Genomic DNA, 52,715 nt, shown 5'->3' on the forward strand with positions numbered 1-52,715 from the left:
CGCGCCACCGGGCGCAATATTACAGCCAGTTCTTACGCTTGAAGTACAAATACGGCGCCAGACCCGCGAGGATCATAAAGATAATCGCGCCAGGGTAACCAAAGCTCCACTTCAGCTCCGGCATAAACTCAAAGTTCATCCCATAGCTGGACGCCACCAGCGTCGGCGGCAGGAACACCACAGATACCACCGAGAAGATCTTGATAATGCGGTTCTGCTCGATGTTGATGAAGCCCATCGCCGCCTGCATCAGGAAGTTCACCTTCTGGAACAGGGATTCGTTGTGCGGCAGCAGGGACTCGATATCGCGCAGGATCTCACGCGCCTGCTCCAGTTGCCCCCCCGGAAGACGCGCCTTGCGTACCAGGAAGTTAAGCGCGCGCTGGGTATCCATCAGACATAAGCGAACTTTCCAGCCGATATCTTCCAGCTCTGCCAGCGTGGAGAGCGCTTCGTCATATTCATCGCCCTGATGCCCTTCCATGATCACGCGGCTTAGTTCTTCCAGATCGCTGTAGATGTTTTCAATTTCATCCGCCAGCTGTTCGATTTTTGTTTCAAACAGGTCGAGCAGTAATTCATAGGCATTGCCGTCCACCATCGCCTGGTTACGGGCGCGCATACGGTACAAGCGGAAAGCGGGCAGTTCGCGTTCACGCAGCGTAAACAGGCGGCCATCGCGAATGGTGAATGCCACCGTGGAGTTACCGGCGTGGTCTTCCGCATCTTCGAAAAAGAAAAAGGAGTGGATGTGCAGCCCGTCTTCGTCTTCAAAGAAACGCGCGGATGCTTCGATGTCTTCCAGTTCAGGACGTGTCGCCAGGCTTTGGCCCAGCTCAGATTGTACGCGCAGTCGCTCGTCGTCGTCCGGTTCGACCAAATCGACCCATACGGCATCAATCAGGGTTTGTGACTCTTCGACTTCCAGCCGGGTCAGTCGATTATTTTCCAGTTGAAATGCGCTCAGCATGACCGGGACTCCCAATGCTTAAAAATATCGGACAGTTCGGGTGGGCACACAGAAACAAATTGGGTTTCAGACCATTAAACAGCCTGACTCAGCGCGACGGGAAAAAGAGAAGGTCGCTGACAACCGCTAAGGCTATCAGCAAAAAGGGATAGCCTTAGGAGTTGATCCTGAATGACAGGATAATGAGCCAGCATCTACTGGGTGTGTCCAAGGCGAATGTCCTCTTAGCGTAATCGTGCGCGCATGTTACGCCAGCAAAAATTTGACGTCAACACGCAACGAAACGCTGAAGAACAATTATTGCCCTTCAGCGTATAAGGCTAGCAGATTATTACAAAATAATGATATTTTTCTGAAAGTTACGCATTTTCGAATTGAACATAAGAAGCAACAAACCATTTAATGCCCTGCCCCTGAAACGCGATTTGCAACCGGGTATGTTCACCGCTGCCTTCCAGATTGACGATCGTGCCCTCACCGAATTTCGGGTGACGCACGCGCTGTCCCAGCTTGTACCCGGTGTCGTTTTCCGCCATCGGGGTTCCCATCCGCTGGTGACTCACCGGACGGCTGACCGTGGCACGCAGCCGCACTTCTTCCACACAGTCTTCCGGCAATTCGCCGATAAAGCGCGACGGGCGGTGGTAGACCTCTTTGCCATACAGACGGCGAGTTTCCGCATAGGTCAACGTCAGCTTCTGCATCGCGCGGGTTACGCCGACGTAGGCCAGGCGACGCTCTTCTTCAAGGCGCCCGCCTTCATCCAGCGACATCTGGCTGGGGAACATCCCCTCTTCCATGCCGACGATGAACACCTGCGGAAACTCCAGCCCTTTCGCCGAGTGCAAGGTCATCAGTTGAACCGCATCCTGCCACGTATCCGCCTGCCCTTCTCCCGCTTCCAGCGCGGCGTGAGAGAGAAACGCCTGCAACGGCATCAGGTCTTCATCTTCTTCGTTGTAGCTGAACTGGCGCGTCGCCGTCACCAGTTCTTCTAAGTTCTCAATACGCGTCTGGCCTTTCTCGCCTTTTTCCTGCTCGTACATCATGCGCAGACCCGAGTCTTTAATCACCCGATCGGTCTGAACATGCAGCGGCATATCTGCCGTCTCCTGCGCCAGCGCGTCAATTAGCTCGATAAAGCGTTGCAGGGCGCTTGCGGCGCGGCCAGCCAGCGCTTTCTCCTGCAACAGCTCGCGGCACGCCTGCCACAAGGTTAACTGACGGTCGCGCGAGGTCTGGCGCACAACGTCCAGCGTGCGATCGCCAATACCGCGCGTCGGGGTATTCACCACGCGCTCAAACGCCGCATCATCATTACGATTGGCGATCAGGCGCAGATAGGAGAGCGCATCTTTAATTTCCTGACGTTCGAAGAAGCGCATACCGCCATAAATACGGTACGGCATACTGGCCTGCAACAGCGCCTCTTCCAGCACGCGCGACTGGGCGTTGCTGCGATAGAGAATGGCGCACTGTTCCAGCGCCCCGCCGTTGTCCTGCCAGGTTTTGATGCGGTTAACAACAAAACGCGCCTCATCCAGCTCATTAAACGCGCAATACAGTGAAATCGGCTCGCCATCAATGCCATCGGTCCACAGCTTTTTCCCCAGACGGCCATTGTTGTTTTCAATCAGGGTGTTCGCCGCGCTGAGGATGTTGCTGGTCGAGCGGTAATTCTGCTCCAGACGAATGGTTTCCGCGCCCGGGAAATCCTTGAGGAAACGCTGGATGTTCTCTACCTGCGCTCCACGCCAGCCGTAAATAGACTGGTCATCATCGCCGACGATCATCACTTTGCCGGTATCGCCTGCCAGCAGACGGATCCACGCGTACTGGATGTTGTTGGTATCCTGGAATTCGTCCACCAGGATATTGGTAAAACGTTCGCGGTAGTGCTGAAGGATATGCGGCTTGTTGAGCCACAGTTCATGCGCGCGCAGTAGCAGTTCGGCAAAGTCCACCAGCCCTGCGCGATCGCACGCTTCCTGATAGGCCTGGTAAACCTTCTGCCAGGTCTGCTCCACCGGGTTGCCGTAGCTCTGAATATGGTGCGGACGCAGCCCTTCGTCTTTCTGGCTGTTGATGTACCACATTGCCTGACGCGGCGGCCACTGCTTCTCGTCAAGGTTCATCGCTTTAATAAGGCGCTTGAGCAGGCGCAGCTGATCTTCGCTGTCGAGGATCTGGAAATCCTGCGGCAGGTTGGCGTCCATATGGTGCGCGCGCAGCAGACGGTGCGCCAGACCGTGGAAGGTGCCGACCCACATCCCGCCCTGCGTGGTTCCCATTAACTGACCGATACGGTGGCGCATTTCCGCCGCCGCCTTATTGGTGAAGGTAACGGCCATAATGGAATAGGGTGAATTATTCTCTACGCTCAGCAGCCAGGCGATACGGTGCACCAGCACGCGGGTTTTGCCGCTCCCCGCTCCCGCCAGCACCAGCATGTTGCTACGTGGCGCAGCCACCGCTTCGCGCTGTTTATCATTAAGGCTTTCGAGCAGGTAAGAAACGTCCATTGGCACCGCCGCGTAAAAGTGTGTTGGGCGGATAAGCGCAGCGCCATCCGCCAAAAAGCTGGGTATATATACAATACTGCTGGTGATTATATCAGCGAGGTCAAAGATGCCAACCGTGAAATTTCGATATGCGGCAGTAAACGACTGTCAGTGGTCTGCATCAGGTCGGCATTTTCCGGTTTGATCCAGCAGGCCTGCATTCCACAGCGGATCGCCCCGGCGACATCGGTCGTCAGATCGTCGCCGACGTGGAGGATCTCGCCGATCGGCATGTTGAGCTTCTCCGCCGCCAGAGAGTACATGTCGCTGAACGGTTTAGAACGCCCGTCCGGGCCTGCGCGCAGCACAAATTCGAAGTAATCGCCCAGCCCAAACAGTTCCGGCTGCGCATTGCCGTTAGTAATGGCCACCAGCGGCCATTTTTTTGCAAGCCGCTTCAGCGTGTCATGCGTCACTTGCGGAACATCGATACGGCTGCGCCACTTTGCGAAATTGATCATCGCGGCGTTCGCCCCCGCCATTGCCTCTTCCGCTGACAGGCCCGCTTCCAGCATGGCGCGCTCCACGGCGCGATGACGCCATCGCGTCACATCATGATAAATTTCCGGCTCTGCTTCGCGTACCGCCTGACGCAGGCGATACAGGTCGGCATTCTGCAATGTACGCAGCGCAGGATGGTAGTTTTGCACAAAGGTGAGCGCTTCCTGCTCGGTGCGCAGGATAACCGGACGGTTATCATAAAGGGTGTCATCCAGATCGAACGTGAGTGCTGAGATGTGTCCCAAAGGCCGGTAAAAACGCATTATTTCCCCCGTTTGGCGCGTGGATGCGCCGCATCGTACACCGAGGCCAGGTGTTGAAAATCAAGATGAGTATAGATTTGCGTGGTGGACAGATTGGCATGGCCTAACAGCTCCTGCACGCCGCGCAGGTCGCCGCTCGACTCCAGCATATGGGTCGCGAACGAGTGACGCAGTTTATGCGGATGGACATGGCTATTCAGCCCTTGCTTAATGCCCCACTCCGCAAACCGTTTTTGTACATTGCGCGCGGAGATCCGTTTCCCGAGCTTTGAGAGAAACAGCGCATCGTCATCGCTGCCGAACAGGCCGCGCAGATCCAGCCAATGCTCAATCCACGCCACCGCATTGCGGCCAATGGGCAGACGCCGTTCTTTGCTGCCCTTCCCCATCACCCACACTTCGCCCGTATCGAGATCGAGGTGTTTGATGTCTAACCCCACCAGTTCAGACAAACGCAACCCCGCGCCATACATCACCTCCAGCATCGCCCGATCGCGCACGGCAAGCGGATCGTTGAGGTCGATATCCAGCAGGCGGTTGATATCATCCACGTCGATATTTTTCGGCAGGTGACGAGGCGCTTTCGGCGCGGAGACGCCTTTCGCCGAATTAGCGTTGAGTTCACCCTGGCTCACCAGCCAGTCAAAGAAACTGCGTAAAGCAGAGAGGCGCAACGCCAGGCTGGCGGGCCCTAACCCTTTACGGCGGCTGCGTACCGCGAAAGCGCGCACCATCGCAGCGTCACATTGTTGCCAGCTTTGCAGACCGGTTTCTCCGGCTAAAGCGATAATGGCATCAAGCTGACGCTGATAGTTCAGTAGCGTGATGGGGCTAAGTTGCCGTTCTACGCCCAGGTAACGCAAGAAGCGCGCAACGTCCTGAGAAAGCGATAATTCGGTCATACACGTTCAATCCAGCGCTCCAGCAGTTCCGGCAACATCAAGGCGATTTCTTGCAGTAACTGTGTCCCCTGCCCCTGCTGGTAATGATGCACATCGCGGCTACTGAAGAGTATGACCCCCAGATCGCCATCGCGCCCCAGCATCGACATCGCCACCGAGCCAATCGCTTTGGCTTCAGGCAGCACCACCAGCAGTTCCGGGCCATTCAATGGGCCAAGATAGTGTTGCGCCTGCCCCAGACGCTGGATACGCAGCGGTTCAAAGGCCTGACGGCTTAACGCCAGATAGGTATGATTCGACGGCGCGCCGAGTCGCCAGCGATCGGGAAACAGCCGGATGGTCGCGCCCGCCAGCCCCAGCTCCCGCGCCCAGCGATGAAAACGCATCAGCATTTCATCCAGGCTACTGGCGGAAACCAGCCGTCCCTGCAAATGCAGCAGACGGTAGAACAGGCTTTCGTTGGCATTCGCCTGTTCCATTAGCAGCGTCATGTTCTCTTCAAGAACATGGATATGATTCCGGGCGCGAGCCATGTGCCACTCAACAAGCGACACCGTACCCCGCACGGGATGCGGAACGCGCATCGCCTCAACGGCGCGCGCATTACGGATAAAAAACTCAGGGTTACGCAGTAGATAATCGACGACCGCCCGGTCGTCCAGTTCCATCTGTGTTTCCTGTAGTTCTTCCCCTGGTTGCTTCATAGATGAATAAATCCGTCGTAGACATGTGCCGCCGGGCCAGTCATATACAACGGATGACCCGGGCCTTTCCAGGCGATATCAAGGCGACCGCCAGGTAATTCCACGCGTACTTCTTCTGCCAGCAAACCCTGCTGAATACCCACCGCAACGGCGGCGCATGCGCCGCTGCCGCAGGCCTGAGTTTCTCCTGCCCCACGTTCATAAACGCGTAATCGGATATGCTCGCGCTTCACAACCTGCATAAACCCAATATTCGCTCGTTCTGGAAAACGTTCATGGCTTTCCAGAATCGGTCCCAGCGTTTCGACTGCCGCCGTGTCGATATTATCGACCTGAATCACGCAGTGCGGGTTCCCCATTGAAACCACGCCGCACAATATTGTCTGCTCGGCCGCTCGCATAATATAGGTCTTTTCCGCTTTGTTGGCGCGAAAAGGAACCTGCGCGGGTTCAAAGTTTGGCTCACCCATGTTCACCCGCACCAGTTCATCATCAGTGACGCTCAGCACCATCCGGCCATTGGCCGTGCTGACGCGGATATCGCGCTTATTGGTCAGCCCTTTCAGACGCACAAACCGCGCAAAGCAGCGGGCGCCGTTACCGCACTGCGACACTTCGCTGCCATCGGCGTTGAAGATGCGGTAATGAAAATCCAGTTCAGGATCGTAAGGAGGCTCGACAACCAGAAGCTGGTCGAACCCCACGCCCAGATGCCTGTCTGACAGGCGGCGGATCAACTCCGGCGAGAAAAAGACATTCTGCGTTACCGCGTCGACGACCATAAAATCGTTGCCAAGGCCATGCATTTTAGAGAATTGCATCATTCACTCCATTTACGCGGGGACAGAAACGTACCGTCAATAGTTCACCTGAGAAGGGCCGTCTCCCGTAGCGCGATCGTTTTGATCGGGCGTCGTCGATTGGATTTGCGAATCAACCTCATGCGTCGGCGGCGGCGCGTTTTTGTCAGCAGGTGGAAAATAGAGCGGGCCTTTCAGACCGCAGCCGGTCAGGCTGAACAGAGTGAGAAGTACAGCGAGTGCCTGAAACACATTTTTCATTATGGATTGCCTGTAAGTTCATGCTTTCTGTTTTCTATCATCGCAGGAGAAGACGTAAAAGCAAGAGTTGGCTGAAAACTGCATCATGAATTCTTCCAGGTTATACTGCCGCCATCACGTAAAAAACGGGAAACAACAATGAACGACAGTGAATTTCATCGCCTCGCAGACACCCTGTGGATGACCATTGAAGAACGTCTGGACGACTGGGACGGCGACAGCGATATCGACTGCGAAATCAACGGCGGCGTGCTAACCATTACCTTTGAGAACGGCAGCAAAATCATCATCAACCGTCAGGAGCCGCTGCACCAGGTATGGCTGGCGACCAAACAGGGCGGCTACCATTTTGACCTGAAAGGCGACGAATGGATTTGCGATCGCAGCGGCGAAACCTTCTGGGATCTGCTGGAGCAGGCCGCGACACAACAGGCTGGAGAAGCGGTGAGCTTCCGCTAAGTTTTATTGCCGGATGGCGCTGCGCTTATCCGGCCTACGTATCTCGCGTCATTTGTAACACCGCCATCCGGCATCATGATGTTCACGAGAAATACTGCTGTAACAGCGGCGCGTCGTTGTCCTGGTTTGCCGGTGGCACGGCGCTGATGGGCTGGGTACGGAACGGAATGACCTGCTCGCGACCGTCGGTATTCACAATCTGGTAGAACTGCGGCAGGTTGAAGTTGATGAAGCTGGAGCCGTAGGTGAAGCGATCGTGCGACGACGAATAGAAGCGGCTCACGTCGCGTACCAGCTCTTCTTTGCTGCCTTCGCAGTGGTGATACACTTCCGCCCGGTTACTCTCGTCCAGAATATAAATATTAAAGCCTTTCTCATCGCCGGTTTCTTCAAAGAAGAACTGGATGATCCCTTCGCTGGCGAACCCATCCACCACCGACGGTAATTTCACATGGTTGGTCTCAACCTGAACGGAAAGTCCGTGAAGTTTGTTGTGCGAAATCGCGCCGTAAAACTCAATGGCGTTTTCCAGTTTCTGCACCGAAACATTCAGGCGCTCGAAGAACAGCCCCCAGGTTTGGCCCGAAACGCGCAGCGCTTTAAAACGTCCGGTTTCCTGGCGGGTGCTGGAGAGACGCAGTTCAATGCACTCGGAGACCAGTTGCTGTACGCGGGTGCGGATCAAGCCGCGCAGATGCTGGCTATAGCAGAACACTTCCACGCTGTCCGGCGGCGCGGCATCCTGGTGCATTTTGCCGAGAATCGTTTTCAGCGCTTCAATCATCGCCTGTTCGCCGTTGAAGTGCAGGGTACGCACTTCGTTCCACGAGTTGCGATACAACAGGTCGACACTGCCGACCAGGCAGTTTTGCTCTTCGCCAAAGCTGAAGACATCCAGCTTACGGAAATCAAAATGCACCACCTGATTGCGGAACGCCGCCGTCGGGTCATATTCAAGGTTAACGATGATCGCCAGATGGCGAATTTCACACGGACTGTAGAGCGCTTTCGGCGTTGGCGCAGGCAAACGCAGCGGGAAATGGTGCGACACATCGGCCACCATCTCCTGCAACTTAGGCAGGTCCACAATGCCGTTGCCCTTAATAAACAGGTGGGTACGCGACGTCAGCAAACCGTTAAACCAGGCCCACGCCACCAGTTTGTTCAGATAGCGGTTATATTCCAGCGGCTGATGGCTGATGATCGAATCCATGTTCGGCGCACGGTTGTAGAGATACCAGCCAGAACGGTTGGCCCGGCCCGGCGGCACATGGATAAAGGTCAGGTTCGGTTCGGAGAGATCCGGTGAAATCTGCGGGTTCACCAGCGTCACTTTGCCCGGCAGGGCTTCAAATGCGGCATACAGTTTACGCGTCAGCACGCCAATATCCTGCGGGCTGGCGCTAACGCTGAGATTGTTACGGCGGGCAAAACGGATCAGATTACGATAGCTCTGCATCATGGCGTCGAGCAGTTCGTTATGCGCTTCGCGTACCTGATCGATCTTCCAGTTCGCCCGGTTGTCGAGCATTGTCAGACGGGCGTCGTCCCATCCCCACTCGTTCACTAACTGACTTAACACTTCACGACGCCAGCCAACGCAGGCGCGTTCGCGGCTCAGTTTCTCACACACTTTTAAGTAGAAACATCGACGGACTAAATCAAGACGCGTCGGATCTTCGATAGCCGTAAGGTATTCGGTCACGCGTTCCAGCATCATGCAATACGGGTCGAGACCAAACGAAACGATCTCGCCGTCATGCAGGCGCTGTTTAATGTCTTTCGCCAACAGGCGCGGATTGGGATATTCCCAGGAGTAGGCTTCCAGCAGCAGTGTTTTCAGCACCGCTTTGTACGGGGAATCGATACTCTTGTACAACTGCCAGAGGCTGGCGCCAAAGTACTCTTCGGCGGAAAGCGAGCTTAATCCGCCCAGGTCCAGCCATTCGTTTGGCGTGAGGACACCCTGCGCGTAGAGCGTCATGACGTAGTCGTCGTAATGCTCTTCTTCGTCGCACGGCACCATATTCCACAGAATACGCTTACCGGCCAGACGCACAGCGGTGCGATAAAATTCGTCGAGCAGCAGGATGTGCTGCGTCGAGCCGCAGTCTTCACCCCCCAGACTGCCGCTTTCATTATGGCGGAAACGGTTTTCGTCGATCAGGAAGAAGCTGACTTCCACGCCCAGCGAAGCGGCCCAGCTTTCCAGCAGGCTGCATTTACGTTGCAGCAACTGGCGCTCTTCGCTATCAAGCCAGGACTGGTGGCAGACCCAGATATCCAGGTCAGAAGAACAGCTTTGCCCTACTGAAGATGTACTGCCCATCGAGTATACGCCGGTGATCGGCAGCTCGCCTTTCGGTGGGTCCTGCGGGGACATACCCCGGTACAGTTCAAGTTCATTCAGGTAGTGGCGTTGGGTTTCATCAGGCGTGTAAAAGCATATGCCCTTGGGAACGTTACCGTCGAGGTAACCCGGCATCAGCGGATTATGGTAGTGCAATAATGTCGGCAGCAGACTGTATACCTGCTGGAAGGCAGGGCCCATGGCAGCAAGCGCGCGATCCACACGCAATTGATTGATGGCATCCAGTCTCTGTTTCAAAGTCTCAATATAGAGGTACAAGACGTATCGCCTGATGTTGCTACCCGTCATGCGTCTGATTGCCATCGCGAGTGCGGACAACCAAACCATTCGGGATAAACCGTATGTCAAAAATAACCGTTACCTTTTTCATCCTTCTCCCCATTAAGGGGTAAAGACGAAAAAATGGTCTAAAACGTGATCAATTTAACACCTTGCTCATTGACCGTAAAGAAAGATGCACTACATACAAGTGTAGCACCGTTAGCTACGTGTAAATTCCTTAATACGGTCAGGCGGTTTCTCGTCATTATTCACTGCCAGTCGCGACGCCGCGCCTGATCCTCGTACTCACCTTTGACCGTAACACTGACATCCCACTTGTAAGGATGTTAGGATGGTCCACGGACGATAATGACGGTAACAAGCATGTTAGACAATGTTTTAAGAATTGCCACACGCCAAAGCCCCCTTGCGCTCTGGCAGGCACATTATGTCAAAGACGCGTTGATAGCACAGCATCCGGGACTGGTCGTGGAACTGGTGCCAATGGTAACGCGCGGCGACGTGATTCTGGACACCCCTCTGGCAAAAGTGGGCGGTAAGGGCTTGTTTGTAAAAGAGCTGGAAGTCGCGCTGCTGGAAAAGCGCGCCGATATCGCCGTGCATTCGATGAAAGATGTGCCGGTAGAATTCCCGCAAGGGCTTGGCCTGGTCACGATTTGCGAACGCGAAGATCCACGCGATGCTTTCGTCTCGAACCAATACAACAATCTGGATGAACTGCCCGCAGGCAGCATCGTCGGCACATCAAGTTTGCGTCGCCAGTGCCAGTTGGCCGAGCGTCGCCCGGATCTCATCATCCGCTCGCTGCGCGGCAACGTCGGCACACGCCTGAGCAAGCTCGATAACGGCGATTATGACGCAATTATCCTGGCGGTTGCCGGGTTAAAACGGTTAGGTCTGACGTCGCGTATTCGCACCGCGCTGCCTCCCGAAATCTCTCTCCCTGCCGTAGGGCAAGGCGCAGTGGGCATTGAATGCCGACTGGATGACGCACGTACTCAGGCGCTGTTAGCGCCGCTGAATCATGAAGAAACCGCGCTACGTGTAAAAGCCGAACGCGCCATGAACACCCGCCTGGAAGGGGGCTGTCAGGTGCCAATTGGCAGCTATGCTGAAATCATTGATGGTGAAGTCTGGCTGCGTGCGCTGGTTGGCGCGCCTGATGGTTCGCTGATGATTCGTGGAGAACGTCGCGGATTGCCGCAGGACGCCGCGCAAATGGGTATTTCCCTGGCGGAAGAACTGTTGGAAAACGGCGCACGCGCGATTCTGACCGAGGTTTATAACGGAGAAGCGCCCGCATGAGTATTCTGGTCACCCGCCCGTCTCCCTCCGGGGAAGAGTTAGTGAGCCGTCTGCGCACACTGGGGCAGGTGGCCTGGAGTTTTCCGCTTATTGAGTTTACGCCGGGCCGGGAACTGGCAACGCTTGCCGATCGCCTGGCGGCGCTCACGGACAACGATCTGGTGTTCGCCCTCTCGCAACACGCCGTCGCCTTTGCCCACGCCCAACTGCAACAGCAGGGGCTGGACTGGCCTGTGCAGCCACGCTACTTCGCCATCGGGCGCACAACGGCGCTGGCGTTGCATACCGTTAGCGGATGCGATATTCGCTATCCTCTGGATCGGGAAATCAGCGAAGTCTTGCTACAATTACCTGAATTACAAAATATTGCGGGAAAACGAGCGCTTATTTTACGGGGCAACGGCGGGCGTGAACTGTTAGGCAAAACCCTCACAGAACGCGGCGCTGAAGTCACCTTTTGTGAATGTTATCAACGCAGTGCAAAACATTACGATGGCGCGGAAGAGGCGATGCGCTGGCACTCTCGCGGCGTGACGACGATTGTTGTCACCAGCGGCGAAATGCTGCAACAGCTCTGGTCGCTGATCCCGCAGTGGTATCGTGAGCACTGGTTACTACGCTGTCGGCTGCTGGTCGTCAGTGAGCGTCTGGCGCACCTCGCCCGGGAACTGGGCTGGCAAGATATTAAGGTCGCTGATAACGCCGACAACGATGCGCTACTGCGCGCATTACAATAACTCTCATAATGGGATGCCATAATGACGGAACAAGAAAAATCCTCCGCCGTGGTTGAAGAGACCAGGGAGGCCGTGGAAACCACGCCGCAGCCAGTCAATGCAGAAAAGAAGAGTAAGAACGGTGCCGCGCTGGTATTGAGTGCGGTGGCAATCGCCATTGCCCTGGCCGCGGGCGTTGGTCTGTATGGCTGGGGAAAGCAGCAGGCCGTTAAACAAACGGCCACCAGCGATGCGCTGGTTAACCAACTTACGGCGCTGCAAAAAGCCCAGGAAAGCCAAAAAGCGGAGCTGGAAGGCATTATCAAACAGCAGGCGACGCAACTGGATGATGCAAATCGCCAACAGGCCGCGCTGGCGAAACAGCTGGATGAAGTGCAACAGAAAGTCGCGACGATCTCCGGCAGCGACGCCAAAACCTGGCTGCTGGCGCAATCTGATTTTCTGGTCAAACTCGCCGGACGTAAATTGTGGAGCGATCAGGATGTCACCACCGCTGCGGCGCTGCTCAAAAGCGCGGATGCCAGCCTGGCGGACATGAACGACCCCAGTCTGATCGCCGCGCGCCGCGCCATTACCGATGATATTGCCAGCCTGTCGGCGGTGGCGCAGGTGGACTACGACGGCATTATCCTCAAAGTAAACCAGCTCTCTAACCAGATTGATAACCTGCGTCTGGCCGATAACGACACCGACGATTCGCCAATGGACTCCGACAGCAGCGAGCTGTCCAGCTCGATCAGCGAATGGCGCGTTAATCTGCAAAAAAGCTGGCAGAACTTTATGGACAGCTTTATTACTATTCGCCGTCGTGATGACACCGCCGTCCCGCTGCTGGCGCCAAACCAGGACGTTTACTTACGTGAAAACATCCGCTCCCGCCTGTTAGTGGCGGCGCAAGCCGTGCCGCGTCATCAGGAAGAGACTTACCGTCAGGCGCTGGATAATGTCTCCACCTGGGTACGCGCGTACTACGACACCGACGACGCAACGACCAAAGCGTTCCTTGATGACGTGGATAAACTGAGTCAACAGAGCATCACGATGGACGTGCCGGAGACGTTACAGAGCCAGCCGATTCTTGAGAAACTGATGCAGACTCGCGTGCGTAACCTGCTGGCGCAGCCGGCGGCGGCCACGACCGAAGCGGCTCAAGCCCCTGCTCCGCAGGCAGAAGCACCGGCAGCCGCGCCGCAAGGAGAATAATGATGCTGAAAGTATTATTGCTCTTTGTGTTGTTGATCGCCGGTATCGTCATAGGCCCAATGATCGCCGGTCATCAGGGCTATGTTCTGATCCAGACCGATAATTACAACATTGAGACCAGCGTAACGGGGCTGGTGATCATCCTGATCGTTATGATGGTCATTCTGTTCGCCATTGAGTGGCTGCTGCGACGCGTTTTCCGCACCGGCGCGCACACTCGCGGCTGGTTTGTCGGGCGTAAACGCCGCCGCGCACGTAAGCAGACTGAACAGGCGCTGCTTAAGCTGGCGGAAGGCGATTACCAGCAGGTTGAGAAGCTGATGGCGAAGAATGCCGATCACGCTGAACAGCCGGTGGTGAACTATCTGCTGGCCGCCGAAGCCGCGCAGCAGCGTGGTGACGAAGCGCGCGCTAATCAGCATCTGGAACGTGCCGCTGAACTGGCGGGCAATGACACGATTCCGGTGGAGATCGCCCGCGTACGTCTGCAACTGGCGCGCAACGAGAATCATGCGGCGCGTCACGGCGTGGATAAACTGCTGGAAGTTACCCCGCGTCATCCAGAAGTGCTGCGCCTGGCGGAACAGGCTTACATCCGCACCGGAGCATGGAGTTCGCTGCTGGACATCATCCCGTCAATGGCGAAGGCCAACGTCGGTGATGAAGAACATCGCGCCATGCTGGAACAGCAGGCCTGGATTGGGCTGATGGATCAGGCGCGAGCCGATCAGGGCAGCGAAGGATTACGCGAATGGTGGAAGAACCAGAGCCGTAAAACTCGCCACCAGGTTCCACTGCAAGTGGCAATGGCAGAGCATCTGATTGAATGCGACGATCACGATATGGCGCAGCAGATCATCATCGACGGCCTGAAGCGCCAGTATGACGACCGCCTGGTTCTGCCGATCCCGCGCCTGAAAACCAACAACCCGGAGCAGCTGGAAAAAGTGCTGCGCCAGCAGATTAAAACCGTTGGCGATCGCCCGCTACTGTGGAGCACGCTGGGTCAGTCATTGATGAAGCATGGCGAATGGCAGGAGGCTACGTTCGCTTTCCGCGCCGCGCTCAAGCAACGCCCTGACGCCTACGACTACGCCTGGCTCGCCGATGCGCTGGACCGGTTGCATCAGCCGGAAGAAGCGGCCACCATGCGCCGCGACGGTCTTATGCTGACCTTGCAGAACAATCCTCCGCAGTAATTCCCATTGCCCGGTGACGCTACGCTTACCGGGCCTGCCAGGTCACCGTAGGCCGGATAAAGCGAAGCCGCCATCCGGCAGTTCTCTTCCGCTTCCCCATAAAAAAACGCCTGCTCAAATGAGCAGGCGTCAAAACAGGTCTGTATGACAACATAAATGGGTGCTTCACTCAACGTTATGTCCATGGTGTTTGATGAGGCGTAAGCGACATCTGTCTGTGGACGATAAGCACCGTAAACGGCTCTGCATCATTCCTGAGTTTATGAGGCACTAAGGCGAACATAAGAGATGGAATGAGCATCTACAGGGATATTATTGCACATTGCATGCCAGGATTGCACCGCCAAAAATAAGGATTCAGACTTTTTAACGTATCAGGCCATTCGCGGCTCTGCGGCGGTTTCTGCCAGCCTTCTTCGCCATAAAAATCCCCTCTTTGTCTCTGAACGGAGACAAATAACACGCAATACCGATAATTATTGATAAATCATGGCATTAGACGTCACCAGATAGCGACAACAGAAGCCTGGAATGTCTCAACATTGCGACAGTAATACAGGGGATCGGGAAAGAAGAGGAAGAAGAGGTGAAAACAAAAAACCCCGCCGAAGCGGGGTTCAAAATTGGTCGGCGAGAGAGGATTCGAACCTCCGACCCACTGGTCCCAAACCAGTTGCGCTACCAAGCTGCGCTACTCGCCGATGTACTGCTTTTTTTGAATTTTTAGTTCAACTCTTTAAGTCGTGGTGCGAGGGGGGGGACTTGAACCCCCACGTCCGTAAGGACACTAACACCTGAAGCTAGCGCGTCTACCAATTCCGCCACCTTCGCATTTCACAACTTTTAATAATGGGGTGGCTAATGGGATTCGAACCCACGACAACTGGAATCACAATCCAGGGCTCTACCAACTGAGCTATAGCCACCACTGAAATCTTTTACGCGGTATTAAAACCACCGCAGCTCCAGCACCGGGTAAATGGTGCGCCCGACAGGATTCGAACCTGAGACCTCTGCCTCCGGAGGGCAGCGCTCTATCCAGCTGAGCTACGGGCGCTTAGCGCCGTTGCGGGGGTGGATAATACGGACTTCCCACCCCTCTGTCTAGTGCCTTTTTAAATAAAATGCGCGTTTGGTTACGCTTTGCGCGTTTTGCTGCTTATTCCCCCACCTTGTGGGCAGTTCCGGCGCGATTCAGGCCGAAAACCTTGTAGACGAGCGTGACGGCAAGCAGGAAGATGATGCCGACAAACAGCGACATACGGGTATCTTCATTCAAGTACATGCCAATTAAAACGCAAACCAGGAACGCCATCGTCAGATAATTCGCCCACGGGAACATAATAGAACGGAAAGGATGGCTGATCATCGCGTCTTTATGAGCACGACGGAAACGCAACTGGCTAATCAGGATCACGAACCACGGCACCATACCCGGCAATACGCTGGCGCTGTAGACATACACAAACACCCGCTGCGGGTTCGGAATAATGTAGTTCAGGCATGAACCAATCAGCAGAATCGCGATCGACAGCGCCACCCCGGCGACCGGTACACCATGACGGGAGACTTTCGCCATCGCCGCCGGAAGCTGGCGGTTTTTTGCCAGGGCATACAGCATACGTCCACAGCTATACATGCCGCTGTTACAGCCGGAAAGCGCGGCGGTCAGCACCACGAAGTTAATAATGCCCGCCGCAGCGGTAATCCCGATTTTGGCAAAAGTGAGTACAAACGGACTACCGTTACTGCCGATTTCGTTCCACGGGAAGATCGTCACGATAACGAAAATCGCCCCTACATAGAAAATCAGGATACGCCACAGTACCTTGCCTACCGCGCTGCGCAGCGTAACCTGCGGATTCTTCGCTTCACCCGCGGTAATGCCGATCAGCTCCACGCCCTGATAGGAGGCGACCACAATACACAACGCCGTCAGGAACCCTTTCCAGCCACCGGCAAAGAAGCCGCCGTGTTCCGTCAGGTTGCCAAAACCGATCGCCTGGCCGCCATTGCCAAAGCCAAAGAAAATCACCCCCAGTCCGACCACAATCATCACAATGATGGTGGTGACTTTGATCATCGCAAACCAGAACTCGATTTCGCCATACAGACGGACGGCGGCCAGATTAGCCAGCGCCACCAGCCCAACGGCGATCAGGGCGGGTATCCATTGCGCCATGTCCGGGAACCAGAACTGCACGTATACCCCGATAGCGGTTATTTCCGATATCCCCACCGCCATCCACATAAACCAGTATGACCACGCGGTGAGATAGCCAAAGAAGGGGCTCATGTAACGGTGCGCATAAACGGCGAATGAGCCAGTAACCGGCTCCAGGAACAGCATTTCGCCCATTGAGCGCATGATGAAAAAGACGAACAGCCCGGCAACGATATACGCCAGCAGCACGGAGGGCCCCGCCCATTTCAGCGTACTGGCGGCGCCCATAAACAACCCAACGCCAATCGTGCCCCCAAGGGCGATCAATTCGATATGACGAGCTTCCAGCCCACGCTGTAGCTCCGGTTTTTTCTCTGCCATAAATCCTCTTGTCGTGTTTGCACTCGTTCCGGCGTTGTTGCCGGTTATTGTTATGGGTACATCAAGCGATGCGAATGGTTTCTTAAATTTGGCAAAATGGCAAATGAAGCATTAAAAAAATGCATGTTTTGTGTAAAAAAGGAACAAAAATGTGGGAGGCGGGCAACGCATTAAGCAGAATGCGCTGCCCGTAAGAAAAGCAGCGTTCAGAGATTGCCGGTGTAATGCCAGCGGAGATAGCGCAACAGACGCAGCTGGCGGGTGATACGGCTCGGCTGAGACAGCAGGCGATACAGCCACTCCAGCCCCAGCGTCTGCCACATTTTGGGCGCGCGTTTCACATGACCGGTAAAGACATCGTAGGTGCCGCCCACCCCCATATATAAGGCCTGAGGATGAATCACCCGACAGTCGCGCATCAGGATTTCTTGTTTCGGCGATCCCATCGCCACGGTCACAATCTTCGCCCCGCTGGCATGGATGCGCTCAAACAGCGCCTGGCGCTGCTCAGGTTTAAAATAACCGTCCTGGCTACCGACAATATTGACGTTCCACTGCGCACGCAGTTTTGCTTCCGTCTGCGCCAGCACCTCCGGCTTACCGCCGACCAGAAAAACAGGCGTCCCTTCTTTACCGGCGCGCGCCATCAGTTCTTCCCAGAGATCGGCCCCGGCCACCCGTGAAACCTGCGCCTGGGGGAATTTCTTACGCACTGAGCGCACGACGCTAATGCCATCCGCATATTTAAACTCGGCGGCATCAATCAACGCCCTGACTTCCGGGTCATCTTCTGCGGTCAGCATTTTCTCAGCATTGATCGCCACCAGCGTACCCTGCTTCATTTGCCCATCGGCAAACAGGTAATTCAGCGCATGTTGCATATCGCGCCAGCCAATCAGCTGCAATCCACGAAGTGAATAGAGCGGCGCTGTCGTGTTATCCGTCATTATTATCCTTCAACCTGAGTCTGCGGCTGCGGTTTCGCCCGTTGATGGACCAACCCGGCACAATCGAAAAGCCAGAACAAGAGTTTTGCCACCAGCAGGCAGGCACCAAAAATCACGAGGAAAAAGACCACTCGCGAGACAAAAGAATCCAGCCCTTCTCGCGCCAGAACAATCATATTGAAGATGGCGCCAAAGCAGAAACTGTGCAAAATCGCCGCCTTATAGCGATTCGTCTCGCGGTTGCCAAGCTCATACAGCCAGTCAAACCATTTAATAATCAGCCCAACCGCGACCGCCCCCAGAGGGATAAACAGCGCGCCGCCCATCACCACCAGCGAACCAATCAGCGTGGGGGAAATGGCGAGGCCAGAGTGGTTGTTCAGCACTTCCCAGGTAAAGTAGTTGGCTGAATTCAGCACAATGCCCGGACGCCCAGGCCACAGCCACGAAGGAATAAAGACATAAAAATCACGGACGATCGGCGCCAGTCCCTGGAAATCGATGTTGTCGTAGTTTTGCAACAGCAGCGCCAGGTTCTCCCACGGCGAGAAGGTATCGCGGGTCAGATACAGGAAAGTGTAAAACGCCTCATCGCCGCTCACGTTCAGCCCATAGCGCTTCAGCGCCAGCCAGAACATCCCGACAATTCCCAGCACCCCCGCCGCCACCAGCATCCACAGCGAGATCCAGCCACGAATAATGCCGATAAACAGGAAGATGGCAAACGCGATAATGATGTTAGCGCGCGTGCCGCCAACAATCATGTAGGTCAGCAGGCCAAACGCAACGGTACTCACCAGGAAAAACAGCCACGCTTTACTGTCCTGGCGCAGGAAGTAGATCACCAGCATCGCCGGAATAAAGAAGTAGAAGAAGCGTTTCAATGCCACGCCGGAGACTTCGCTGGAGAAGATCTGGCTGTAAGAGTGCAGCCGGAACAGCAGGAACCCATTGTGCATAAAGAAGATGCCAACGCTCACCAATGCAATCCCCATCAGCATGACCCAGGTAAGGTGAGTCTCCACCCGGTTCATGGTAAATAGCGGCTTGCGCGGCACATCCGTCACGCGTTTACGTAAGCGGGTTTTATAGGTCACGTAATAAACGGCATAAAAACACGCGGCGGACAATAACGCCTGCAACAGGATTTCCGGCGGCGCCACGCCGACGTCAAAGCGGAACACCAGCACGCTGGTCAACGGGAAGCCGAAGAAAAAGGTCAGCAAAAACAGCAATGAAAAGAATACGTTGAAGTTAAAGCGCACGCGGCGAAACTCAAACCAGGTCAACGTGGCGATAAACAGCGTAGAGAGCAGCCAGACGACCAGTAACCCGCTAAATTGCATCAGGCTCATGCGGCTTCTCCTGCGGCAATGCGTAACGCGTTATGCCACGCTTCAAGGTAATTTGGGCTAAAGAAGGTGATCCCGCTTTTATCCGCGGACGCCAGCTGCCGCTGCGCCTCACGAACCACGCCTTCATTAAGCGCGTCCGTCGTGAACAACACGGGCAGATGCTGTTCCGCCATATCCTGCCAGAACGGGTTCTCACGGTTAAGCACGCACGGGACACCCGCCTGGATAAGCAGGCACAACGTGCCGATTCCCTGCTGACGGGCAAAGATGAAATACCCGAGGTCGCACTGGCGAAGCAGCGCCAGGTAGGCATCGAATTCCAGTTTTTCGCTGAGGATGTGCAAATTTTCCGCACTGAACAGCGCCAGTCCCGCCTGACGGACTTCATCAATGTACGCATCGTTATTGGCCGGATAGCCCATCGGCACAATCACATTTACCGTGTCGCCGAACTGCTGATACACCGCGCGTAACGCCGCAATATGTTCGTTACTGCGATCGCCGGAGTTACCCACCAGAACCGTCATTTTCTCTTCACGCGGACGATCGTTTGCCATGTTATTAAGCGAAGAGTCCATTCGCGTCGGGAAATAGAGCAGTTCACCACGCACGCGCGGGTGCTGACGGGCGAAATAGCTCAAATCGCCACGAGTAGCGAACACACAGCCCACTCGATTTTGCGCCATGCGGCGAACGGGGTAAAACAGACGGAATTTCAGCCCACGGGAAACTTCATACAGATCCGCACCCCAGATGTGCCAGTAAAACTGCTCAGGTTTGATTCCGCCACTTAGCAGCGCCAGCCACAGGCTGGTATTGAACTGACCGTGGAAGAAGAAACGTTGCTGGCGATTGGCTTTCGCTTTGGCGATGACCGCCTCAGCCAGCGTTTTTTTCCCGGCGTAGAAACTCAGCGACAGAGCCGGGCAGCTTTCCCTGAGCCCCGCATCCTGACCTGCAACCATAAACACGCGCGCATGCTCGCTTGTCGCGGCCAGCGCATCATTGAAAAACCGCAGCACGGTTTGATTATGGTGAGGGATATCCGATCCCAGTACGTGAATCAGTACAGTCATGCCCGCCTACGCCAGAGTAAAAACACGCCACAACAGAGAGAGAAATAGACCACATAGGTGGCCATATACGCCTGTGCCGCCCCCAGCGCGCCATGCGCGGGGATCAGCCAGTGAGCGAATGCCATCAACAAAATGAACTGGCTAATCTCAGCCAGAATATAAAACCGCAGCGACGCTTTTGCGATCACCAGATAGCCAAAAACGTACGCGCCCACTTTCAGCACATCGCCCACCAGTTGCCAGGCGAACAGATCGCGCATGGCGGTGAATTTGGCGGAAAAGAGCAGCCAGATGGCGAAATCACGCAGCAGCCAGACCGTAAAACTCGCCGCCGCCACCGCAGGCAGAACAAATTTCAGCGATTTCACCACTTCGCGCGTAATCGCCTGCTTTTCGGTCAGACGCGACAGCGTTGGCAATAAGTACACGCTAAACGAGGCGGTAATAAATTGTAGATAGGCATCGGAAATACTGCTTACGCCCTGCCAGATACCAACATCATCCCAGCTGTAATGCGCCGCCAGCAGGTTTCGCATCATCACATAAGCCACCGGTAGCGTGACGGACGTAATCAGCGCCATCAGCGTAAATTTGCTGAGCTGTCCGGCAAGCCCTTTATCCCACGACGGTTTCAGGTAGCTAAGCGGGATCGCGCCGCGTTTAACCAGCATAATCGCCGCCGGGATCACCACCAGCGCAGGCACCAGCGCCAGACCCAGCAGCGCACCTTCATAGCCGCCCAGACGGTAGCAGCCATAGTAGGCAACAACTCCCACCAGGCTCCCCACAATCAGCGACAGCGCATTCCCGGCAGCGTCACGAAACCCTTTCATCAGCGCCAGCAGCAGGTTCGCCCAGGCGATCCCCATCTGCACCAGCGCCACTAAACGCACCAGCCCCTGGTAGTGGCTGTGCCCAAACAGCCCCTGGCTAATGGGGGCCGCCGCCAGCACGAAGACCAGCGCCAGTAGCGTGGAGAACCCCATCACCATTGCGGATGAAGTGCCCACCACGTTACGCAACCGGGCAGGGTTATCATGATGCTGAGCGACATACTTCGTCACCCCGTTAAATATCCCGGCCCCGGCCAGCACGCCGAGCACGGTCACCATCTGGCGGAAGTTACCCGCCTGGCCGACGCCCGCAGGGCCAAACGACACCGCCAGCAGTTTTACGACCAGTAAGCCTGCGCCAATTTTCACCAGCGTACTGGCGGCCGTCCACAGGGACGCTTTCGCAAGCGACATATCAGGAGAAATAGTTCAGCAAGGTCGAAATCACCGTTCGCTGATTAACGGGAGACAGATTATAAAACAGCGGCAAGCGCAGCAGGCGCTCGCTCTCTTTGGTGGTGTACCGATCTTCGCCACGGAACTCGCCAAACTTGTCGCCTGCCGGACAATCATGTAGCGGGATGTAATGGAACACCGCCATGATTTCCGCTTCTTTCAGGAAGTTGATCAGCGTGCTGCGATCGGTAATATCCCGCAGTTTGATATAAAACATATGCGCGTTGTGCCTACAGTCGTCCGGGATAGAGGGCAGGTCAATACGTCCCGCGCGCGCCAGCGGCGCCAGTGCGTCATAGTAGGTCTGCCACAGCGCCAGACGCTGTTGATTGATGCGATCGGCCGCTTCCAGCTGCGCCCACAGATACGCCGCCTGGAGATCGGACATCAGATAGCTGGAGCCGATATCCCGCCAGGTGTATTTATCCACCTGTCCCCGGAAGAACTGGCTGCGATTGGTGCCTTTTTCACGGATGATTTCCGCCCGTTCAATCAGGGAACGGTCGTTAATCAGCGTCGCGCCGCCTTCACCACCTGCCGTGTAGTTTTTGGTTTCGTGAAAACTGAAGCAACCGATATGACCAATCGTCCCCAGCGCACGGCCTTTCCAGGTCGACATCACGCCCTGCGCGGCATCTTCCACCACAAACAGATTATGACGCTTCGCAATCGCCATAATGGTGTCCATTTCGCAAGCGACGCCCGCGTAATGCACCGGAACAATGACGCGCGTCTTGTCGGTAATCGCCGCTTCAATCAGCGTTTCATCAATGTTCATGGTATCCGGGCGGATATCGACGAAAATGATTTTCGCCCCGCGCAGCACAAAGGCGTTGGCGGTAGAAACGAAGGTGTAGCTTGGCATAATGACTTCATCGCCCGGCTGGATGTCCAGCAGCAATGCCGCCATTTCAAGTGACGCCGTACAGGATGGCGTCAGCAACACTTTAGCGCTGCCAAAACGTTGCTCCAGCCACTGCTGGCAACGGCGCGTAAAGCCGCCATCTCCGCAAAGTTTGCCGCTTCCCAGCGCTGACTGCATGTAATCGAGTTCGGTTCCCACCACCGGCGGCGCGTTAAATGGAATCATTTTGTCACCTGTATAACCAGTACACGGTGCTTTCTACGTTGCCACCGCTCTGTATATAACGTTTAAGCGCGGCGGTGTTGCCCATCTGGGTCGCCACCCGCAATGTTGTCTTTCCGCGAGACTGCGCCCACGCGAGCGCCGCCTGCATTAATTCTGCCCCTGCGCCACGCCCGGCCAGCAGGCCGATGCGCGCATCGGTGTCGTTCAGTTCGCGCAGCGAGACAAACCCGCGAATATCGTTATTCGCCGCCCGGATAACCAGACACTGGTGATCGAAGGTGCCGTGCACGGCATTTTCAATCCACTGAGCATAAAAACGGGCGCCGGCGTCCGGCGCATACCACGGTGCGCGGAAACGGCTTTGCGCAAACGCAGCGGACGCCTGTTGACGTAACGCGGGAATATCGGCAATTTGTGCAATTTCCACGCCAGAAATACGTTCAACGCCAGCGACCGGCAGGCTGAAGTCGACTTCGCCTTCTACCAGCGAAAACCCCAACTGTTGCAGCGCATCTAATTCATCCGTACGCGCAGCAGAAATTTTCGCCTGCACGCGCGACCAGGGTTGCAATGCCTCTGGCGTTAACACCGGCGCGGCAGCGTTCACGCGAACAATGGCGCTATTGACGCCAAAGAACGTACTTTCCCACGTTAATGGTTCAATACTGGCGCGGACGGGCACGGAGTAGCTCCAGTAAATATTGGCCATAGCCGGTTTTCGCTAAAGAACTGGCGGCGCGTTTTACGCCCTCGTCATCCAGCCAGCCGTTGCGCCAGGCGATCTCTTCCAGACAGGCAATTTTGAAGCCCTGGCGTTTTTCAACCGTCTGCACAAACGTGCTCGCTTCAATCAGGCTGTCATGGGTGCCGGTATCCAGCCACGCAAAGCCACGACCGAGCAACTCAACCGTCAGCTTGCCGTCATTAAGGTACATCTGATTAATGGACGTAATCTCCAGCTCACCGCGCTCGGAAGGCTTCACGCGCTTCGCGTACTCTACTACCTTGCTGTCGTAAAAATAGAGACCGGTCACCGCCCAGTTTGATTTCGGCTGTTTCGGCTTCTCTTCCAGCGAGACCGCGCGAAAATTGTCGTCGAACTCCACGACGCCAAAACGTTCCGGGTCCATAACCTGATAACCAAAAACGGTCGCCCCTTCGGTTCGCGACGCCACATGACGCAACTTCGGGCTGAACCCCTGACCGAAGAAGATATTGTCGCCCAGTACAAGACAGGACGGCTCGCCGTTAAGGAATGTTTCACCAATGATAAAGGCCTGCGCCAGCCCATCCGGGCTGGGTTGTTCGGCATACTGCAACTCAATGCCAAACTCCGAACCATCGCCCAGCAGACGCTGAAAATAGTGCTTATCTTCCGGTGTAGTGATAATCAGGATTTCCCGGATACCCGCCAGCATCAGTACCGACAGCGGATAGTAGATCATCGGCTTGTCATAAATCGGCAGAAGCTGCTTCGACACACCGCGCGTAATCGGATGCAGGCGGGTGCCAGAGCCGCCCGCCAGAATGATACCTTTCATGCGTTCCTCCTCCGGGTTTAGCCCTTCAGACCTAAACGTTCACCCTGATAGCTGCCATCCTGCACGGGCTTCCACCAGGCCTCATTCGCCAGATACCACTGCACGGTTTTCCGCATTCCGCTTTCAAAGGTTTCCTGCGGCGTCCAGCCGAGTTCACGCGCAATTTTCGCTGCGTCGATGGCATAGCGTAAATCATGGCCTGGACGGTCATCCACAAAAGCGATCAGGGAGCGATAATGCGCCACGCCCTGCGGTTTTTGTGGCGCAAGCTCTTCCAGCAGATCGCAAATCGTTTCCACAACCTCCAGATTCTTGCGCTCATTATGGCCGCCAATGTTATATGTCTCTCCCACTTCGCCCGCCGTCAGCACGCGATACAGCGCCCTGGCGTGATCTTCAACGTACAGCCAGTCGCGGATCTGTTGTCCATTGCCATACACCGGCAGCGGTTTACCCGCCAGCGCGTTCAGGATCATCAATGGGATCAGCTTTTCCGGGAAGTGGTAAGGGCCGTAATTATTGGAACAGTTAGTGACCAGCGTCGGCAAACCATAGGTGCGCAACCATGCGCGCACCAGGTGATCGCTGCTGGCTTTCGAGGCGGAATAAGGACTGCTCGGCGCATACGGCGTGGTCTCAGTAAAGAAATCATCCGTGGAATGCAGATCGCCATACACCTCGTCAGTGGAGATATGGTGGAAACGAAACGCCGATTTTTTCTCATCATTGAGCGTCGCCCAGTAAGTCCGGGCCGCTTCCAGCAGCGTGTAGGTTCCCACGATATTGGTTTCAATAAACGCAGCCGGGCCGTCGATAGACCGGTCAACATGGCTTTCCGCCGCCAGATGCATCACGTAATCCGGCTGGTACTGCTGAAAAACGCGATCCAGCGATGCCCGATCGCAGATATCCACTCTCTCAAAGGCAAAGCGCTCATGCTGTGCAACTGGCGCCAGCGACATCAGGTTTCCGGCGTAGGTGAGCTTATCCACCACCACTACGGCGTCGGGGGTTTCATCAATGATGTGGCGCACAACGGCAGAGCCGATAAATCCCGCGCCGCCAGTGACCAGAATCCGTTTCATCAGCGCCAGACTCCTTTCGTATCCACAATGTAGCGTTGCCGCACGGCGTCGCCGTTAATCGCTTTAAACGGATGATGGTCAACCAGCATGACCAGCACATCCGCTTCCGCCAGCGCATTTTCCAGCGTGGCTAACGTGCAGCGACCTTCCAGTTTTTTCGGCAACTGATGAATATTAGGCTCTACCACCAGCGTTTCACCGGCATGCCATTGCGCAATCTCCTGCGCAATGCCCATCGCCGGGCTTTCACGCAGATCGTCAATATTCGGTTTAAACGCCAGACCAAAGCAGGCGATTTTGATGTCGCTGGCGCGCTTATTCGTTGCCGTCAGGCAATCCGCCACTGCGGCTTTCACCTGCGCCACCACCCAGTGTGGTTTACCGTCGTTCACTTCACGCGCGGTACGGATCAGCCGTGCCTGCTGCGGGTTTTGCGCCACAATAAACCACGGATCGACGGCGATGCAGTGGCCGCCCACGCCCGGCCCAGGCTGGAGAATATTCACGCGCGGATGACGATTCGCCAGACGAATCAGTTCCCAGACGTTAATCCCCTGATCGGCGCAAATCAGCGACAGCTCGTTCGCAAAGGCGATATTGACGTCACGGAAGCTGTTTTCCGTGAGCTTACACATTTCGGCGGTGCGGGAATTAGTCACCACACACTCGCCTTCAAGGAAAATCTTGTACAACTCGCTGGCACGCGCGGAGCATACCGGCGTCATGCCGCCAATCACGCGGTCATTTTTGATGAGCTCCACCATAACCTGACCCGGCAATACGCGCTCCGGGCAGTAGGCAATGTTCACATCAGCCTGTTCCCCCGCCTGCTGCGGGAAAGTCAGATCCGGGCGCATTTCCGCCAGCCATGCGGCCATTTGTTCTGTCGCGCCCACCGGCGAGGTGGATTCGAGGATGACCAGCGCGCCTTTTTTCAGTACGGGAGCAATAGATTTCGCGGCCGCTTCGACATAAACCATATCGGGGTCGTGATCGCCCTTGAACGGCGTCGGCACGGCGATCAAGTACGCGTCGGCTGCTACCGGCGTTGTCGTTGCCCGGAGGAATCCGCCTTCAACCGCAGTTTTCACGACGCTATCCAGATCCGGCTCAACAATATGGATGGCTCCACGGTTGATGGTGTCCACCGCCTGCTGATTGATATCCACGCCAATAACGTGCTTTTGGCGAGAAGCAAAGGCCGCAGCCGTCGGCAACCCGATGTATCCCAGCCCAATAACAGAAATGGTCGTAAAACTCATAGCGATACCCGATTATTTTTTAACGCGTGTAAAATGCGGCCGCACGCCTGTCCGTCGCCATAAGGATTATGGGCGCGGCTCATGGTTTGATATTCATTTTCGTCGTGCAGCAAACGTGTGACTTCTTCCACAATACGGTGTGAATCGGTTCCCACCAGACGCACCGTGCCAGCGGTAACGGCTTCTGGCCGTTCCGTCATTTCGCGCATAACCAACACCGGTTTGCCTAATGACGGCGCCTCTTCCTGAATCCCGCCGGAGTCGGTAAGGATCAGCCAGGCGTGGTTCATCAGCCAGACAAACGGCAGGTAATCCTGCGGCTCAATCAGTATCACATTTTCAACATGACCCAGGATGCGGTTAACCGGTTCACTGACGTTGGGATTCAGGTGAACCGGATACACAATTTGTACATCCTGATTGGTAGCGGCTATCTCCGCCAGCGCATGACAGATTTGCTCAAACCCCCGGCCAAAGCTCTCACGGCGATGTCCGGTCACCAGGATCATTTTTTTATCGTCACACAGGAAAGGATACCGCTTTGCCAGTTCGGCGCGTAGCGTATCGCTGGCCAGTACGCGATCGCGCACCCAGATCAGCGCATCAATCACGGTATTGCCGGTGACAAAGATGTGGTTATCAGGGATCTGTTCCCGCAGTAAATTCTGCCGTGAATTTTCCGTCGGCGCAAAATGGTACATCGCCAGGCGACCGGTCAAGGTGCGGTTTGCCTCTTCAGGCCAGGGGGAGTAGAGATCGCCGGTTCGCAGCCCGGCCTCTACATGACCGACAGGAATACGCTGGTAGAAAGCCGCCAGACTGGTGGCGAGAGTGGTTGTCGTATCGCCATGCACCAATACGACATCAGGTTTAAAATCGGCAAGAATCGGTTTTAATCCTTCCAGGATTCGACAGGTAATCTCTGTCAGCCCCTGACCCGGCTGCATAATATTGAGATCGTAGTCAGGCACAATAGAAAAGAGATTCAAAACCTGATCGAGCATCTCCCGATGCTGCGCAGTAACGCAGACTTTTGCCTCAAAATGAGGGTCCTTTGCCAGCGCATGAACCAGAGGCGCCATCTTGATGGCCTCCGGTCGCGTGCCAAATACAGTCAGTACTTTCACATCGATTCTCTTCGAATAGGCAGTGAGGGCCTAACCCCTCACTGCTGAGATGTTGCTAAATCGCGCGACGGCGGGTTAATGCGACGCCAGCCCCGATCAGCGCCCCAACAATGCCCCACATAACCATCAGGAAAGCACGGCGCGGGCTATCGCGTTTTACCGGTTCTTCCGGCGTGCGCAAATAACGATAGGTCTGGAAACGTGGGTCCAGCGTCGGCCCCACGTTCAGCGTGTTCAACATGGCCCGGTTTTGATCATAGTCCAGATCGAATGCCGGACCGACAGCCTGAAGGTTTTCAAGACGCGCTTGTAGCATAGGGCGGCCAAGCAAAAACAGCTCAGAGTCGGGTAATTCATCGGCAGGAACATCGGTCGCCGTACGAGAAATATTATGCTGCTCGGCAATTTTGAGCGCCTGTTCAATGCTATGAACACGACGAGAGAAAATGCTTTTCGCCACCTCTTCCTGGCGTTTAACCTGCGCTTTCATCTGGATAGTCCGCGCGGCCCATGCGCCTTTTAACTCATCATTCAGATGGCTCGCCGCACGCTGGCTGGCAAACGCCACATACTGGCGAAGCAGGTTGTTGGCATCGGGCGCCGTTTCCGCAATCAGCTTCACGCTATCATTGGTGTTGCGAGTGAAATCGCCTGGCGTGAACTGAATGTTATTGATCATTTCATCCAGCATCGCGGCATCGGCTTTGCTGTTGCCGACCATGCGCTGCTTGTAATAATCGGTCTGTAGCCAGAAATCGCGACGCGTATCCCAGGACGCCAGTTGCATGACGAACTCTTTATACGCTTCATCCATTACCGAAGGCTGATCGGCCGGCGCGAGGCTGGCTTTGATATCAAGGTTGCGCAAAAACTGCTGTTGGGAGTAATAGCCGCCCAGCATATTGACGGTGGGGCGGTCGGAAATCGCCGTTGCGCTCCACTCCTGACGGGCAAAAAACGTATACGCTAACGCAATCAGCGCAAAAGCCAGCCCTGTTCCCACAATCCATAGCTTCCCAGCCCACAAGGTACGAAACAACCCACGAATATCCAGTTCATTTTCAGCGCTCACGGCGTGTGCCCCCGGTAATGGTTGTGTCATCGCATCCTCAATTTACTTGGTTATCGTTGGATTGTTATCACGGTTTCTGCGTAGTCTGCGCTTCACGCGCTTAATAAATCGCGCCACCTTCCAGGCACGCTTAATGCAGTAACCGTAAAGGAAGAATGCTAGCAAAAAGAGCACCAACATGACCCATTCTGGAACAAAATGGGAATATTCTGCGGCAACGCCAATGGAAGCCAGAATCGCAGCGGCGAGCGTAATGAGAACAAATGCCTGTCGGGAAGTAAACCCTGCACGCATGATCAAATGATGAATATGCTGGCGATCGGGAGAAAAGGGGCTCATGCCCTTACGCAGGCGACGATACATAATCGCCACCATGTCCATTAATGGAATCGCAATAATCCACAGCGCAGTAACCGGGCTGATAGGATGCGTTTTACCCTGCGTGGTTTCCAGCAGGATCCAGATAACCGTGAAGCCAATCAGCGTACTGCCCGCATCGCCCATAAAGACTTTATAACGACGCCCCAGAACACCAAGGTTTAACATGATATAGGGCAGAATCGCGGCGATCATGGCGAAACACCATACCGCCAGACTCGTCTGCCCATCAAACCACAGAATCAGCCCCATTGCGGCAAATGAGACGCTGGACAGCCCGCCAAGTAAGCCATCAATACCATCAACCATATTGAAAGCATTGATCGCCGCCCAGACGGCAAAGAGCGTGAGGAAATAGCCAAAGGGGCCGAGCACCAATTCCCAGGGACCGAAAATATACCCCAGGCTACTGAGATGGAGTTTCCCTATCACCATCATGACAACAGCAATAGCGGCCTGTACCACAGCGCGAATTTTCACGCTAATGTCAAAACGATCATCCAATGCGCCGACCAAAACCAGCACACCAGCAGAAAAAAGGTATAACGATGCGTGCGGAATATAGTAATCCGAGAGAGCAAACATAAAGCTGATTCCTGCGAACACAGAAATCCCGCCAACCAAAGGAACCACCCCCTGGTGCCGTTTACGAAAATTGGGTTTATCCACTAAACCTATCTTGATGGCTACTTTTCGCGCAAGAAAAATAAAAATGGTTGTGAATAAAAAAATACTGATTAGCTCAGATAAAGCAGCGAGTAAATTCACAGTGTATGTGCTCTCAGCATATATCATTTCCTTAAAGTATAATGCGTTACGTCTGTCTCTAGAAGAGAGCATTCAGAACATTACACTTTCGACCACTCGTAGTTTATACAGCCCACAGCAATTCCACATAATGAATGTGATGATGACTTGTTTATTTGACTAACAGATCAGATAAATCGCAAAAGAAAAACGCCACGTAAAAACGTGGCGTTTTCGGTATCAGCCGGACTTACGAACGCTTCATCATGTCGAAGAAGTCGTCGTTGGTCTTGGTCATTGCCAGCTTGTTAATGAGGAATTCCATCGCGTCGATTTCACCCATCGGATGGATGATTTTGCGCAGGATCCACATTTTCTGTAGCTCTTCCTGAGTGGTGAGCAGCTCTTCTTTACGCGTACCGGAACGGTTGTAGTCGATAGCCGGGAAGACGCGTTTTTCAGCGATCTTACGGGAGAGGTGCAGCTCCATGTTACCGGTGCCTTTAAACTCTTCGTAGATCACTTCATCCATCTTAGAACCGGTGTCGATCAGCGCCGTTGCGATGATGGTCAGGCTGCCGCCCTCTTCCACGTTACGCGCCGCGCCGAAGAAACGCTTCGGACGGTGCAGGGCGTTGGCGTCCACACCACCGGTCAGGACTTTACCGGAAGCCGGAACCACGGTGTTGTAGGCGCGAGCCAGACGAGTGATGGAGTCGAGCAGAATGATGACGTCTTTTTTGTGTTCAACCAGACGCTTCGCCTTCTCGATTACCATTTCAGCAACCTGAACGTGACGGGATGCCGGTTCGTCGAAGGTGGAAGCAACCACTTCACCTTTTACCAGACGCTGCATTTCGGTCACTTCTTCTGGACGTTCGTCGATCAGCAGCACCATCAGTACGCAGTCAGGATGGTTGTAAGCAATGCTCTGCGCGATGTTCTGCAACAGCATAGTTTTACCCGCTTTCGGCGGTGCGACGATCAGACCACGCTGACCACGGCCAATCGGGGAAGCCAGATCCAGTACGCGAGCCGTTAAATCTTCAGTAGAACCGTTACCACGTTCCATACGCAGACGTGAGTTCGCGTGCAGCGGCGTTAAGTTCTCAAAGAGGATTTTATTACGAGCGTTTTCAGGTTTGTCGTAGTTAACTTCGTTAACTTTCAACAGCGCAAAGTAACGTTCGCCTTCTTTTGGCGGGCGAATCTTACCAGAAATGGTGTCACCAGTGCGGAGGTTGAAACGGCGGATTTGGCTGGGAGAAACGTAGATGTCATCAGGACCGGCGAGGTAGGAGCTGTCTGCAGAGCGGAGGAAACCAAATCCATCCTGCAATATCTCCAGCACACCGTCACCAAAGATATCTTCGCCACTCTTTGCGTGCTGCTTCAGGATGGCAAAAATAATGTCCTGCTTGCGCATACGAGCCAGGTTTTCCAGCCCCATATTTTCGCCGAGAGTGATCAGCTCAGAAACCGGCGTATTCTTTAATTCGGTAAGATTCATAATGGTGTGAGTTCTTAAACTTGGGGTAAATCTCGAACTTAATGTTGTGAATGGTATGGCAGGATCATCCATGCCTGTTTACGGCCACCAACTCATGTCTGTTCGCTGTCTGGTCACAGGAAAGTACACAGAACTGAAACGACAAGACGGATTGAGTGACAAGCCAGGAATCTGTTCACTTCTCGCGCGAGAAAAAACGGGAAGCGTTGGAAAAAACAAGACTCAAACTTAATAAGGTATGTTTAATACGAAGTCAACACTAAGTTAGCACGACTCAAGCCGGGCGTCCAGTCATCCGAATAATTTAGGATGCTGGTCACCCGAACATGAAACTTCCGTCTTACGCCAGGTTGGCGTCGAGGAACTCTTTCAGCTGACCTTTGGACAGTGCGCCCACTTTGGTTGCTGCGACTTCACCGTTTTTGAACAACAGCAGGGTCGGGATGCCACGGATACCATACTTCGGCGCAGTGCCTGGGTTTTGGTCGATGTTAAGTTTAGCAACCGTCAATTTGCCCTGATATTCGTCAGCGATTTCATCCAGAATCGGGGCGATCATTTTGCACGGTCCGCACCACTCTGCCCAGAAATCAACGAGGATAGCCCCGTCCGCTTTGAGTACATCCGTGTCAAAACTGTCGTCAGTCAGGTGAATAATTTTATCGCTCATAATAACTCCACAGGAATAAGCCTGGTGTGTTGGTTTCGCCTTCATCAACGACGTGTTGATGTCGCATTAACCAACTAAAGGTTGACTTTATTTCACCGGATACGCTTTCGTAAAGCAATAGTAAGCTGATATTCTACCACACTATGAGCAAAACACATTTAACAGAACAGAAGTTTTCCGACTTCGCCCTGCACCCAAAGGTGATAGAAGCCCTTGAAAATAAAGGGTTTCATAATTGTACGCCCATTCAGGCATTGGCCCTCCCGCTAACGCTGGCGGGTCGTGATGTCGCAGGGCAGGCGCAAACCGGAACCGGAAAAACGATGGCGTTCCTGACGTCTTCGTTTCATTATCTTCTCTCTCATCCCGCGATTGACGATCGCAAGGTGAACCAGCCACGCGCCTTAATTATGGCGCCGACGCGTGAGTTGGCCGTGCAGATCCACGCCGATGCGGAACCGCTGGCGCAGACCACCGGCCTGAAATTAGGCCTGGCCTACGGCGGTGACGGCTACGACAAACAGCTGAAAGTGCTGGAAAGCGGCGTCGATATTCTGATCGGCACCACGGGTCGTCTGATCGACTACGCGAAACAAAACCACATTAACCTCGGCGCCATTCAGGTCGTCGTATTGGATGAAGCCGATCGCATGTACGATCTGGGCTTTATTAAAGACATCCGCTGGCTGTTCCGCCGCATGCCGCCGGCCAATCAGCGTCTGAACATGCTGTTCTCCGCAACCCTCTCTTACCGTGTTCGCGAACTGGCGTTCGAGCAGATGAACAACGCCGAATATGTTGAAGTGGAACCGGAACAAAAGACAGGCCACCGTATTAAAGAAGAGCTCTTCTACCCTTCTAACGAAGAGAAGATGCGTTTGCTGCAAACGCTGATCGAAGAAGAGTGGCCGGATCGCGCCATTGTTTTCGCCAATACCAAGCACCGTTGCGAAGACATCTGGGGGCATCTGGCAGCTGACGGTCATCGTGTCGGCCTGTTGACCGGCGACGTCGCGCAGAAAAAACGTCTGCGTATTCTCGACGAGTTTACCCGTGGCGATCTCGATATCCTCGTCGCAACCGACGTTGCCGCGCGCGGTCTGCACATTCCGGCCGTAACGCACGTCTTTAACTATGACCTGCCGGATGATTGCGAAGACTACGTTCACCGTATCGGACGTACGGGGCGCGCAGGAGCGAGCGGTCACTCTATCAGCCTGGCCTGTGAAGAGTACGCGCTGAACCTGCCCGCTATTGAGGCTTATATTGGTCACTCTATCCCGGTCAGCAAATATAACCCGGAAGCGCTGATGACCAATTTGCCGAAGCCGTTGCGCCTGACGCGCTCGCGCCCAGGCAATGGACCGCGTCGCACCGGCGCGCCGCGTAATCGTCGTCGTTCAGGTTAACGTAATATATGCTCACTTCCACTTCGCTGTATGCCGCAATTGATCTCGGTTCCAATAGTTTTCATATGCTGGTTGTACGCGAGGTGGCTGGAAGCATCCAGACGCTCACGCGAATTAAGCGCAAGGTGCGTCTGGCTGCGGGCCTGAACAGTGATAATTCGCTTTCCGCTGAAGCAATGGAGCGCGGCTGGCAATGTCTGCGCCTTTTCGCTGAACGCCTACAGGATATTCCTCAACCGCAAATCTGCGTCGTCGCCACGGCAACGCTGCGTCTCGCCGTCAATGCGGGCGAGTTTATCGCCAAAGCGCAGGAGATCCTCGGTTGCCCTGTCCAGGTCATTAGCGGCGAAGAAGAAGCGCGGCTGATTTATCAGGGTGTTGCCCATACCACCGGCGGCGCCGATCAGCGTTTGGTGGTCGATATTGGCGGCGCCAGCACCGAACTGGTCACCGGAACCGGCGCACAAACCACCTCTCTGTTTAGCCTGTCAATGGGCTGCGTCACCTGGCTTGAACGCTACTTTACCGATCGCAATCTGGCGCAAGAAAACTTCGATGAGGCGGAAAAAGCCGCGCGTGAAGTGCTGCGTCCGGTCGCCGATGAGCTACGCAAGCATGGCTGGAAAGTCTGCGTAGGCGCGTCTGGCACCGTCCAGGCGTTGCAGGAAATCATGATGGCGCAGGGCATGGATGAGCGCATCACATTGGCGAAACTTCAACAGCTGAAGCAACGCGCAATTCATTGCGGCCGTCTGGAAGAGCTGGAAATTGAAGGGTTAACGCTGGAACGCGCGCTGGTATTCCCCAGCGGTCTGGCCATTCTGATCGCGATTTTCACCGAACTGGACATCCAGTGTATGACGCTTGCAGGCGGAGCGCTGCGCGAAGGGTTGGTGTATGGCATGCTGCATCTGGCGGTGGATCAGGATATTCGCAGCCGCACGCTGCGTAACATTCAGCGTCGATTTATGGTCGATACCGAACAGGCGCATCGCGTAGCGGATCTGGCGGTAAACTTTCTCGATCAGGTGGAAGATAAGTGGCATCTTGAGCCGATCAGTCGTGAACTCCTGACCAGTGCCTGTCAGCTGCATGAAATCGGCCTGAGCGTTGATTTTAAACAGGCGCCGCAGCACGCGGCTTATCTGGTGCGTAATCTGGATTTACCGGGATTCACCCCCGCGCAAAAGAAGCTGTTAGCCACCCTGTTGTTAAATCAGACCAACCCGATCGACCTTTCTTCCCTCCACCAGCAGAATGCGGTGCCACCGCGCGTCGCTGAACATCTTTGTCGCCTGTTGCGTCTGGCGATCATTTTTGCCAGCCGTCGCCGTGACGATCTGGTGCCACAGATTACGTTGCAGGCGCAGGATGAGAATCTGACGTTAACCTTGCCGCAAGGGTGGCTGGAGCATCACCCGCTGGGTAAAGAGTTGATCGATCAGGAAAGCCAGTGGCAAAGCTATGTCCACTGGCCTTTGGACGTTCATTAGATGCTGGCTGCCGGATGGCGCTTACGCTTATCCGGCCTGGAAAATACCTACTTCGCTTTTGCTTTCGCCATCATGGCGCGGATATTGGCTATGCTGGCCTGCCCTTTCTGCATCCGCTCCTCGGCCGTTACCACTTTACGCTCCTGCTCCCAGATAAGATCGTCCTGCGGCAGTTCCAGCAAAAAGCGGCTTGGTTCCGGGCGCACCAGTTCGCCGTACTGACGACGCTCTTTGCACAGCGTGAAGATCAGCTCTTTCTGCGCGCGGGTGATCCCCACATAGGCCAGACGGCGCTCCTCATCGATATTGTCTTCGTCAATGCTGCTCTGGTGCGGCAGGAATCCTTCTTCCATCCCCACCATAAACACGTACGGGAACTCCAGCCCTTTCGAGGCATGCAGCGTCATGAGCTGTACCTGATCCAACTCTTCTTCACTTTCGCCACGCTCCATCATGTCGCGCAGCGTAAAGCGCGTCACCACCTGGGTGAGCGTCATGGGTTCGTCAAGTTCGTTACCTTCAAGCATTTCGGTCATCCAGCTAAACAGCTGGTTGACGTTCTTCATGCGCATTTCCGCCGCTTTTGGGCTCGGCGAGGTCTCATACAACCAGGATTCGTAATCAATACCGTGGATGAGATCGCGCACGGCGGCAATCGGCTCACGCTCCGCCAGACGCTGAATTTCCCCCAGCCAATGGGTGAAGCGGGTCAGTGAATCATAGCCGCGCCCGGTCAGCGTCTGGTTCAGCCCCACATCAAAACTGGCGGTAAACAGACTCTTGTTGCGCGTCATCGCCCATTCGCCCAGCTTTTGCAGCGTAGCCGGGCCGATTTCTCGTTTTGGCGTATTCACAATCCGCAGGAAAGCGCTGTCATCATCCGGGTTGGTCAGTACGCGCAGATAGGCCAGCAGGTCTTTAATCTCCGGGCGGGAGAAGAACGACGTGCCGCCAGAAATTTTGTAGGGAATACGGTTCTGCATAAGGAATTTTTCAAACACCCGCGACTGGTGGTTCCCGCGATACAGAATGGCGTAATCCTTGTATTCAGTCTTATTCACAAAGTGATGAGCAATCAGCTCGCCGGTGACGCGTTCGGCCTCGTGCTCTTCATTGTTCGCGCTCAGCACCTTGAGTTCCGCGCCATAGCCCAGTTCAGAAAAGAGGCGTTTTTCAAAGACGTGAGGGTTATTGGCAATCAGGATATTCGCCGCTTTCAGAATGCGCCCGGAGGAACGATAGTTCTGCTCCAGCTTGATCACCTGTAGCGCCGGGAAATCCTTACTCAACAACACCAGGTTTTGCGGACGCGCGCCGCGCCAGGAGTAGATCGACTGGTCATCATCACCCACCACCGTAAAGCGCGCGCGGCTTCCCACCAGCAGTTTCACCAGTTCATACTGACTGGTGTTGGTATCCTGGTATTCATCCACCAGCAGATAGCGAATCCTGTTCTGCCAGCGCTCGCGCACCTCTTCATTACGCTGTAGCAGCAGCGTCGGCAATAGAATCAGGTCGTCAAAATCGAGCACATTGCAGGCCTTCAGATGCGCATCGTACAGACCATAACAGTGAGCGAAGATGCGGTCGCGCTCCCCTTTTGCGCTTGCCGCCGCCTGAGCGGGCGTCATCAGATCGTTTTTCCAGTTAGAGATCGTCGAGATCAGCTGTTGCAAGATAACTTTGTCATCTTCAATCAGACCGTCAGTCAGCTCTTTCAGCAATGCGACCTGATCGGTATCGTCAAACAGCGAAAAGTTCGATTTCATCCCCAACGCCGCATATTCACGTTTGATGATATCCAGCCCCAGCGTATGGAAAGTGGAGATCATCAGCCCGCGCGCCTCTTTACGCCCCAGCGTTTGCCCGACACGCTCTTTCATTTCACGTGCCGCTTTATTGGTAAAGGTCACTGCCGCAATATGGCGCGCCTGATAGCCGCAACCACGAATCAGATGGGCGATTTTATTGGTAATAACGCGAGTCTTACCAGAACCCGCGCCCGCCAGCACCAGGCAGGGACCGGTGACGAATTCGACAGCGTGTTGTTGGCCGGGGTTTAAACGCATGGGAATATTGCTCAATCTTCGAACGGGGGAAGGATTGTAGCAGAAAGCAGGGCCGAGGGAGTAACAGGCTGCCCTTTCAGACAGCCTGGAAAGCGTTAATCAGGAGGTGCTGGCGGCAAGCGGCGCATAGCCGTTGCGTTTTGCGCTCAGGACCCAGCTGTACGATCCCATAATCGCAATCGCCGTTAGCAGGACATACTCCAGCGACATCGCATAGACGCCCTGTACCGCGTAAATCACCACGCTAATGACGTCAATAAGCACCCACAGCAGCCAGTTTTCCACATATTTGCGAGTCATCAGCACCATCGCCGCAATTGACAGCACCAGCATGGTGGAATCCCAGAACGGGAACGCGTCCGGCTGTAGCTCTGGCATCGCCACCTGAACCCCTACCGTTTGCAGCATCCCGAGCATAATATGGGTCAGCATGGCGAACACCGGGTCGATAAACCGCGTCATCAGCAGGATGGCGACAATACACACACCGCTCAGCACCAGCGTTTGCTGGCGGGAGAGCCAGCGCACCTTCAGCGCCGCCTCTTGCGCCTCATTCTGACGGCTCCACGCATACCAGCCATAGATATTGGCGGCAAAGAAGAACACCTGAAGCAGCAGGCTGGCATATAGCTGAATCTGGAAAAAGATCGCGGCAAACAGGGTGACGTTAATCAGACCAAACAGGTAATTGATGATTTTTTCCCGGCTGGCGCACCAGATGCACAATAAACCAAAGACCGTGCCGATAGCCTCAATCCACGACAGCGCATACCCGCCTTCGCCGAGAGGAATGTTGACCATCACGTTATTAATACTGAAAAAGTCCATCATTGCTCTCCTTGCTGGCTATCGAAATAAATGGCCTGTAGCGCCAGGGAAATCTGACGTTCTTCACCCCGCAGGCACAGCGTTTCCTGTTGAACATAATCATTAATACTGCTGTCCAGACAGCCGTTGTGGGCAACGACCACGTTCAGCAACGACGCCGTACGCAGCCCACGTAGTGCGCCGACCACCATCAGCGCCGCCGTTTCCATATCCGCCCCGAGAATACCGCGCGCTGACCATTCCGCATCCAGTTCAGCTTCACGATCGGTATAAAAGCTGTCGTGGCTGCGCACCAGTCCGCAAATCGCAGAAATGTTCATCTGCTTCGCCTGCTGGATCAACGTGGCGATAAGCTGCGGGTCTGCGCAGGCCGGATAGCAGGCTGGCGCGTAGGTTTTGCTGGTGCCGTCATCGGCGACCGCACCGTTGGCGATAATCAGATCGCCCAGCGCCAGCGTATCCTGCAATGCCCCACAGCTACCGATGCGAATCAGCGTGTCTACACCAATCTGCCGTAACTCTTCAATGGCAATGGCCGTTGATGGCCCGCCGATTCCCGTCGACAGCACCAGAATCTCAATCCCTTTATATGTGCCGCGCGCCGCCCGAAATTCCCGGTTTTGCCCCAGTATCTCAGGGTTATCAAGAAAGTGGGCGATCCTGTCCACCCGCTCGGGATCGCCGGGCAATAGCGCATACCGCGCACCGGTCATGCTATTGCTTAATCGAATATGGGGTTGCATCTTCTGTCTCCTTACTGTGCTGAGGGACTCAGATCTCCGCCTCCTGTTTCAGTTTTTCAGGGGCTAATAAGACGATCCGCTCACCGTCGGTATCAATAATTTTCAGCAATTTCAGATCGTGCAAAATACGGTTGATACTGCGCGTCGTCGCCGCAAATTCCTGACTGAGATTTTGTTTATCCAGCAAAATCGTGGTCGATTCATCATGTTGATATCGCTGCCATAATGCCTGGCAAACCCGTTGATACAGCGAGTACAAATTGTCGCTGCTGGCCTTTTTCGACAACTGATAATATTGCTGGCTGAAAAAGCGCAGCATCCGCTGGTTAAAATGGTTATCCAGCGCCAGCCAGCGATGAAAATCCGCCTGCGGCAGGCTTAACAACTGAACGCTGCCAACCGCCATCACCGAACAGATGTAATGCCGCGACTCAAAAATCTCCAGCTCGCCCAGCATGTCGCCTTTGCGGTAATGTGCCTGCCGATAACGGCGCCCGTCTTCAGCTTCGTAAAAGACATCCACCTCACCGGAAACAATCAGCGAGAATTGCCGACAAATGTCGCCCTGACGGCAAATCAGCGCTCCGCGAGGTATTTCCTCAACGCGCCAGCGCTGCATGATGTCCAGCGGGCAATATTTGAGCAGCTCATACAGCTGCGGATCGCGTACGATTTGGGTTAGCCCTGTCAGCCAGTCGCCTGAAAATTCTGCGTTTTTCATTGAGCTCATGTTATCTCTCTCCTGAGATGGAAAGACAGGACGGCTGTCCTGTTGCAGAGGGAATATGTCTGATAAAAGTGTCGTTCATCTCCCGGTTCATTAAACCCGGCGGGACATCTGTCCTGCGATGGCGAAGAGTATATGTCCGACGCCCTAAGGAATGATAAAGTGGCGGGCAACCTTTGAGACATGAGAGCGAAATAATGGCGAAAACCGCAGCAGCACTGCATATCCTGGTAAAAGAAGAGAAGCTGGCGCTGGATCTTCTGGAACAAATCAAGAATGGCGCCGACTTCGGCAAACTGGCGAAAAAGCACTCTATCTGCCCGTCAGGCAAAAGAGGCGGTGACTTAGGTGAGTTTCGTCAGGGCCAGATGGTTCCGGCGTTCGACAAAGTGGTCTTCTCCTGCCCGGTGCTGGAGCCAACCGGCCCACTGCACACCCAGTTCGGATACCACATCATTAAGGTGCTGTATCGCAACTAATAAAAAGCCCGGAGGTTCATACTCCGGGCTTTTTTGCCTGATGGCGCTTCACTTATCCGGCCTACGAAATAGTGGCTTTTTGTAGGTCGGGTAAGCGCTAGCGCCACCCGACAACCTGTTTAACCAGCTACCGCAATGCGTTTCATATCAGTCATATAGCCACGCAGCTTCTGGCCCACTTTCTCAATAGCGTGGCCACGAATCGCTTCGTTCACATCACGCAGCTGTGCGTTGTCAACCGCGCCTTCAGCAATCGCTTTACCCAGATCGCCCGGTTGAATTTCAGTCATGAACGCTTTCAGCAACGGTACACAAGCGTAAGAGAACAGGTAGTTGCCGTACTCGGCGGTGTCAGAGATAACCACGTTCATTTCATACAGACGCTTACGGGCGATAGTGTTGGCGATCAGCGGCAGTTCGTGCAGTGACTCATAGTACGCAGACTCTTCGATGATGCCGGAATCCACCATGGTTTCGAATGCCAGCTCAACGCCCGCTTTCACCATCGCGATCATCAGTACGCCTTTATCGAAGTACTCCTGCTCACCGATTTTACCTTCATACTGCGGCGCGGTTTCGAATGCGGTTTTACCGGTCTCTTCACGCCAGGTCAGCAGTTTCTTATCGTCGTTCGCCCAGTCCGCCATCATGCCGGAGGAGAATTCACCGGAAATAATGTCGTCCATGTGTTTCTGGAACAGCGGCGCCATGATGGTTTTCAGCTGTTCAGACAGCGCATAAGCACGCAGTTTTGCCGGATTGGACAGACGATCCATCATCAGCGTAATGCCGCCCTGCTTCAGCGCTTCGGTGATAGTTTCCCAGCCGTACTGAATCAGTTTTTCCGCATATGCCGGATCGGTACCTTCTTCCACCAGCTTATCGAAGCACAGCAGAGAACCCGCTTGCAGCATACCGCACAGGATGGTCTGCTCGCCCATCAGGTCAGATTTCACTTCCGCCACGAAGGAGGACTCCAGCACGCCCGCACGATGACCGCCAGTTGCCGCCGCCCATGCTTTGGCAATCGCCATCCCTTCGCCTTTCGGATCGTTTTCCGGGTGAACGGCGATCAGCGTCGGTACACCGAAACCACGTTTGTACTCTTCACGGACTTCAGTACCCGGGCACTTCGGCGCCACCATCACCACGGTGATATCTTTGCGGATCTGCTCGCCCACTTCCACGATGTTGAAACCGTGGGAGTAACCCAGCGCCGCGCCGTCTTTCATCAGCGGCTGTACGGAACGCACCACGTCGGAGTGCTGTTTGTCCGGCGTCAGGTTAACCACCAGATCGGCCTGCGGGATCAGCTCTTCGTAAGTCCCCACTTTGAAGCCGTTTTCGGTCGCTTTACGCCAGGAAGCACGTTTCTCGGCAATCGCCTCTTTACGCAGGGCGTAGGCGATATCCAGACCGGAGTCACGCATGTTCAGGCCCTGGTTCAGCCCCTGAGCGCCACAGCCGACGATGACCACTTTTTTACCCTGAAGGTAGCTCGCGCCATCGGCAAATTCATCGCGGCCCATAAAGCGACATTTACCCAGTTGCGCCAACTGCTGGCGCAGATTCAGTGTATTAAAGTAGTTAGCCATATCTGTAACTCCGTGATGTTGTGTCGTGCTTATTGTTCGGTTCGCTTGCCGTGTCTGTGCAAGAGAGAATGAACTCACTATATGACAGGAAATTTATTGCGGAAATTGATATATTCACAACATCACATTGCAATTTCTGCAACGTAGACATCGGGAGTAACGCCAGTGGATTTACGCGATCTGAAAACCTTCCTGCATCTGGCGGAAAGTCGCCATTTTGGCCGCAGCGCGCGGGCAATGCACGTTAGCCCTTCCACGCTCTCCCGGCAGATTCAACGCCTCGAAGAGGATCTCGGTCAGCCGCTGTTCATTCGCGATAACCGTACCGTTACGCTCACCGAAGCGGGAGAAGAGCTGCGAACGTTCGCCCAGCAAACGCTGTTGCAGTATCAGCAGTTACGCCACACCATCGACCAACAAGGCCCGTCGCTGTCGGGCGAGCTGCATATCTTCTGCTCGGTCACTGCCGCTTATAGCCATCTGCCGCCCATTCTTGACCGTTTCCGGGCGGAGCATCCCTCTGTGGAAATCAAACTCACCACCGGCGATGCCGCCGATGCGATGGAAAAAGTGGTGACGGGCGAGGCGGATCTGGCGATTGCTGGTAAACCGGAAACCCTGCCCGGCGCGGTCGCGTTTTCAATGCTGGAGAATCTGGCGGTGGTGCTGATAGCTCCCGCATTGCCTTGCCCGGTGCGAAATCAGGTCTCAGTGGATAAACCCGACTGGTCAACGGTGCCGTTTATCATGGCCGATCAAGGCCCGGTGCGTCGCCGTATTGAGCTGTGGTTCCGCCGTCAGAAAATCAGCAATCCGTCGATATACGCGACGGTCGGTGGACATGAAGCGATGGTGTCAATGGTCGCGCTCGGCTGCGGCGTGGCGCTGCTGCCGGAAGTGGTATTGGAAAATAGCCCTGAACCCGTGCGTAACCGCGTGATGATCCTGGAGCGTAGCGACGAGAAAACGCCGTTTGAACTGGGCGTTTGCGCACAAAAAAAGCGGCTGCATGAGCCGCTTATTGATGCGTTCTGGAATTTACTGCCTGGCCACTAATGCCGGATGGCGGCGCAAGCGCCTTATCCGGCCTACGGCTCAAAAGAACGTAGACCTGATAAGCGCAGCGCCATCAGGCATTTTCCCGAACACCCTAACCCGCCAGGAAAAAGCGGAACGCCGGGTTGTGGGTTTCGTCATGACACTCATAGCCCAGCTCGTTCAGCCGGGTTTCGAAATCAGGCTCGTTTTCGCCCAGTTCGAACGCCGCCAGCACACGACCATAGTCGGTGCCGTGGCTGCGATAGTGGAACAGCGAAATATTCCAGTGCGTTCCCAGCGTGTGCAGAAACTTCAGCAGCGCGCCGGGCGACTCTGGAAATTCGAAACTGTACAGACGTTCCTGCAACGGTTTCGATGGGCGTCCGCCAACCATATAGCGCACATGCAGTTTCGCCATTTCATCGTCGGAGAGATCCACCACGCTGTAGCCGCCTTCATGCAGCAGCGCGAGGATCTCTTTGCGCTCTTCCAGTCCACGGCTCAGACGAACGCCGACAAAAATGCAGGCATCTTGAGCGTCGGCAAAACGGTAGTTAAATTCAGTAACGGAACGACCGCCCAGCAGCTGACAAAACTTCAGGAAGCTGCCTTTCTCTTCCGGGATAGTCACCGCCAGCAGCGCTTCGCGCTGTTCACCCAGCTCGCAGCGTTCAGACACATAGCGCAGACCATGAAAGTTCACATTCGCGCCAGAAAGCACATGCGCCAGGCGTTCGCCGCGAATATTGTGTTGGGCGATGTATTTTTTCATCCCCGCCAGCGCCAGCGCACCGGAAGGTTCCGCCACCGCACGCACATCCTCGAACAGATCTTTCATCGCTGCGCAAATCGCATCGCTGTCGACGGTGATAATGTCGTCGAGATATTCCTGGCACAGACGGAAGGTTTCATCGCCGATACGTTTAACCGCCACGCCTTCGGCAAACAGTCCCACACGCGGGAGATCCACCGGATGACCGGCATCCAGCGCCGCTTTCAGGCAGGCCGAATCTTCCGCTTCAACGGCGATCACTTTGATTTGCGGCATCAGCTGTTTGATGAGCACCGCTACGCCTGCCGCCAGTCCACCGCCGCCAACCGGCACGAATACGCGGTCGAGATGCGCATCCTGCTGGAGCAGTTCCAGCGCCAGCGTGCCCTGCCCGGCAATCACCATCGGGTGATCGAACGGCGGCACCCAGGTGAAGCCCTGCTGTTGCGCCAGCTCGATAGCTTTTGCTTTCGCTTCATCAAAGTTCGCGCCGTGCAGCAGCACTTCCCCGCCAAACCCGCGCACCGCGTCCACTTTGATATCGGCGGTCGCCAGCGGCATCACAATCAATGCTTTCACACCCAAACGCGCGGAGGAGAACGCCACGCCCTGAGCATGGTTACCCGCCGATGCGGTGATAACGCCGTGGGCTTTTTGTTCTTCGGTGAGCCCCGCCATCATCGCGTAGGCTCCGCGCAGCTTGAAGCTGTGTACAGGCTGCCTGTCTTCACGCTTCACGAGAATAACGTTGTCGAGGCGCGAAGAGAGTTTTTCCATTTTTTGCAGCGGCGTCACCTGCGCTGCTTCATATACCGGCGCGCGGAGTACCGCACGCAGATACTCCGCCCCTTCCGGGGCGGCTGACAGGGGTTGCGACTCGGCCATCATCAACCTCCCAGTTTCGATTTATCGCGTACCGCGCCTTTATCGGCGCTGGTCGCCAGGCTGGCATAAGCACGCAGCGCAAAGGAGACCGGGCGCTGACGATCTTTCGGCGTCCAGGCTTTATCACCACGGGCTTCCTGCGCTTCGCGGCGCGCGGCGATTTCCGCATCGCTCAGTTGCAGTTGAATACCACGGTTTGGAATATCAATAGCAATCATGTCGCCATCTTCGATGATGGCAATATTACCGCCGCTGGCCGCTTCCGGTGAGACGTGACCGATAGAGAGGCCAGACGTGCCGCCGGAGAAACGGCCATCGGTGATCAGCGCACAGGCTTTACCCAGCCCCATCGATTTCAGGAAGGTGGTCGGATAGAGCATTTCCTGCATACCAGGACCCCCCTTCGGCCCTTCGTAGCGAATAACCACCACATCACCGGCAACCACCTTACCGCCGAGGATCGCCTCAACCGCATCGTCCTGGCTTTCATAGACTTTCGCCGGGCCGGTAAATTTCAGGATGCTGTCATCCACGCCTGCGGTTTTTACGATACAGCCGTTTTCAGCAAAGTTACCGTAGAGCACAGCCAGACCGCCATCTTTGCTGTAGGCATGTTCCAGCGAGCGAATGCAGCCTTCGACGCGGTCGGTATCCAGCGAATCCCAGCGGCAATCCTGCGAGAACGCCTGCGTCGTGCGGATACCCGCCGGGCCTGCACGGAACATCTGTTTTACCGCTTCATTCTGGCTGACCATAACGTCGTACTGCTCCAGCGTTTGCGGCAGCGTCAGACCCAGCACGTTTTTTACATCGCGATTCATCAACCCGGCGCGATCCAGCTCGCCCAGAATACCCAGTACGCCGCCTGCGCGGTGGACGTCTTCCATGTGGTATTTCTGCGTACTTGGCGCGACTTTACACAACTGTGGAACCTTGCGGGAAAGCTTGTCGATATCGCTCATGGTGAAGTCGATTTCCGCTTCCTGTGCCGCCGCCAGCAGGTGTAAAACGGTGTTGGTCGAACCGCCCATGGCGATATCCAGCGTCATGGCGTTTTCAAACGCCGCTTTACTGGCGATATTACGCGGCAGTGCGGAAGCGTCATCCTGCTCGTAGTAACGTTTAGTCAGCTCAACAATGCGCTTACCGGCATTGAGGAAAAGCTGCTTGCGATCGGCGTGGGTTGCCAGCAACGAGCCGTTGCCCGGCTGCGACAGGCCCAACGCTTCCGTCAGGCAGTTCATTGAGTTAGCGGTGAACATCCCGGAACACGACCCACAGGTCGGGCAAGCGGAGCGTTCGACCTGATTGCTCTGATCGTCAGAAACTTTCGGGTCCGCGCCCTGAATCATCGCATCAACCAGATCGAGCTTGATGATCTGATCGGAAAGTTTGGTTTTCCCGGCTTCCATCGGGCCGCCGGAGACAAAAATTACCGGAATGTTCAGGCGCAGCGAGGCCATCAGCATCCCTGGGGTGATTTTGTCGCAGTTGGAGATACAGACCATCGCATCCGCACAGTGGGCGTTCACCATGTACTCCACCGAGTCGGCGATCAGTTCGCGAGACGGCAGTGAATACAGCATGCCCCCGTGACCCATAGCGATGCCATCATCCACGGCAATGGTGTTGAACTCTTTGGCGACGCCGCCAGCGGCTTCAATCTGTTCGGCGACCAGCTTACCGAGATCGCGCAGGTGAACGTGACCCGGCACAAACTGGGTGAATGAGTTCACGACGGCGATGATCGGTTTGCCAAAATCGGCATCGGTCATCCCGGTGGCGCGCCACAGCGCGCGGGCACCCGCCATATTGCGACCATGTGTGGTTGTGGCGGAACGATACTTAGGCATGCGTAATTTACTCCCAGTGTCTGTCTGTTAAATGGGACGGTGCGTGCCGTCCCATTTATTTTTAATTTATGGATTTACCTGATCCAACCAGCCCCATTTATCTTCGGTTTCACCGGTGAAGAGGCCAAAGAATGCTTGCTGAATACGTTTGGTGACCGGACCGCAGCGGCCCTCGCCTACCTGGATACCGTCCACGCTGCGAACCGGTGTGATCTCTGCCGCAGTGCCGGACATAAACACTTCGTCCGCCAGATACAGAGATTCGCGAGACAGCACCTGCTCACGCACTTCGATATCCAGTTCTTTCGCCAGCTTGATGATCGCATCACGGGTAATACCTGGCAGCGCGGAGGAGGTAAACGGCGGGGTAAACAACACGCCATCTTTCACTTCAAACAGGTTTTCGCCTGCGCCTTCGGAAATATAACCATTCACATCCAACGCGATACCTTCCTGGTAGCCATGACGACGCGCTTCACTCCCTACCAGCAGTGAAGAAAGGTAGTTACCGCCCGCTTTTGCCGCTGTCGGAATGGTATTTGGCGCTGCGCGGTTCCAGGAAGAAACCATCGCATCGATCCCCTGATCCAGCGCTTCTGCGCCCAGGTATGCGCCCCACGGGAACGCCGCGATGATGACGTCAGTGCTGTACCCCGGAGGCGGGTTAACGCCCATCCCCACATCGCCCACAAACACCAGCGGACGAATATATGCGCTGGTCAGGTTGTTTTTACGGATAACGTCGCGGCAGGCTTCCATCAGCTCATCAACGCTCTGGGAGACGGGAAAACGATAGATTTTGGCTGAATCATGCAAACGCTGCATGTGTTCACGATGGCGGAACACCACTGGACCTTTGTGAGAGTCGTAGCAACGGATCCCTTCAAACACGGAAGTACCGTAGTGCAGTGCGTGGGACATCACATGAACCTTCGCATCTTCCCAACGAATCATCTCACCATTGAACCAGATGTAATCAGCTTTTTTCGTCGTCATTTTTCTTCCTTTTGCGCTCAGGCGCGGATTTGTTGTGATGTGGTTGTGCTCTGGCAGATAGCAACATGTGCAACATCTACCAGTTTACTTAACTGACTAAACAGTAAGTCGACCGACCGGGGGCTGGCAACGGTCAATTCGATATTTATATTTTGCGCATCGGTGGCGGCTTCCATATTCATGGAGCACACCTGAAAACCACGGTGGCGAACCACGCGTAAAACACGTTCTAACGTTTCCGGGTTGAAGCGAGCTGCCACATTGACCTGATGTTGCATCATGATAATTTCTCCAGCATTTCTGAGTTACTGGCGCCAGGCGGCACCAGGGGCCAGACATTCTCAAGTTCGTCGATTGAGACATGAAGCAGGTATGGCCCATCACTGTTCAGCATGGTGTCGAGCGCCGCTTCAACCTGGTCTTTACGGGTGATGTGTTGGCCAGGAATGCCGAAGGCGCTGGCTAACATGAGGAAATCGGGGTTATCGGTAAGGGTGGTTTCGCTATATCGTTCCTGGAAAAACAGTTGTTGCCATTGTCGAACCATGCCTAACCGCTGGTTATCGAGTAAGACAATCTTCAACGGCAACTGCTTGCGTTTTACGGTGCCCAACTCTTGTACATTCATCATGAAAGAGCCATCACCGGAGATACAGATAACGGTATCATTCGGCCTTGCAACCTGCGCGCCAACCGCCGCAGGCAGGCCAAAACCCATCGTACCTAAGCCGCTGGAGGTGATGAAATTCTCCGGGCGCGAGTACGTCATATGCTGCGCAGACCACATCTGATGCTGGCCCACATCCGTTGTCACCACGCTGTCTGCGGGTTTACGTTCCGACAACTGTTTTAACAGCAGCGGCGCATAGATGGCTTCACCGGGATGATCGTAACGCCAGGCGTGCTCAGTACGCAGTTCAGCATTGTGCTGACGCCAGGCGTCAATATTTAACGGTTGCTGTAACGCGGGCAATAATGCGTTCAGATCGCCCTGCAACGCGACATGCGCCTGACGCAGTTTGTTCATTTCCGCCGGATCGATATCCATGTGGATCACGCTGGCGTTCGGCGCAAAGGTATTCAGCTTGCCCGTCACCCGGTCATCAAAACGTGCCCCTACGGCAATCAGCAGATCGCACTCCTGAACAGCGAAGTTTGCCGCTTTAGTGCCATGCATCCCCAACATACCGAGATAATACGGATAGTCGGCATCCACCGCGCCCAGGCCTTTTAACGTGCAGGTCACCGGCATTTGCGTCGCAGCGATAAATTCACGCAGCGCGGGTACGGCCTGCGCCATGCCTACGCCGCCGCCCACGTACAGCATCGGTTTTTGCGCCTGCGCCATCATCCGACGCGCCTGTTCAACGTCCGCGTGCGGGAAAGCCGTTTCGTTTTCAACGGTGGTGAAATACGGCTCCAGTGAACCATTGGCTAACTGGATATCTTTGGGGATATCAACCAGAACAGGGCCAGGACGACCCGAGTTCGCAACCCGGAAAGCCTCAGCTATGATGCGCGGCAGCTCTTCCAGAGACTGCACAAGGAAGCTGTGCTTCGTACATGCCAACGACAGCCCCAGCACATCAACCTCCTGAAAAGCGTCCGTTCCGATGAACGGAGCGGAAACCTGACCCGTGATGGCCACAACCGGCACGGAATCTAACAGTGCGTCAGCCAGACCGGTGATCAAATTGGTAGCGCCAGGGCCGGACGTGGCGATACAGACGCCCGTTTTGCCCGTTGAACGCGCATAGCCGATTGCCGCCATCGCCGCACCCTGCTCGTGACGACACAACAGATGTTCCACGCCGCCGTCATACAACGCATCGTAAACCGGCATAATTGCGCCACCGGGATAACCAAAAACGGTTTCAACGCCCTGTGCTCGCAAAGCATGTACCACCCACTGTGCCCCATTCATAGCTACATCCCCGCCGTAAATCTGGAGAAACAGAATTTTATGCTATTAGTCATTGTCTGCTCCTCGTTTATGTTTTTAAGGTCAAAAAAAACCCCCGGACCTTTCGGTGCGGGGGTCTTAGTTCGTTAAGGCTTGATTTCTAAGCCTTTCCTCGTCCAAGTGCAGCCCCGCACGGTGGGATAATAATCACCACCACGCTAATCACGACCAGGCTAATCACTCGTAGAAGGGCTGTCATTTTTGTCTATTCTTGCATCTTGTTCGAAGGAATGCCTAAAGAGTTACCATAGCTTTCGCCAATAGCACAAGATATTTTTATTTTCATTTTTCTGACGCAGCTAACGGTTTAGCAAAAAATCATTGTTTTTTATACAAAAAACAGGAAATGAAAAATTTTCACTTTTTGCCTCATAAACAACAGCAACCCCCATCTTTTTTTCGCATCTGTTATTTTTTGCGAGCACACTTCCGAACAGCAAAGCATATTTTGAAAACGCGATAAAATTACCTGAATATGCGCCAAAAATTAACAATCGTGCAGGATATTTCTGGTTTTTAATGCAGCATAATTCTCTCAACGGGAGGAGTTATGTCACTGTCGATTGTTCACACACGCGCCGCACTTGGCGTTAATGCGCCGCCAATAACCATCGAGGTGCATATCAGTAATGGCCTGCCGGGTTTAACAATGGTTGGGCTACCTGAAACGACGGTAAAGGAGGCCCGGGATCGGGTTCGCAGCGCAATCATCAATAGCGGGTATGAATTTCCGGCGAAGAAAATCACCATTAATCTGGCCCCGGCAGATTTACCCAAAGAGGGCGGAAGATATGATTTACCTATCGCAATTGCGCTTCTGGCGGCGTCAGAGCAACTTACAACAAATAAGCTTAATGAATATGAACTGGTGGGCGAACTGGCCCTTACAGGTGCGTTACGTGGCGTTCCAGGCGCGATATCCAGTGCAACCGAGGCGATTCGGGCAGGCAGACATATCATTGTTGCAAAAGAGAATACGGCGGAAGTTGGGCTAATCAGCGGGGAGGGATGCCTGATTGCAGATCATCTGCAAACGGTATGCGCATTTCTGGAAGGGAAACGGGATCTTGAGAAACCAGTGTCTATCGATTCTGACGCCTGTTTACTGCATGACGATCTCAGTGATGTTATCGGTCAGGAACAGGGGAAACGAGGCCTGGAAATCACGGCCGCAGGAGGGCACAACCTGCTGCTGATAGGCCCGCCAGGTACGGGAAAAACCATGCTGGCCAGCCGCATTAATGGGCTACTGCCATCATTAAGCGACAAAGAAGCACTGGAAAGTGCGGCGATTCTCAGTCTGGTGAACGCCGATACGGTACAAAGGCAGTGGAAACGACGTCCTTTCCGCTCGCCTCATCACAGCGCGTCATTAACGGCAATGGTAGGGGGAGGTTCAATACCCGCGCCAGGAGAAATATCGCTGGCACACAACGGTATTTTGTTTCTGGATGAACTGCCTGAGTTTGAGCGACGCACGCTGGATGCGCTGCGTGAACCTATTGAGTCTGGTCAGATACACCTTTCGCGCACCCGGGCAAAGATCACCTATCCTGCGCGCTTCCAACTGGTTGCAGCGATGAATCCCAGCCCGACCGGTCACTATCAGGGGAACCATAATCGCTGTAGCCCGGAACAGACGTTGCGCTACCTCAGCCGTTTATCCGGCCCCTTTCTCGATCGATTCGATCTCTCGCTCGAAATTCCCCTGCCACCGCCCGGTATACTCAGTCAGGCAGCGGTTAAAGGCGAGGACAGCGCTACAGTGAAAGTACGGGTGATATCCGCACGGAAACGCCAGTACGAACGACAGGGGAAGCTAAACGCCCATCTGGACAGCCAGGGTATACGAAAGTACTGCTCTCTACACAGTGATGATGCGCACTGGCTGGAGGAGACGCTGATACATCTGGGATTGTCTATACGAGCCTGGCAGCGCTTACTGAAGGTTGCCCGTACCATTGCCGATCTGGAACAAACGGAGAATATTACGCGCCTACATTTGCAGGAGGCTGTGGGCTATCGGGCAATAGACAGGCTACTGATTCATTTACAAAAACTACTGACGTAAAAAAAGGGCATTTCGCCCTTTTTTATTAATCATCAGATTCGGTGTAGTCTTCCGCACCTTCCATCTGCGGTTTACCGCCAGACAGAGTGTGGAAACGTTTTGGACGCTTAATACGCGTCATATATTTAGACCAGACGCGTTCTGCTTCTGTCACCGGCTCACGTTCGCCACGGCATACCGCGACAAACAGTCTCTCTTCTTCGGTTACTGGCTCACGTTTCCCCAGATCCAACTCATTGAAGGCATAACCATGACGTTCAAGCAGTTGTGCCTCTTTGATGGTGAAATCACCATGACGAGAGAATCCGCGTGGATAATATTTGTTGTCGAAATATCGATTAGTCGTCGTAAAGCTTTCCGCCATCCTGCACGCTCCTAATTCTTTGGCCGAGCTATTTATGGCGCGGAGTATTAGTTACGCTTGACAGAGTGTAAAACAAAAGATTTAAATCATTACGACAAATAATTTTGTGGAGAGCGTTGTGGATACGGAATTGTTAAAAACTTTCCTGGAAGTTAGCCGGACACGCCACTTTGGACGAGCGGCAGAAGCGCTCTACCTGACCCAATCGGCGGTCAGTTTTCGGATAAGACAACTGGAAAATCAGCTTGGTGTGAACCTGTTCACCCGGCACAGAAACAATATCCGCTTAACCGCAGCAGGTGAAAAGCTACTACCCTATGCAGAAACGCTGATGAATACGTGGCAGGCGGCACGTAAGGAAGTGGCGCATACATCGCGGCATAATGAGTTTTCTATCGGTGCCAGCGCTTCTCTGTGGGAGTGCATGCTCAATGACTGGCTGGCACGCTTATATCAGTCTCTGGAGCCGCAAGCCAGTCTGCAATTTGAAGCCAGGATCGCTCAACGCCAGTCGTTAGTAAAGCAACTCCATGAACGTCAGCTTGATCTGCTCATTACCACCGAAGCGCCAAAAATGGATGAGTTTAGCAGCCAATTGCTGGGACATTTCACACTCGCGTTGTATTGCAGCAGCCCATCACAGATGAAAGATGAATTAAATTATCTGCGTCTTGAGTGGGGGCCTGATTTTCAACAGCATGAAGTGGGTTTGATTGCGAGCGATGAGGTTCCCGTTCTTACCACCAGTTCAGCTGAACTGGCGAGACAGCAACTGTCTGCTCTTAATGGATGCAGTTGGCTTCCAGTTGGCTGGGCCAAAGAAAAAGGCGGGCTTCATACCGTTGCCGACAGCGCTACGCTTTCACGCCCGTTATATGCAATATGGCTACAAAATAGCGATAAACATACGTTGATCCGCGATCTGTTAAAAACAAACGTCTTGGAAGATTAAAGGGACAGCCATGGCAAGGATGCCGGGAAAGGAGTTGAATGGATATGCTGGGGGCCGTTTTTCAGGCAAAAAAAATCCTTAGCAAATGCTAAGGATAATTTTCTGGCAGGGGCGGAGAGACTCGAACTCCCAACACCCGGTTTTGGAGACCGGTGCTCTACCAATTGAACTACGCCCCTAATTAGGGTGGCGGAACGGACGGGACTCGAACCCGCGACCCCCTGCGTGACAGGCAGGTATTCTAACCAACTGAACTACCGCTCCAC

At 54.7% G+C, this 52,715-nt stretch carries 49 protein-coding genes and 6 tRNA genes; 11 read left to right on the forward strand and 44 right to left on the reverse strand.

Annotated features, from left to right (window positions below; all coding sequences use genetic code 11):
* Positions 1 to 19 precede the first annotated feature (19 nt).
* The 8 genes from corA to lptM form a co-directional block, all read right to left on the reverse strand.
* Positions 20 to 970 (reverse strand): magnesium/cobalt transporter CorA, encoded by a 951-nt coding sequence (corA, locus tag OGX80_RS08050; protein WP_012131160.1) that lies wholly within the window; start codon positions 968 to 970, stop codon positions 20 to 22.
* 154 nt (positions 971 to 1,124) lie between these two features.
* On the reverse strand, positions 1,125 to 1,181 hold the full coding sequence (gene ysgD, locus OGX80_RS08055; protein WP_213164972.1) for a YsgD/CorL family protein: 57 nt from the start codon (positions 1,179 to 1,181) through the stop codon (positions 1,125 to 1,127).
* Between the two features lie 148 nt (positions 1,182 to 1,329).
* A complete protein-coding gene (uvrD, locus tag OGX80_RS08060) occupies positions 1,330 to 3,492 on the reverse strand; it encodes a DNA helicase II (protein WP_012131158.1) in 2,163 nt (720 codons plus the stop codon).
* An 86-nt stretch (positions 3,493 to 3,578) separates the two neighbouring features.
* Entirely contained in the window at positions 3,579 to 4,295 is a 717-nt protein-coding gene (yigB, locus tag OGX80_RS08065) for a 5-amino-6-(5-phospho-D-ribitylamino)uracil phosphatase YigB (protein ID WP_012131157.1), read from the reverse strand.
* On the reverse strand, positions 4,295 to 5,197 hold the full coding sequence (gene xerC, locus OGX80_RS08070; protein WP_115182281.1) for a tyrosine recombinase XerC: 903 nt from the start codon (positions 5,195 to 5,197) through the stop codon (positions 4,295 to 4,297). Before xerC ends, yigB begins: the two co-directional genes overlap by 1 nt.
* Positions 5,194 to 5,901 (reverse strand): DUF484 domain-containing protein, encoded by a 708-nt coding sequence (locus OGX80_RS08075; RefSeq protein ID WP_115182282.1) that lies wholly within the window; start codon positions 5,899 to 5,901, stop codon positions 5,194 to 5,196. Before OGX80_RS08075 ends, xerC begins: the two co-directional genes overlap by 4 nt.
* Positions 5,898 to 6,722: a diaminopimelate epimerase gene (gene dapF, locus OGX80_RS08080; protein ID WP_115182283.1), complete on the reverse strand. Its 825-nt coding sequence runs from the start codon at positions 6,720 to 6,722 to the stop codon at positions 5,898 to 5,900. The genes OGX80_RS08075 and dapF overlap by 4 nt, the downstream gene beginning before the upstream one ends.
* A gap of 36 nt (positions 6,723 to 6,758) precedes the next feature.
* On the reverse strand, positions 6,759 to 6,962 hold the full coding sequence (gene lptM / locus OGX80_RS08085) for an LPS translocon maturation chaperone LptM (protein WP_012131153.1): 204 nt from the start codon (positions 6,960 to 6,962) through the stop codon (positions 6,759 to 6,761).
* A 138-nt stretch (positions 6,963 to 7,100) separates the two neighbouring features.
* Here lptM and cyaY point away from each other — a divergent pair, with 138 nt between their 5' ends.
* On the forward strand, positions 7,101 to 7,421 hold the full coding sequence (gene cyaY / locus OGX80_RS08090; protein WP_047459992.1) for an iron donor protein CyaY: 321 nt from the start codon (positions 7,101 to 7,103) through the stop codon (positions 7,419 to 7,421).
* Positions 7,422 to 7,503: 82 nt separating this feature from the next.
* Here the strand turns inward: cyaY and cyaA are convergent, their stop codons facing one another.
* On the reverse strand, positions 7,504 to 10,050 hold the full coding sequence (gene cyaA, locus OGX80_RS08095; protein WP_012131151.1) for a class I adenylate cyclase: 2,547 nt from the start codon (positions 10,048 to 10,050) through the stop codon (positions 7,504 to 7,506).
* A gap of 387 nt (positions 10,051 to 10,437) precedes the next feature.
* Here cyaA and hemC point away from each other — a divergent pair, with 387 nt between their 5' ends.
* Genes hemC through hemY form a run of 4 tightly spaced genes read left to right on the forward strand, consistent with a single transcriptional unit; the run spans position 10,438 to position 14,518 of the window.
* Positions 10,438 to 11,379: a hydroxymethylbilane synthase gene (hemC, locus tag OGX80_RS08100; RefSeq protein WP_115182372.1), complete on the forward strand. Its 942-nt coding sequence runs from the start codon at positions 10,438 to 10,440 to the stop codon at positions 11,377 to 11,379.
* Entirely contained in the window at positions 11,376 to 12,116 is a 741-nt protein-coding gene (gene hemD, locus OGX80_RS08105) for a uroporphyrinogen-III synthase (protein WP_012131149.1), read from the forward strand. Before hemC ends, hemD begins: the two co-directional genes overlap by 4 nt.
* A 21-nt stretch (positions 12,117 to 12,137) precedes the next feature.
* Positions 12,138 to 13,319, forward strand: a complete 1,182-nt coding sequence (gene hemX, locus OGX80_RS08110; protein WP_012131148.1) for a uroporphyrinogen-III C-methyltransferase — start codon at positions 12,138 to 12,140, stop codon at positions 13,317 to 13,319.
* 2 nt (positions 13,320 to 13,321) lie between these two features.
* Positions 13,322 to 14,518 carry a protoheme IX biogenesis protein HemY gene (gene hemY / locus OGX80_RS08115; protein WP_047460000.1) on the forward strand — a complete coding sequence of 399 codons (1,197 nt, stop codon included), beginning with the start codon at positions 13,322 to 13,324 and terminating at the stop codon, positions 14,516 to 14,518.
* Between the two features lie 624 nt (positions 14,519 to 15,142).
* Here hemY and OGX80_RS08120 read toward each other — a convergent pair.
* The 20 genes from OGX80_RS08120 to trxA form a co-directional block, all read right to left on the reverse strand.
* Positions 15,143 to 15,219 (reverse strand) — tRNA-Pro (locus OGX80_RS08120).
* A 43-nt stretch (positions 15,220 to 15,262) separates the two neighbouring features.
* Positions 15,263 to 15,349: transfer RNA gene (locus OGX80_RS08125), tRNA-Leu, on the reverse strand.
* A 19-nt stretch (positions 15,350 to 15,368) separates the two neighbouring features.
* Positions 15,369 to 15,444: transfer RNA gene (locus tag OGX80_RS08130), tRNA-His, on the reverse strand.
* A 54-nt stretch (positions 15,445 to 15,498) separates the two neighbouring features.
* Positions 15,499 to 15,575, reverse strand: a tRNA-Arg gene (locus OGX80_RS08135).
* Positions 15,576 to 15,677: 102 nt separating this feature from the next.
* On the reverse strand, positions 15,678 to 17,063 hold the full coding sequence (gene thrP / locus OGX80_RS08140; RefSeq protein ID WP_012131146.1) for a bifunctional threonine/serine APC transporter ThrP: 1,386 nt from the start codon (positions 17,061 to 17,063) through the stop codon (positions 15,678 to 15,680).
* Between the two features lie 206 nt (positions 17,064 to 17,269).
* A complete protein-coding gene (gene wecG / locus OGX80_RS08145) occupies positions 17,270 to 18,010 on the reverse strand; it encodes a lipopolysaccharide N-acetylmannosaminouronosyltransferase (RefSeq protein WP_012131145.1) in 741 nt (246 codons plus the stop codon).
* 2 nt (positions 18,011 to 18,012) lie between these two features.
* Entirely contained in the window at positions 18,013 to 19,365 is a 1,353-nt protein-coding gene (wzyE, locus tag OGX80_RS08150; protein ID WP_012131144.1) for an ECA oligosaccharide polymerase, read from the reverse strand.
* Entirely contained in the window at positions 19,362 to 20,441 is a 1,080-nt protein-coding gene (locus OGX80_RS08155) for a TDP-N-acetylfucosamine:lipid II N-acetylfucosaminyltransferase (protein WP_115182284.1), read from the reverse strand. The genes wzyE and OGX80_RS08155 overlap by 4 nt, the downstream gene beginning before the upstream one ends.
* Positions 20,438 to 21,688 carry a lipid III flippase WzxE gene (gene wzxE / locus OGX80_RS08160; RefSeq protein WP_115182285.1) on the reverse strand — a complete coding sequence of 417 codons (1,251 nt, stop codon included), beginning with the start codon at positions 21,686 to 21,688 and terminating at the stop codon, positions 20,438 to 20,440. Before wzxE ends, OGX80_RS08155 begins: the two co-directional genes overlap by 4 nt.
* A 1-nt stretch (position 21,689) precedes the next feature.
* Positions 21,690 to 22,820, reverse strand: a complete 1,131-nt coding sequence (rffA, locus tag OGX80_RS08165; RefSeq protein WP_115182286.1) for a dTDP-4-amino-4,6-dideoxygalactose transaminase — start codon at positions 22,818 to 22,820, stop codon at positions 21,690 to 21,692.
* Positions 22,821 to 22,824: 4 nt separating this feature from the next.
* Entirely contained in the window at positions 22,825 to 23,502 is a 678-nt protein-coding gene (rffC, locus tag OGX80_RS08170) for a dTDP-4-amino-4,6-dideoxy-D-galactose acyltransferase (RefSeq protein WP_115182287.1), read from the reverse strand.
* Complete coding sequence (rfbA, locus tag OGX80_RS08175) at positions 23,480 to 24,361, reverse strand: glucose-1-phosphate thymidylyltransferase RfbA (RefSeq protein WP_049009043.1); 882 nt, start codon at positions 24,359 to 24,361, stop codon at positions 23,480 to 23,482. Before rfbA ends, rffC begins: the two co-directional genes overlap by 23 nt.
* A 17-nt stretch (positions 24,362 to 24,378) precedes the next feature.
* Positions 24,379 to 25,446: a dTDP-glucose 4,6-dehydratase gene (gene rffG / locus OGX80_RS08180; protein ID WP_047460017.1), complete on the reverse strand. Its 1,068-nt coding sequence runs from the start codon at positions 25,444 to 25,446 to the stop codon at positions 24,379 to 24,381.
* Positions 25,446 to 26,708: a UDP-N-acetyl-D-mannosamine dehydrogenase gene (gene wecC, locus OGX80_RS08185; protein ID WP_012131137.1), complete on the reverse strand. Its 1,263-nt coding sequence runs from the start codon at positions 26,706 to 26,708 to the stop codon at positions 25,446 to 25,448. Before wecC ends, rffG begins: the two co-directional genes overlap by 1 nt.
* The gene (wecB, locus tag OGX80_RS08190) at positions 26,705 to 27,835 is read right to left on the reverse strand and encodes a non-hydrolyzing UDP-N-acetylglucosamine 2-epimerase (RefSeq protein WP_012131136.1); all 1,131 of its coding nucleotides are present in this window, start codon (positions 27,833 to 27,835) and stop codon (positions 26,705 to 26,707) included. Before wecB ends, wecC begins: the two co-directional genes overlap by 4 nt.
* Before the next feature lie 55 nt (positions 27,836 to 27,890).
* Positions 27,891 to 28,937: an ECA polysaccharide chain length modulation protein gene (gene wzzE, locus OGX80_RS08195; RefSeq protein WP_049009048.1), complete on the reverse strand. Its 1,047-nt coding sequence runs from the start codon at positions 28,935 to 28,937 to the stop codon at positions 27,891 to 27,893.
* Between the two features lie 12 nt (positions 28,938 to 28,949).
* Positions 28,950 to 30,080: a UDP-N-acetylglucosamine--undecaprenyl-phosphate N-acetylglucosaminephosphotransferase gene (wecA, locus tag OGX80_RS08200; RefSeq protein ID WP_012131134.1), complete on the reverse strand. Its 1,131-nt coding sequence runs from the start codon at positions 30,078 to 30,080 to the stop codon at positions 28,950 to 28,952.
* Between the two features lie 202 nt (positions 30,081 to 30,282).
* Positions 30,283 to 31,542, reverse strand: coding sequence for a transcription termination factor Rho (gene rho, locus OGX80_RS08205; protein WP_002437993.1), 1,260 nt, complete (start codon positions 31,540 to 31,542; stop codon positions 30,283 to 30,285).
* A gap of 78 nt (positions 31,543 to 31,620) precedes the next feature.
* Complete coding sequence (locus OGX80_RS08210) at positions 31,621 to 31,713, reverse strand: rho operon leader peptide (protein WP_223849128.1); 93 nt, start codon at positions 31,711 to 31,713, stop codon at positions 31,621 to 31,623.
* A 169-nt stretch (positions 31,714 to 31,882) separates the two neighbouring features.
* Complete coding sequence (trxA, locus tag OGX80_RS08215) at positions 31,883 to 32,212, reverse strand: thioredoxin TrxA (RefSeq protein ID WP_001280776.1); 330 nt, start codon at positions 32,210 to 32,212, stop codon at positions 31,883 to 31,885.
* 143 nt (positions 32,213 to 32,355) lie between these two features.
* Between trxA and rhlB the strand changes: the two genes are divergently transcribed.
* Positions 32,356 to 33,621, forward strand: a complete 1,266-nt coding sequence (gene rhlB, locus OGX80_RS08220; RefSeq protein WP_012131132.1) for an ATP-dependent RNA helicase RhlB — start codon at positions 32,356 to 32,358, stop codon at positions 33,619 to 33,621.
* An 8-nt stretch (positions 33,622 to 33,629) separates the two neighbouring features.
* Positions 33,630 to 35,114 (forward strand): guanosine-5'-triphosphate,3'-diphosphate diphosphatase, encoded by a 1,485-nt coding sequence (gppA, locus tag OGX80_RS08225; RefSeq protein ID WP_012131131.1) that lies wholly within the window; start codon positions 33,630 to 33,632, stop codon positions 35,112 to 35,114.
* Between the two features lie 47 nt (positions 35,115 to 35,161).
* Here the strand turns inward: gppA and rep are convergent, their stop codons facing one another.
* The 4 genes from rep to OGX80_RS08245 all read right to left on the reverse strand — a co-directional run bounded on the left by rep (position 35,162) and on the right by OGX80_RS08245 (position 39,484).
* Positions 35,162 to 37,183, reverse strand: a complete 2,022-nt coding sequence (gene rep, locus OGX80_RS08230; RefSeq protein ID WP_049009050.1) for a DNA helicase Rep — start codon at positions 37,181 to 37,183, stop codon at positions 35,162 to 35,164.
* Positions 37,184 to 37,282: 99 nt separating this feature from the next.
* Positions 37,283 to 38,011: a nicotinamide riboside transporter PnuC gene (gene pnuC, locus OGX80_RS08235; protein ID WP_115182288.1), complete on the reverse strand. Its 729-nt coding sequence runs from the start codon at positions 38,009 to 38,011 to the stop codon at positions 37,283 to 37,285.
* Complete coding sequence (locus OGX80_RS08240; protein WP_114848764.1) at positions 38,011 to 38,754, reverse strand: nucleoside phosphorylase; 744 nt, start codon at positions 38,752 to 38,754, stop codon at positions 38,011 to 38,013. The genes pnuC and OGX80_RS08240 overlap by 1 nt, the downstream gene beginning before the upstream one ends.
* Before the next feature lie 28 nt (positions 38,755 to 38,782).
* Entirely contained in the window at positions 38,783 to 39,484 is a 702-nt protein-coding gene (locus OGX80_RS08245; RefSeq protein WP_114848765.1) for a Crp/Fnr family transcriptional regulator, read from the reverse strand.
* A gap of 194 nt (positions 39,485 to 39,678) precedes the next feature.
* On the opposite strand from OGX80_RS08245, the gene ppiC reads away from it, so the two are divergent.
* Positions 39,679 to 39,960 carry a peptidylprolyl isomerase PpiC gene (ppiC, locus tag OGX80_RS08250; RefSeq protein ID WP_001140251.1) on the forward strand — a complete coding sequence of 94 codons (282 nt, stop codon included), beginning with the start codon at positions 39,679 to 39,681 and terminating at the stop codon, positions 39,958 to 39,960.
* Positions 39,961 to 40,079: 119 nt separating this feature from the next.
* On the opposite strand, the gene ilvC is transcribed toward ppiC, so the two are convergent.
* On the reverse strand, positions 40,080 to 41,555 hold the full coding sequence (ilvC, locus tag OGX80_RS08255) for a ketol-acid reductoisomerase (protein ID WP_012131124.1): 1,476 nt from the start codon (positions 41,553 to 41,555) through the stop codon (positions 40,080 to 40,082).
* Positions 41,556 to 41,720: 165 nt separating this feature from the next.
* Here ilvC and ilvY point away from each other — a divergent pair, with 165 nt between their 5' ends.
* A complete protein-coding gene (gene ilvY, locus OGX80_RS08260; RefSeq protein ID WP_049009056.1) occupies positions 41,721 to 42,611 on the forward strand; it encodes an HTH-type transcriptional activator IlvY in 891 nt (296 codons plus the stop codon).
* A 94-nt stretch (positions 42,612 to 42,705) separates the two neighbouring features.
* On the opposite strand, the gene ilvA is transcribed toward ilvY, so the two are convergent.
* The 7 genes from ilvA to ilvL form a co-directional block, all read right to left on the reverse strand.
* Complete coding sequence (gene ilvA, locus OGX80_RS08265; protein WP_115182373.1) at positions 42,706 to 44,250, reverse strand: threonine ammonia-lyase, biosynthetic; 1,545 nt, start codon at positions 44,248 to 44,250, stop codon at positions 42,706 to 42,708.
* 2 nt (positions 44,251 to 44,252) lie between these two features.
* A complete protein-coding gene (ilvD, locus tag OGX80_RS08270) occupies positions 44,253 to 46,103 on the reverse strand; it encodes a dihydroxy-acid dehydratase (RefSeq protein WP_115182289.1) in 1,851 nt (616 codons plus the stop codon).
* 66 nt (positions 46,104 to 46,169) lie between these two features.
* Positions 46,170 to 47,099: a branched-chain-amino-acid transaminase gene (gene ilvE, locus OGX80_RS08275; protein WP_012131120.1), complete on the reverse strand. Its 930-nt coding sequence runs from the start codon at positions 47,097 to 47,099 to the stop codon at positions 46,170 to 46,172.
* 17 nt (positions 47,100 to 47,116) lie between these two features.
* Positions 47,117 to 47,380 carry an acetolactate synthase 2 small subunit gene (gene ilvM / locus OGX80_RS08280; protein ID WP_012131119.1) on the reverse strand — a complete coding sequence of 88 codons (264 nt, stop codon included), beginning with the start codon at positions 47,378 to 47,380 and terminating at the stop codon, positions 47,117 to 47,119.
* Positions 47,377 to 49,023, reverse strand: a complete 1,647-nt coding sequence (gene ilvG, locus OGX80_RS08285) for an acetolactate synthase 2 catalytic subunit (protein ID WP_115182290.1) — start codon at positions 49,021 to 49,023, stop codon at positions 47,377 to 47,379. The genes ilvM and ilvG overlap by 4 nt, the downstream gene beginning before the upstream one ends.
* A 2-nt stretch (positions 49,024 to 49,025) precedes the next feature.
* Positions 49,026 to 49,076 carry a peptide IlvX gene (ilvX, locus tag OGX80_RS22360; protein ID WP_202401504.1) on the reverse strand — a complete coding sequence of 17 codons (51 nt, stop codon included), beginning with the start codon at positions 49,074 to 49,076 and terminating at the stop codon, positions 49,026 to 49,028.
* Positions 49,077 to 49,162: 86 nt separating this feature from the next.
* On the reverse strand, positions 49,163 to 49,261 hold the full coding sequence (ilvL, locus tag OGX80_RS08290) for an ilv operon leader peptide (RefSeq protein WP_001311244.1): 99 nt from the start codon (positions 49,259 to 49,261) through the stop codon (positions 49,163 to 49,165).
* 351 nt (positions 49,262 to 49,612) lie between these two features.
* Here ilvL and OGX80_RS08295 point away from each other — a divergent pair, with 351 nt between their 5' ends.
* Positions 49,613 to 51,133, forward strand: a complete 1,521-nt coding sequence (locus OGX80_RS08295) for a YifB family Mg chelatase-like AAA ATPase (protein ID WP_115182291.1) — start codon at positions 49,613 to 49,615, stop codon at positions 51,131 to 51,133.
* A 25-nt stretch (positions 51,134 to 51,158) separates the two neighbouring features.
* On the opposite strand, the gene maoP is transcribed toward OGX80_RS08295, so the two are convergent.
* Positions 51,159 to 51,497, reverse strand: a complete 339-nt coding sequence (gene maoP / locus OGX80_RS08300) for a macrodomain Ori organization protein MaoP (RefSeq protein ID WP_012131115.1) — start codon at positions 51,495 to 51,497, stop codon at positions 51,159 to 51,161.
* Positions 51,498 to 51,603: 106 nt separating this feature from the next.
* Between maoP and hdfR the strand changes: the two genes are divergently transcribed.
* A complete protein-coding gene (gene hdfR / locus OGX80_RS08305) occupies positions 51,604 to 52,449 on the forward strand; it encodes an HTH-type transcriptional regulator HdfR (RefSeq protein WP_161799994.1) in 846 nt (281 codons plus the stop codon).
* A gap of 103 nt (positions 52,450 to 52,552) precedes the next feature.
* Here the strand turns inward: hdfR and OGX80_RS08310 are convergent.
* Together OGX80_RS08310 and OGX80_RS08315 are read right to left on the reverse strand one after the other, a co-directional pair.
* Positions 52,553 to 52,628: transfer RNA gene (locus OGX80_RS08310), tRNA-Trp, on the reverse strand.
* Positions 52,629 to 52,636: 8 nt separating this feature from the next.
* Positions 52,637 to 52,713, reverse strand: a tRNA-Asp gene (locus tag OGX80_RS08315).
* Positions 52,714 to 52,715 lie beyond the last annotated feature (2 nt).

Source organism: Citrobacter sp. CK194, assembly GCF_030333395.1.
Lineage (GTDB): Bacteria > Pseudomonadota > Gammaproteobacteria > Enterobacterales > Enterobacteriaceae > Citrobacter_B > Citrobacter_B koseri.

Coding starts and splice junctions, on each gene's coding strand:
- corA (WP_012131160.1), bottom strand. CDS start 970: ATGCTGAGCGCATTTCAACTGGAAAATAATCGACTGACCCGGCTGGAA.
- uvrD (WP_012131158.1), bottom strand. CDS start 3,492: ATGGACGTTTCTTACCTGCTCGAAAGCCTTAATGATAAACAGCGCGAA.
- yigB (WP_012131157.1), bottom strand. CDS start 4,295: ATGCGTTTTTACCGGCCTTTGGGACACATCTCAGCACTCACGTTCGAT.
- xerC (WP_115182281.1), bottom strand. CDS start 5,197: ATGACCGAATTATCGCTTTCTCAGGACGTTGCGCGCTTCTTGCGTTAC.
- OGX80_RS08075 (WP_115182282.1), bottom strand. CDS start 5,901: ATGAAGCAACCAGGGGAAGAACTACAGGAAACACAGATGGAACTGGAC.
- dapF (WP_115182283.1), bottom strand. CDS start 6,722: ATGCAATTCTCTAAAATGCATGGCCTTGGCAACGATTTTATGGTCGTC.
- lptM (WP_012131153.1), bottom strand. CDS start 6,962: ATGAAAAATGTGTTTCAGGCACTCGCTGTACTTCTCACTCTGTTCAGC.
- cyaY (WP_047459992.1), top strand. CDS start 7,101: ATGAACGACAGTGAATTTCATCGCCTCGCAGACACCCTGTGGATGACC.
- hemC (WP_115182372.1), top strand. CDS start 10,438: ATGTTAGACAATGTTTTAAGAATTGCCACACGCCAAAGCCCCCTTGCG.
- hemD (WP_012131149.1), top strand. CDS start 11,376: ATGAGTATTCTGGTCACCCGCCCGTCTCCCTCCGGGGAAGAGTTAGTG.
- hemX (WP_012131148.1), top strand. CDS start 12,138: ATGACGGAACAAGAAAAATCCTCCGCCGTGGTTGAAGAGACCAGGGAG.
- hemY (WP_047460000.1), top strand. CDS start 13,322: ATGCTGAAAGTATTATTGCTCTTTGTGTTGTTGATCGCCGGTATCGTC.
- thrP (WP_012131146.1), bottom strand. CDS start 17,063: ATGGCAGAGAAAAAACCGGAGCTACAGCGTGGGCTGGAAGCTCGTCAT.
- wecG (WP_012131145.1), bottom strand. CDS start 18,010: ATGACGGATAACACGACAGCGCCGCTCTATTCACTTCGTGGATTGCAG.
- wzyE (WP_012131144.1), bottom strand. CDS start 19,365: ATGAGCCTGATGCAATTTAGCGGGTTACTGGTCGTCTGGCTGCTCTCT.
- OGX80_RS08155 (WP_115182284.1), bottom strand. CDS start 20,441: ATGACTGTACTGATTCACGTACTGGGATCGGATATCCCTCACCATAAT.
- wzxE (WP_115182285.1), bottom strand. CDS start 21,688: ATGTCGCTTGCGAAAGCGTCCCTGTGGACGGCCGCCAGTACGCTGGTG.
- rffA (WP_115182286.1), bottom strand. CDS start 22,820: ATGATTCCATTTAACGCGCCGCCGGTGGTGGGAACCGAACTCGATTAC.
- rfbA (WP_049009043.1), bottom strand. CDS start 24,361: ATGAAAGGTATCATTCTGGCGGGCGGCTCTGGCACCCGCCTGCATCCG.
- rffG (WP_047460017.1), bottom strand. CDS start 25,446: ATGAAACGGATTCTGGTCACTGGCGGCGCGGGATTTATCGGCTCTGCC.
- wecC (WP_012131137.1), bottom strand. CDS start 26,708: ATGAGTTTTACGACCATTTCTGTTATTGGGCTGGGATACATCGGGTTG.
- wzzE (WP_049009048.1), bottom strand. CDS start 28,937: ATGACACAACCATTACCGGGGGCACACGCCGTGAGCGCTGAAAATGAA.
- wecA (WP_012131134.1), bottom strand. CDS start 30,080: ATGATATATGCTGAGAGCACATACACTGTGAATTTACTCGCTGCTTTA.
- rho (WP_002437993.1), bottom strand. CDS start 31,542: ATGAATCTTACCGAATTAAAGAATACGCCGGTTTCTGAGCTGATCACT.
- trxA (WP_001280776.1), bottom strand. CDS start 32,212: ATGAGCGATAAAATTATTCACCTGACTGACGACAGTTTTGACACGGAT.
- rhlB (WP_012131132.1), top strand. CDS start 32,356: ATGAGCAAAACACATTTAACAGAACAGAAGTTTTCCGACTTCGCCCTG.
- gppA (WP_012131131.1), top strand. CDS start 33,630: ATGCTCACTTCCACTTCGCTGTATGCCGCAATTGATCTCGGTTCCAAT.
- rep (WP_049009050.1), bottom strand. CDS start 37,183: ATGCGTTTAAACCCCGGCCAACAACACGCTGTCGAATTCGTCACCGGT.
- pnuC (WP_115182288.1), bottom strand. CDS start 38,011: ATGGACTTTTTCAGTATTAATAACGTGATGGTCAACATTCCTCTCGGC.
- OGX80_RS08240 (WP_114848764.1), bottom strand. CDS start 38,754: ATGCAACCCCATATTCGATTAAGCAATAGCATGACCGGTGCGCGGTAT.
- OGX80_RS08245 (WP_114848765.1), bottom strand. CDS start 39,484: ATGAGCTCAATGAAAAACGCAGAATTTTCAGGCGACTGGCTGACAGGG.
- ppiC (WP_001140251.1), top strand. CDS start 39,679: ATGGCGAAAACCGCAGCAGCACTGCATATCCTGGTAAAAGAAGAGAAG.
- ilvC (WP_012131124.1), bottom strand. CDS start 41,555: ATGGCTAACTACTTTAATACACTGAATCTGCGCCAGCAGTTGGCGCAA.
- ilvA (WP_115182373.1), bottom strand. CDS start 44,250: ATGGCCGAGTCGCAACCCCTGTCAGCCGCCCCGGAAGGGGCGGAGTAT.
- ilvD (WP_115182289.1), bottom strand. CDS start 46,103: ATGCCTAAGTATCGTTCCGCCACAACCACACATGGTCGCAATATGGCG.
- ilvE (WP_012131120.1), bottom strand. CDS start 47,099: ATGACGACGAAAAAAGCTGATTACATCTGGTTCAATGGTGAGATGATT.
- ilvM (WP_012131119.1), bottom strand. CDS start 47,380: ATGATGCAACATCAGGTCAATGTGGCAGCTCGCTTCAACCCGGAAACG.
- ilvG (WP_115182290.1), bottom strand. CDS start 49,023: ATGAATGGGGCACAGTGGGTGGTACATGCTTTGCGAGCACAGGGCGTT.
- ilvL (WP_001311244.1), bottom strand. CDS start 49,261: ATGACAGCCCTTCTACGAGTGATTAGCCTGGTCGTGATTAGCGTGGTG.
- OGX80_RS08295 (WP_115182291.1), top strand. CDS start 49,613: ATGTCACTGTCGATTGTTCACACACGCGCCGCACTTGGCGTTAATGCG.
- maoP (WP_012131115.1), bottom strand. CDS start 51,497: ATGGCGGAAAGCTTTACGACGACTAATCGATATTTCGACAACAAATAT.